The following is a 49,736-nucleotide window of genomic DNA, read 5'->3' as shown; positions in this document are numbered from 1 at the left end:
CAACCAAATCTAAAACAGTTTGAAGATTATTTTTGATAATATTCAGGCCGTTGAGAGATGCGACACTAGCTCAGTTGGTAGAGCGCAACCTTGCCAAGGTTGAGGTCACGAGTTCGAACCTCGTGTGTCGCTCCAATTTGATAGCCCTCATTGTGCTTAACAATGAAATACGGACGCGGGATGGAGCAGCTTGGTAGCTCGTCGGGCTCATAACCCGAAGGTCGTCGGTTCAAATCCGGCTCCCGCAACCAAATCTAAACAGCTTGAACGTTATTTTAATAGCATTCAGGCCGTTAAAAGATGCGACACTAGCTCAGTTGGTAGAGCGCAACCTTGCCAAGGTTGAGGTCACGAGTTCGAACCTCGTGTGTCGCTCCACTTTTCTCAAGGTGGAAAGCGAAAGCCCTCATTGTGCTTAACAGTGACATGCGACACTAGCTCAGTTGGTAGAGCGCAACCTTGCCAAGGTTGAGGTCACGAGTTCGAACCTCGTGTGTCGCTCCAATTTATAGCCCTCATTGTGCTTAACAGTGACATTGCGACACTAGCTCAGTTGGTAGAGCGCAACCTTGCCAAGGTTGAGGTCACGAGTTCGAACCTCGTGTGTCGCTCCAGTTTCTATTATCGTATTAATCGGTAATACATGGACGCGGGGTGGAGCAGCTTGGTAGCTCGTCGGGCTCATAACCCGAAGGTCGTCGGTTCAAATCCGGCCCCCGCAACCAATTTTCAAGCGATAGTTTCTAGTAATTTACTTAAACCATCGATGGATGTAACTTTCATTGTTTGAAGCGTTACAGCCAGTCACATCGCTCTTTTCATAATGCTGAGAAGCATCAATCCCTAAAAAGCAAAACTCTAATCCGCATCGAATGATGTCGGACGATTTCGTTTGTGTTTTAAACATGATAAAAGTCGACCGACCAATGAATAATCTGATGTTCGGGGCACTTTCATACCTTTAATTAACAGAGTTATCCACATATTCTATTCTGTGGATAAGTTGGTTGATAAAGTGTTTTCTGTTCAGGGTTTATAGGTTGTAAAGAAAGATCTTTTCTAAATTCGACGGTGATAAAACTTTTCACTAAATAGCTAAGTTGTTGTTATTTATGGTAAAAGGTTGATTTATTGCGGATCGGGTGCGTTAATTTTGGATCATTACTTTGTGTTTTTTTGATCCTAATCATTTCTTTAAGCTGTGTTTAACTTTTTTGAATAGCTCAATTTCACAAGACTTAAATCTTTTTTTCCACATTTCAGAATTTGAGAACAAAATCATGATTTGCTTATGCAAAAAGTGTTTTCAATCTCTTGCATATGAGCTACGCGCTAGGCGTCTCGTGGAAGCCCTTTTTCTACGATTCTAATTAAACGCTTCTTTTTCGTATCGATAGAACCTGATTCATTGGTTGGCAGTTGATTGAGCTGTTGTGCCAAAGCCCACTCGATGTGCTCATCAAGTAACTCACTTTCACCACGCCTCGTTTCTAAGGCATCTATCGCTCTTTGACTGTAGTCTGCATTACCAAGTGCGATAGATATATTACGTAGCCATTGCAGGTGCCCAATCCGACGAATAGCTGACCCTTCCATTTGGCTTAGGAACGTGACTTCATCCCAATTGAACATGGTGATCAGATCTGGCTCTTCAAAACTTTCACGGCGATGGAAGTCGTCTTGCTCGGTAATTTCAGCATAGCGGTTCCAAGGACATACCAACTGGCAGTCATCACAGCCATAGATACGATTTCCCATTGGCTTGCGGAACTCTTCAGGGATCACACCATCAAATTCAATAGTGAGGTAAGAGATACAACGTCGAGCATCCACCACTTTCTCATCTACGATGGCTTGTGTTGGGCAGGATGTGATGCATGCTTTACACTTGCCACATTGATCGACACTTGGCTCATCGACTGGCAATGGTAGGTCAATCAACAATTCTCCGAGAAAGAACCAAGAACCACAGTCTTTATCCAAAATGAGTGAGTGTTTACCGGTCCAGCCTAATCCTGCTTTCTGTGCCAATGGGCGCTCAAGGATTGGGGCGGAATCGACGAATGGGCGATAGCCAAATTGTCCGATTTCTTGCTCAATAAGTTTGCCAAGCTTATTAAGCTGCTTTCTCACCAATTTATGGTAATCACGCCCTAGTGCGTAGCGGCTGATGTAAGCATGGTTTTTGTTTGCCAAATTAGAAGCAAATCTCGCCTCTGGTGGTAGGTAATCCATACGCACGCTGATCACTCGCACGGTTCCTGGTAAAAGCTCATTTGGCCTGGCACGCATCATGCCATGACGGGCCATCCAGTCCATTGAACCGTGATAGCCAGCGTCGAGCCACTTTTGCAGAGCGGTCTCATGTTCACTAAGATCAACATCGCAGATCCCTACTTTTTGAAAGCCGAGCTCTTTACCCCAAATTTTAATTTGTTGTGCGAGTTGTTCGTAGTTCATATTAACCACCAAGATAAAGGGGGGCGGATCTTACAGGATCTAAGTCAATGGTGCTACCTGAAAGTCGAGCAGATAACACAGAGAACGAATTTTGAAACAAAGTCATCAAAAGTTGATTTAGACATGAGTAATTCTGCTTATGCACTCAATAGATTCAGGTAATTAGGTTTTGTCTTATTGGCATTTTTTTCGCATATATGACATTTGAGAGCTTGTCTCTCAAAACCAACACAGTTTACTATTCCTGTTCTTTTGATTTTTATATAGTCAACGATCATTAGTTAGAGAAGCATCAATGAGCACGAAACAATTTAATCTTAAAGATGAGCATGCAACGGTAGCACTTGGAACCGCATTGGCTCAGCTTTGTTCTCAGCAAACCACTATTTATTTGCACGGCGATTTAGGTGCGGGTAAAACAACATTTAGCCGTGGTTTTGTCCGTGCTCTTGGTCATCAAGGTAATGTAAAAAGCCCGACCTACACGTTAGTCGAACCTTATCAATTGGATAAGTGGCAAGTTTACCACTTTGATCTTTATCGTCTTGCGGATCCTGAAGAACTGGAATTCATGGGAATCCGAGACTATTTCACTGATGATGCAATTTGTTTAGTTGAATGGCCTGAAAAAGGACAGGGATTGCTACCGAAGCCAGATCTTGATATGAACATTCGCTATCAGGGTGAGCAGCGTATCGCTGAACTAACTGCAAATAATGAATATGGTGAGCAACTACTCAGTCAATTGGAGCTATGTTGAGTCTTTCAAAATTTAGAACAGTGGCGGTGTTAGTCGCCACTTTTCTCCTTATTATCCCTAATTTAGCCTTTGCTAACGTCGTCAAAAGTTTCCGAGTTTGGCCTTCTCCTGATGAGACTCGAGTTGTCATCGATTTAAGCGCGGAGGCTAACTATTCCTATTTCTCTCTCTCTGGGCCAGATCGCTTAGTGGTGGATCTCAAAAACACCTCTATGAAAGCTAAGCTGCCTGTTACCGTAACGGACAGTCCAGTATTGAAGCGCGTCCGTAAGAGTAGTCCACCAGATAAAGACACTTACCGTTTGGTCTTTGAATTAAAGAAAAGTGTTAAAGCTGAGCTATTCAAACTCAAGCCAACACCTGGAGGTCAATATGGCCACCGTTTGGTGATTGATTTGTCGCACGGTGCGCAAAAGTCGACGACCACGAGCACGTCAAAACCAGGTAAGCCAACGTCACCTAGTAAAGACATGAGTACGGTGCATCGTGCACAAGAGATTTTAATCGCGATAGATCCAGGCCATGGTGGTGAAGACCCTGGCTCGATAGGCCCATCGCGTCGTAAGTATGAAAAAGACGCGGTATTGAGCATTGCTCGTAAGATTTCAGACCAATTGAATGCCGTTCCTGGTATCAAAACACGTATGACTCGTACCGGCGACTACTTCGTCAACTTAAACCGTCGTGTTGCAATTGCTCGTGAGAATGACGCTCATCTGTTGATCTCCATTCACGCTGACGCATTTACCTCACCTAAACCACGCGGTGGCTCGGTATTTGTGTTGAACACTCGCCGCGCGAACACTGAGATTTCTCGCTGGGTGGAAAATCATGAGAAACAATCAGAGTTGCTTGGTGGTTCAGGTACGGCGTTTGTTAGTAACTCCAGTGATCGCAATGTGAACCAAACCTTATTGGATCTTCAGTTCAGTCACTCTCAAAAGGAGGGCTATAAGTTAGCGACTGAGATTTTGGGCGAGATGGGCAAAGTTGCTCGTCTACATAACTCAAAACCAATTAATACCAGCCTTGCGGTATTACGTTCACCACAGATCCCATCAGTATTGGTTGAGACTGGTTTTATCTCTAACCCGACTGAAGAGAAGTTGCTATTCCAACGTTCTCATCAAGATAAGCTGGCGCGAGCGATAACCAAAGCTGTTGTGAAGTACTTGAAAGATAATCCGCCAGAAGGGACCGTTTTCTCGTCTTCCGCGAAGCCAATCGTTCATACGGTGAAACGTGGCGAATCGCTTTCTGTGATCGCGAAGAAATACGGAACGTCAACCAAAGCGATCATGAGCGAGAATAAGCTCAAGTCCAGTGGCTTGGCTGTAGGGCAGAAGCTAAAAATCCCTGGAATAGGGGCAGCTTCGATTGCTATTTCGAATAAGCCAAATACCGTTGAAACAGAGACCATTACCCACACCGTCAAGTCCGGTGAGTTCCTTGGTAAGATCGCAAGTCACTATAAAGTAAAAATCGCCGATATTCGCAGGCAGAACAATCTTAAATCGGATACCTTGTGGGTCGGTCAGAAATTGAAGATCACTGTGGCGGTGAAAGACAAACCTATTCGTAAGCATAAGGTTACTCGTGGTGAGTACCTTGGCAAGATTGCATCGAAATATGGTGTTAGTGTCTCGAATATTCGTAAAGCGAACAACCTACGCTCTGATGAGCTGGCAGTAGGACAAGTGCTGATTATTCCAAACAAGTAAGTGAGCTTATAACTCATCATGACCATTAAAATTTTGCCAGCGCGATTGGCAAACCAAATCGCGGCAGGGGAGGTGGTTGAAAGACCCGCTTCTGTCGTGAAAGAGTTGGTAGAAAATAGTCTCGACTCTGGGGCGACCCGTATCGATATTGATATCGAGAAAGGTGGTGCCAAGCTGATTCGTGTGCGCGATAACGGCAAAGGGATTGTGAAAGATGAGTTAGGCCTAGCGTTAAGTCGTCATGCGACCTCGAAGATCCATACTTTGGATGACTTGGAAGCGATTATGAGTTTGGGGTTTCGTGGTGAGGCGCTAGCGAGTATTAGTTCGGTATCGCGCTTGACCATGACTTCTCGACCAGCTGCACAAGAACAAGCGTGGAGCGCCTACTCTGAAGGGCGCGATATGAAGGTCAAACTCCAGCCGACCGCACACCCAATTGGTACCTCGGTTGAAGTGTTAGATCTGTTCTTCAATACGCCCGCTCGTCGTAAATTTCTTCGTACCGAGAAAACCGAATTTGCCCACATCGATGAATTATTGAAGCGCATTGCATTGAGCCGCTTTGATGTCACCATCAATGTCCGTCACAACGGTAAGATGATCCGTCAATACCGTGCCGCAAAGAATCAGCTTCAAACTGAAAAGCGCATTGCTGCGGTATGTGGTAATGCCTTTGTGCGTAATATGCTACGTATCGAATTGGAGCATCAAGGACTCAAGCTTCACGGCTGGATTACTACGCCGGAAGGGGCGAGGCAGCAAAGTGATTTGCAATACTGCTACGTGAACGGTCGCATGATGCGTGACAAACTGATCAATCATGCGATTCGTCAAAGTTACGAAACCAGTCTCAAGCCGGATCAGTTTGCTGCGTATGTACTATTTATTGAGCTCGATCCACATCAAGTAGATGTCAACGTACATCCTGCCAAGCATGAGGTGCGTTTCCATCAAGCACGCTTAGTGCATGATTTTATCTATCAAGCACTGGCGGATGCTCTTGCGCAAAGCTCAGTGATTGATAAACCGCACGTGAACCAATCTGCGTTTCACCATGCAGATCCCGCCGAGACAGTAGAGCCATTTGAGACGATGACGTCTGCTCCTGAAACAGCAAGTTCGCCGGAGCCAATAAGTACACCGGAGCAAAGCGGTTCACCTGTACTTGAGCGAGTGTATCAAGCGATTGATAACACACCCGCCTATCCGGGGCGCTCGGACTATGAAACGAAACCTCGCGATAGGGCATCAAGTGACGCTTCTGTACGAGAAGCGCGCGTGGCGGATTCCTTTAAACGAACAGACTGGATTGAATCAAAGCCTGCGCCTAAACCGAATTCGAATAAAGAGCAGCGTCATGCTGAGCCTGCACCAAGCAAACAAGAAGTGCGTGCTTATCATGAATTGCTTCAGACGCCAGATTTTGAACCACAGGCTGAAGCTACGCCGGCTACAGTTAGCTCTCGAGATGAACCTGCTTTACCTCCTGTTACTGCGCTGAGCAAAGCTCTGGCTGTGGTGGACGAGCAGTTTGTTTTGATGAGTAGTGATAGCGGTGTGGCTTTGGTTGCACTGCCAAGGGCTGAGTACTATCGAACAAAAGGACAGCTCACACCAAGTGAAGGGGCTCTAAAAGCTCAACCGCTACTGGTGCCGCTATCGATTAAGTTGGAAGCGGATCTGGTCCAGCTTGCACAGGATTATCAACAAGATTTTGCTCAGTTAGGTATTCAGTTAAAGGCCAGAAATGATAAAGCACTAATGGTGATGGGAGTGCCTTCACCACTGCGCCAACAAAACTTACAAAATTTGATACCAGATCTGTTATCTTACGCGCAAACTCGCGTGACGGGAGAGGTGGCAACGGCTCTGCTGTTATCTGAACTGATAGATTGGCTTGCTTTGCAGGTCACCACCGTTAAGAGCCACTATACTCTTTCCGAAGCCATTCAAATTATTGCGGAACTTGAACAGCTAAGACATGGTCAATTGCCATTAGAAGACACAAAATTTGTGTCTGCTGTTGATTTCTCTGCCACGATTGCCAAATTAAAGCCATGACAGACAAACTACCTTTGGCCCTCTTTTTGATGGGACCAACTGCATCAGGTAAAACAGAGCTAGCGATTCGCCTGCGTCAGAAGTACCCGGTTGAGATCATCAGCGTGGATTCGGCGTTGATCTACAAAGATATGAACATCGGTACAGCGAAGCCAGATGAGTGCGAGCTAAGTCTAGCGCCACATCGCCTTATTGATATTCTTGACCCTAGTGAAGCGTACTCTGCGGCGGACTTTCGCCGTGATGCATTGCAGGCAATGGATGACATTGTTGCAGAAGGAAAAATTCCGCTCTTAGTCGGCGGTACTATGCTGTATTACAAAGCGTTACTTGAAGGCTTATCACCTCTTCCTGCTGCAAATCCTGAAATTCGTCAGCAAATTGAGCAAGAGGCATTGACTAAAGGTTGGTCGGTGTTGCACGATGAGCTGAAAGAGATTGATCCTGTATCAGCTGCGAGAATTCATCCAAACGATCCTCAGCGTTTATCGAGGGCATTGGAAGTGTTCCGTATTTCAGGTAAAACTCTTACTGAGTTGACTCAAACGAAAGGCGATAGCTTACCGTATCGAGTCAAACAGTTTGCAATAGCTCCCAAGGACAGGGCAGAACTTCACCGTCGAATTGAACTACGCTTCGAAAAGATGATGGAGGCAGGTTTTGAAGATGAGATGAAAGCGCTGTATGCGCGTGATGATCTTCACCCTGATCTTCCGTCAATCCGTTGTGTTGGTTACAGACAGATGTGGGAGTATTTAGACGGGGAGTGCACTCGTGATGAAGCCATATTTCGTGGCGTCTGTGCAACTCGTCAATTGGCCAAGCGTCAAATCACCTGGTTACGCAGCTGGAATGATTTAACTTGGTTGGATAGCGACAACATTGAACAAGCACTCGAAACCATGTCAGAAGCAATAGCATCTGATTGAGATAGCTGTGTATAATGTGATCGTTTTTGCGTGATCGCACTCTCAAAGGATCTGTTATTGGCGGTTTTTATACTATGCTGCTAATTACTTAGGGTGCATTTTGATTCGTTTAGCTCAGATGCAAAAAGTAGTACCTTTTGCATTGCACCGCTAGCTAAATAATTACAACTACAAATTAAATAAGGAAAATAAAATGGCTAAGGGGCAATCTCTACAAGACCCATTCCTAAATGCGCTACGTCGTGAGCGTATCCCGGTATCTATCTACCTTGTGAACGGTATCAAACTACAAGGTCAGATCGAATCATTCGATCAGTTCGTGATTCTATTGAAAAACACTGTAAATCAAATGGTGTACAAGCACGCTATCTCTACAGTTGTTCCGGCTCGTCCAGTGAGCCACCACAGTGGTGATCGTCCTCAAGGTGATCGTCCACAAGAAAAATCTGAAGATTAATTCTTCATTTAGTATTGTTAAAATAAGGAGTTGATTGCTTGTTTGACCGTTATGAATCCGGTGAGCGAGCCGTACTTGTTCATATCAACTTCACGCAAGAAGGTGAATGGGAAGATCTGGCTGAATTTGAAATGCTGGTTTCTTCCGCTGGGGTTGAGGCGCTGCAAGTTGTCACTGGTAGTCGTCAATCCCCACACCCGAAATACTATGTCGGAGAGGGTAAGGCACAAGAAATTGCTACTGCGGTACAATTAACTGGTGCTGAAATTGTGATTTTTAATCACTCCCTCTCTCCTGCCCAAGAACGTAACCTCGAAGCACTGTGCAAATGTCGAGTCCTCGACCGCACTGGTCTCATCCTCGATATTTTTGCCCAACGAGCACGAACGCACGAAGGTAAGCTGCAAGTAGAGCTAGCCCAACTTCGTCATATTTCTACTCGTTTGATTCGTGGTTGGACGCACCTTGAAAGGCAGAAAGGCGGTATCGGTCTACGTGGACCGGGTGAAACTCAGTTAGAAACTGACCGTCGATTATTGCGTGATAGAATCAAAGCCATCCTTCGCCGCCTTGAAAAAGTTGCGAAGCAGCGTGAACAAGGGCGTCGTGCCCGAAACCGAGCCGAAATCCCAACGGTTTCTCTTGTGGGCTACACCAACGCGGGTAAGTCGACACTCTTCAACCGTATTACAGAAGCTGGCGTTTATGCCGCAGATCAACTGTTTGCTACTCTTGATCCTACTTTACGTAAGATAGAGTTAGCAGATGTAGGGCCTGCAATACTTGCAGATACCGTTGGTTTTATCCGACATCTACCTCACGATTTGGTTGCTGCCTTCAAAGCAACCTTGCAAGAAACGCAAGAAGCTGACATTTTGTTACATGTTGTTGATGCCAGTGATGAGCGTTTTCGTGAGAATATTCAAGCTGTTCATGAAGTTTTAGAAGAGATCGACGCACATGAAGTGCCGACGCTCGTAGTAATGAACAAGATTGACAATCTAGAAGAGCAAAAACCTCGTATAGAACGTAATGAGGAAGGCGTACCTCGTGCAGTCTGGGTTTCTGCGATGGACGGATTGGGCATTGATCTCCTATTTGATGCGCTGACAGAACGTTTGGCGTCGCAAATGGTTGAGCATCAGTTGCGAATTCCTCCACAGTATCAAGGACGATTCCGTAGTACATTCTTCCAAATGAAGTGTATTCAACGTGAGGAATATGACCAGGAAGGTAACTTGTTGATCGATATTCGAATGCAACAGGTAGATTGGTCTAGACTTGAAAAAAGAGAAGGGGCAGTTTTAGTCGACTTTATAGTCACTTAAAGGACTGCTACAGTATAACGTCATATCAAATGATGGAGCTTTCTAATGGCGTGGAATGAGCCTGGAAATAACAACGGCAACAATGGCCGCGATAATGACCCTTGGGGTAATAATAATCGTGGTGGCCAGCGTCCTGGTGGCCGAGATCAAGGTCCGCCAGATTTAGATGAAGTGTTCAGTAAACTGAGTCAAAAGCTGGGTGGCAAGTTTGGTAAAAAAGGCGGCGGTGGTTCTTCTATCGGCGGTGGCGGTGGTGCAATTGGCTTCGGCGTAATTGCAGTTATTGCGATTGCAGTGTGGTTCTTCGCTGGTTTTTACACCATCGGTGAAGCAGAGCGTGGTGTTGTGCTGCGTTTAGGTAAATACGACCGTATCGTAGACCCAGGTCTGAACTGGCGTCCTCGTTTTATTGATGAATACGAAGCGGTTAACGTACAAGCGATTCGTTCGCTACGTGCATCTGGTCTAATGCTGACTAAAGATGAAAACGTAGTAACGGTAGCGATGGACGTTCAATACCGTGTCGCTGACCCATACAAATACCTGTACCGCGTGACTAATGCAGACGACAGCTTGCGTCAAGCAACAGACTCTGCGTTACGTGCAGTAATTGGTGACTCACTAATGGATAGCATCCTAACAAGTGGTCGTCAGCAAATCCGTCAAAGTACTCAAGAGACACTAAACCAAATTATCGATAGCTACGATATGGGTATCGTGATTGTTGATGTGAACTTCCAGTCTGCGCGTCCGCCAGAGCAAGTTAAAGATGCGTTTGATGATGCAATCGCAGCGCGTGAGGATGAAGAGCGTTTCATCCGTGAAGCAGAAGCATACAAGAACGAAATCTTACCGAAGGCAACAGGTCGTGCTGAGCGTTTGAAGAAAGAAGCGCAAGGTTACAACGAGCGTGTAACCAACGAAGCTCTTGGTCAAGTAGCTCAGTTTGAAAAACTACTGCCTGAATACCAAGCTGCACCAGGTGTAACGCGTGATCGTCTGTACCTAGATGCGATGGAAGAAGTGTACTCAAGCACATCTAAAGTGCTGATTGACTCTGAATCAAGCGGTAACCTTCTATACCTTCCAATTGATAAGTTGGCTGGTCAAGAAGGTCAAACAGACACTAAACGTAAATCGAAGTCGACTTCAACGTACGATCACATTCAATTAGAGTCTGAACGTGCTCAGCAAGACACTTCGAACACACAGTCTCGTTCAACTGGTTCACGTCAAGGGAGATACTAAGAATGCGTAAGTTAATGATCCCTGTATTGGTAATCGCACTGGCATTAATGCTGATGTCACTGTTTGTGATTCCTGAAGGTGAGCGTGGTATTGTGGTTCGATTCGGTCGTGTCTTGAAAGATAACAACGACATCACTCGTATTTATGAGCCGGGTCTGCATTTCAAAATGCCACTGTTTGATCGAGTTAAGCAGTTAGATGCGCGTATCCAAACAATGGATGGCCGTGCTGACCGTTTCGTAACGTCTGAGAAAAAAGACGTAATCATTGATACCTACGTGAAGTGGCGTATTGAAGATTTCGGTCGTTACTACCTTGCAACTGGCGGCGGTAACACACTGACAGCTGAAGCGCTTCTTGAGCGTAAGGTAACTGACGTACTACGTGCAGAAATTGGTTCTCGTGAAATCAAGCAAATCGTATCTGGTCCACGTAATAACGACGTACTTCCAGAAGACGCAAGCAGTGATGAAGTGAGTACTGAAGCAGCTCGTGAAGCCTTGGAAATCGATGGCGAACGTGACCTAATCATGTCTGAAGTGTTGAAAGACACGCGCGATAGTGCAATGAAAGACTTGGGTGTTCGCATCGTTGATTTCCGTATGAAGAAGATCAACCTACCAGATGAGATCAGTGAATCTATCTACCGTCGTATGCGCGCAGAGCGTGAGTCGGTAGCGCGTAAGCACCGTTCTCAAGGTCGTGAGAAAGCAGAAGTTATCCGTGCGCAAGCTGAGCTTGAAGTGGCAACAATTCTTGCAGAAGCAGACAAAACAGCTCGTGTAACACGAGGTGAAGCGGATGCAGAAGCAGCGAAGATCTACGCGAATGCGTACAACAAAGATCCTGAGTTCTTCAGCTTCCTACGTTCTCTAAAAGCTTACGAAAAATCGTTCAGCTCTAAGAGTGACATCCTTGTTCTGGATCCGAAGAGTGAGTTCTTCCAATACATGAACAATGCGAAAGGCGCAGAAGCGAAATAAGCTAAGCGTTACAGCAAATTAAAAAGGCTCCGTGATGGAGCCTTTTTTGTATCTTTTGGTATCTGTTGGATAAATATCGGATAGGCACCGCGAGTATGTTAACTCATCATGATGGCGATCACGGCGCCCGCTACCACTAAACAACCGCCAATGCGACGCAACTGGTTATCCGGTTGCTCACTTAACTGAGCGACCATGTTGCGCCAACCATTTGGAACGATCAACGGTCCAATACCTTCAACGATCAATACTAGCCCTATCGCTAGCCAAATAGACTCTGACATCATGATCCCTAGTCGAATTCTGAAAAGTAAATATTATCAGTGATGTAGTGATTTCGAAATGAGTAAGATTGGCGAGTTTGCATTCTGGTATCCACTCTGTGAACAAAAAATGACTGCAAGAAGTGTGATTCGGTGCTAGAATCCATTTTTAACTAGCAATCAGACTTGGAAAGATGGGAAATAACGTAGTCGTTCTAGGCACCCAATGGGGTGACGAAGGTAAAGGTAAAATTGTAGACCTTTTAACTGAAGATGCAAAATACGTGGTACGCTACCAAGGCGGTCACAATGCAGGTCACACACTTGTAATTGACGGTGAAAAAACCGTTCTTCACTTAATTCCATCAGGTATCCTTCGCGATAACGTAAAATGCGTTATCGGTAACGGTGTTGTACTATCGCCTGAAGCTCTAATTAAAGAAATGAAACCTCTTGAAGAGCGCGGCATTCCAGTACGCGAACGTCTTTTCATTTCTGAAGCATGTCCTCTAATTCTTCCTTACCACGTTGCAATGGACCAAGCTCGCGAAATCGCTCGCGGTAAAAAAGCTATCGGTACTACTGGCCGTGGTATTGGTCCAGCATACGAAGATAAAGTTGCTCGTCGCGGTCTACGCGTTGGCGATCTATTCGATATGGAATCTTTCGCTGAGAAACTAAAAGAAGTAATGGAATTCCATAACTTCCAACTAGTTAACTTCTACAAAGCTGAAGCAGTAAGCTACGAAGAAGTACTTGAGCAAGCGAAAGGTTACGCTGAACTACTAACTTCTATGGTTATCGACGTAACTGACGAACTAGACGCAGCACGTAAGCGCGGCGACAAGATCATGTTCGAAGGCGCACAAGGTACGCTACTTGATATCGACCACGGTACTTATCCATACGTAACTTCTTCTAACACAACTGCTGGTGGTGTTGCTGCAGGTTCTGGTTTCGGTCCTCGTCACATCGGTTACATCCTTGGTATCGCGAAAGCTTACTGTACTCGTGTTGGTGCAGGTCCATTCCCGACTGAACTATACGACGGTCTAGACAAGCAAGATCCAGTAGGTAAGCACCTAGGTGAAGTGGGTCACGAGTTCGGTGCGACAACAGGTCGTCTACGCCGTACTGGTTGGTTCGATGCTGTTGCTATGCGTCGCGCAATCCAAATCAACTCTGTATCTGGTTTCTGTCTAACTAAACTAGACGTACTAGATGGTCTAGAAGAGCTAAAAATCTGTACTGGTTACAAGATGGAAGATGGCTCTACGCTAGAAGTTTCTCCGATGGCTGCGGAAGCATTTGAAAAAGCGACGCCTATCTACGAAACAATGCCAGGTTGGTCTGAGAACACATTCGGTGCAAAATCAATCGACGAGCTACCACAAGCTGCTCTAGATTACATCAAGCGTATCGAAGAGCTAACCGGCGTGCCAGTAGACATCATCTCAACTGGTCCTGACCGTAACGAAACCATCATTAAGGTTCACCCATTCGAAGCTTAATCGATACTCGTTAGAGATTTTTAAAAACCGGCTATGATGGCCGGTTTTTTTATATTTGTGAATTAGAACCATTGGTGAAAAATCGTACTCGATATGGCAAGTTGTTGCCGTTAAGATTAGACAGGAGGCAAAATTTGCCTAAAGCTTAACTAACCTTTGCCGATAAGGTAATCAAGCAGAGGAGATCCTTGGCTGATCTTTGGTTTCTTAGATACCTTAAAGAGTACATATATGAAGTTACGAACAGTGGCTGCTTCACTGTTATTGATGCTGAGTGCAACATCGGCTAAGGCAAATGTTGCCGATGTAGGGGCGCCAGTTCCTATCTACACCGAAGCAGAATTGATTAAGCTTATTGAGCAGAATAAGCACCTAGAGCGCGTGCGCGCTGATAACTGCCAGCTAGTGGAAGATATCGTGGCACGTGCGACGCGCATTAACTTGCCGTCTTATGAATTCCTTTATGGCGATATGCTTGCGTGGGGCGTGTGTGTAGAGCAAGACGTAGAGCTTGGTCTTTACTACATGGAAAACGCAGCCCACCAAGGTTTACCTGCTGCGTTAGAGCAACTTGGCCGCTACTACTCTCGTGGAACTTTAGTCCAACAAGATAAAGAACGTGCGATCCCATACCTGCGTGAAGCCGCATCGATGGGCAACTTGAATGCGCGTATTCATCTTGCCGAACTATTACTGCGCGATTACGGTAGCCCGCTCGACTACGAAGATGCCTACCGTTGGTTGTATAACTCGGTGACTGCGGATAAGAGGCAATATAAGCGTATTGCGATGCTGAGAAATGGTCTTGAGCAACGTATGCCGCAAAACATTATTGCGCGAGCCAAGCGCCGCGACACCTTCTGGTAAATCTACTCTTAAAATACCAGTAACTTCATAAAGCTCTGCGAATAGATACAACAAAGCCCACATCATGTGGGCTTTATTGTTTTTCCCGACGAGTAATCGTGAGCGATTAAACGACTTTGTGTGGACCGAAGCACTCGTAATGGAACTGCTCTTGCGCTACGCCAAGCTCAAGCAGTTGTTTCGCGACGTGCTGCATAAAGCCAACCGGGCCACAGAAGTAGACTTGTACGTTGTCTTGCTTAAGAGCAGCTTCAATTTCATTTAAGTTGACGAAACCCGTGAATTGGAAGTCTTCACCAATCTTATCTTCTGCTGTTGGTTGGTTGTACCAAACCAACGAGTTCATGTTTTCTTTTGCATTCACGATTTGGTTTACGTGCTGTTTGAATGCGTGCTGTTGGCCGTTTTCTGCTGCATGCACCCATGTTACTGGCGCTTGGTGCTCAGAAAGGCTCTCAAGCATCGATAGAGTCGGAGTTAGACCAACGCCCGCTGACACCAAAACAACTGGTGTAGCCGCGTCCACATCCATAAAGAAATCACCCGCAGGTGCAGCAAGTTGTACCTTATCGCCGATATTCAACTCATCGTGAAGGAAGTTCGATACTTTACCGCCTTGTTCGCGTTTTACCGAGATACGGTAAGTATTTTCTTGAACCGCAGAGGATAGGCTGTATTGGCGAATCTCTTGGTTTTCGAACTTATCGCTGTTGATGTAGATACCTAGGTATTGACCCGGTTTGTACTCAGAAACCACTTCACCATCGGTTGGTTTGAAAACAAAGCTACAGATGTTTTCACTTTCAAGCTGCTTGCCCACCAACTCAAATTCACGCAGCCCACGCCAACCACCTTGAAGTGCAGCATTCTCTTGGTAGATTTGCTCTTCACGTTGAATGAACACGTTTGCAAGTACGCCGTAAGCTTCTGCCCATGCGTCAATCACTTCCTGACCCGGAGAGAACAACTCATCGATAGTCGCCAGTAGGTGTGTACCAACGATTTGGTACTGATCTTTAGTGATCATAAAGCTGGTGTGCTTGTGGGCGATCTTCTCTACTGCACCAAGCAGTGCTGGTAGGTTATCGATGTTGGCTGCGTAAGCACAGATTGCATTAAATAGAGCTTCACGTTGGTCACCGTTACGCTGATTGCTCATGTTGAAAATGTCTTTCAACTCAGGGTTATGGGTGAACATACGATCATAAAAGTGTGCGGTTAACTTTGGACCAGTTTCTGCAAGCAGTGGTGCGGTTGCTTTTACGATATCAATGGTTTGGTTGCTGAGCATAATGGCTTCCTATTTAAAGTTGTATTTATAATGCATGTTTAAAGTTGTATCTCAAATGTATCTTTCGATCAAGAAAAGATTTACACTTTTGCTACTAGAGAGGATAGCAATATGCAGTTAACCAGCTTTACCGATTACGCGCTAAGAACCCTGATTTACTTGGCTTCACTGCCTAAAGATGAGCTGACAAATATTACTGAAGTGACTGATTTATTTGGTGTATCACGGAACCATATGGTGAAGGTGATCAATCGCCTTGGTCAGCTTGGCTATGTGCACACCGTTCGCGGGAAAAATGGCGGTATTCGTTTATTGAAGGCTCCAGAAGAGATTACCGTGGGGGGAGTCGTGCGCGATTTAGAGCCGTTAGATTTGGTGAATTGCTCCGTGGAATTTTGTCACATCACGCCAGCATGCCGCCTAAAAGAAAAGCTCGCCAAAGCGAAAATGGCTTTTCTTGCGGAATTGGATGGCTGCACGATTGAAGAACTATTGAGTGATAATTCGGAACTGCTAATCTTACTTGCTCGTCCATAGTGTTGTTTACGCCTTTAAAATCCTCTTACTAAGACTCTTTTTTAAAGCAATTTCTGTAGCTTATCGAGAGACTCGGATATACTAGCTCTATACCTTCCTTGCTAGATAGGCGTGCCTATGTCAGACAACATTCCCAACGATCCTTTCGCAGATCGTGAATCCAAAAATTACGAAAATCCAATCCCAAGCCGAGAGTTTATTCTTGAGTTTCTAGAAGAAGCGGGCGTGCCGATGAATCGCAATGATTTGTTCGAAGCGCTGAAACTTGAAGGTGAAGAGCAGTACGAAGGTTTGCGCCGTCGATTGCGTGCAATGGAGCGTGATGGTCAGCTCGTGTTTACGCGCCGTCAGTGCTACGCGTTGCCAGAAAAGCTAGAGATGGTGAAAGGTTACGTAATTGGCCACAAAGATGGTCATGGTTGGGTTCGCCCAGAAGGCAGTGTTGGCAAGGATAATGACATTGTGCTGCCACATCACCAGATGAAACACATCATCCATGGTGACTACGTATTGGTGCAACCAACCGACAACAGTAAACGTGGTCGTCGTGAAGGGCGTCTTGTGCGCGTTTTAGAAGAGCGCAACACGCAGATCGTGGGTCGTTTCTTCCTTGAATACGGTTACTCATACGTTGTCCCTGATGACTCGCGCATCAGCCAAGACATCCTGATCCCAAATGAGCACAAAGCGGGTGCCCGTATGGGTAATGTGGTTGTGATTGAGATCACCGACCGTGGCTCTCGCTCACGTGGCATGATGGGTAAAGTGGTTGAAGTCCTTGGTGAAAACATGGCGCCGGGCATGGAAACACAAATTGCAATCCGTACCCACCAAATTCCACACGATTGGCCTGCAGCCGTCGATAAACAGATCGAAAATCTGGGCGAAGAAGTTCCAGAAGAAGCAAAAGAAGGTCGTGTCGATCTGCGTGACTTGCCGCTAGTAACCATTGATGGCGAAGACGCTCGTGACTTCGATGATGCCGTTTACTGTGAGAAGAAAAAGAGCGGTGGTTGGCGCCTATGGGTCGCGATTGCTGACGTAAGTTACTACGTACGTACAGACTCTGCGCTGGATAAAGAAGCCATCAACCGTGGTAACTCGGTGTACTTCCCATCTCAAGTTGTGCCAATGCTACCTGAAGTGCTGTCAAACGGCTTATGTTCGCTTAACCCGCAAGTTGATCGCTTGTGTATGGTGTGTGAGATGACCATCTCTGACACCGGTAAGCTATCAGGCCACAAGCATTATGAAGCGGTGATGAATTCGCACGCTCGTCTGACTTACAACAAAGTAGGCGCAATTCTAGAAGGGGATGAAGAGCTACGCTTGCGTTATCACGCCGTCGTTCCTCACCTTGAAGAGCTGCACGCGATGTACAAAGTACTTAAAGAAGCGCGTGATAACCGTGGTGCGATTGAATTTGAAACCGTTGAAGCTAAGTTCATCTTCAACGCGGATCGTAAGATTGAAAGCATTGAGCCAGTGATTCGTAACGACGCACATAAGATCATCGAAGAATGTATGATCCTAGCCAACATCGCTTCAGCGTCTTACGTCGAGAAAGCGAAAGAGCCAGCCTTGTACCGTGTTCACGAATCTCCGGGTGAACTGCGTTTGCAAGGCTTCCGTGATTTCCTAAGCGAGCTAGGCTTGGATTTGAAAGGTGGCCTAGAGCCATCACCAACTGACTATGCAGATTTAGTAAAACAAATCGCAGAACGTCAGGACAAAGAGCTGATTCAAACTATGCTGCTGCGCTCAATGAAGCAGGCGGTATACAACGCAGATAACGCGGGTCACTTTGGTTTGGCTCTGAAACGTTACGCGCACTTCACGTCGCCAATTCGTCGTTACCCAGACTTGCTACTACACCGCGCAATCAAATATCTGATCGCGAAGGAAGAAGGTCGCAACCAAGATCGTTGGACGCCAACTGGTGGTTACCACTACTCGTTTGACGACATGGACTTCTACGGTGAGCAATGTTCGATGACAGAGCGCCGTGCAGACGATGCAACCCGTGAAGTAGCTGATTGGTTGAAGTGTGAATACATGCAAGACCACGTTGGCGACGAGCTTGATGGTGTTATTGCCAACGTGACCAGCTTTGGTTTCTTTGTTCGTCTGACTGAACTACATATTGATGGGTTGGTACACATTTCAACGCTCGCGAACGACTACTACCAATTTGATCCGATTGGTCAAAGACTTATCGGTGAAAGCTTCGGTAACATCTATCGCCTAGGCGATGCGGTGAAAGTGAAAGTGCTTGCGGTTAACTTAAATGACAAGCAAATTGACTTTGAATTAATCGAAACAAGCCGTAAGCTACGCGGCAAAGGTAAGACTGCGAAGAAACGCGCAGCAGATGCCAAACGCAAAGCAAAAGAGAAAAAACGTGCGGCAACCAAAGGTGGCACTCGTGCAACACCTGCGATTGAACCAACCAAGCGACCAGAACCTGTAGAAGCAGAAAAACCTCGCAAAAATGGAGCAAAACGCAGCGACACTGAAGGCGCTAAAAAGCCGAAAGTGAAGAAAGCACGTAAGAAAAAGCCACACAGTAAGCCGAAGAAGACTAAGCGTACCAAGAGCGACGCAGAGTAGGCTGAATCGCCAATCTAGTCTGGATTAAAAGGGTAGATTGGCGCAGGCAATACGACCAGAACAACAGGTTAAACAATGAGTAACGAATTTATTTACGGCATTCACGCAGTGAAGGCGGTATTGGAACGCGAACCAGAGCGTTTTATCGAAGCATATGTACTAAAAGGGCGTCAAGACGATCGCTTAATGCCGATCCTGAACGATCTTCAGGTGTGTGGCGTTTCGATTCAACAAATGACACGAAAAACCCTAGACGACAAAGCGAACGGTGCTAACCACCAAGGTATTATTGCGCGTGTTAAAGCGGCAAAACAACTCAATGAAAACGACATTGATGGCATCCTAGCACAGCATGAATCACCACTGCTGTTGGTACTAGATGGCGTGACGGATCCACACAACTTAGGTGCTTGTCTTCGTAACGCAGATGCAGCAGGCGCTGCGGCGATCATCGTACCGAAAGATCGTTCTGCACCAATGAACGCAACAGTAAGCAAAGTAGCTTGTGGCGCAGCAGAAGTTGTGCCATTGATCCGAGTGACTAACTTGGCTCGTACTATGCGTACACTGCAAGAGCAAGGCATCTGGTTTGTGGGTACTGCGGGCGAAGCAACGCACGATATCTACCAAGCAAAACTGACTGGTCCTCTTGCTATCGTAATGGGAGCGGAAGGGGACGGCATGCGTCGTCTGACTCGCGAAACCTGTGATGATTTGATTAAGATCCCAATGGCAGGTAGCGTTTCAAGCCTGAACGTCTCTGTGGCATCTGGCATTTGTTTGTTTGAAGCGGTTCGTCAGCGTATTGCTGCAAAGTAACGGCTAAACAAATAGTTAGTGTAAAGTCAGACACAATGATAAAGACAAAGGATGGGATGCCATCCTTTGTTGTTTTCACCGATTCATAAATAAAAAATCTTCAGGGAAGTTATGACTCAACAAGAGATTAAATTCATCGCCTTCGATCTTGATGGTACCTTGCTTGATAGCGTGCCAGATCTCGCGGTAGCGGCTGACCAAGCAGTGCAAGCGCTTGGCTTTCCATCGGTTTCAGAAGAGCAAGTTCGTGATTACGTTGGTAACGGCGCAGACGTGTTGATCGGTCGTTCACTGAGCCAAAGCCTGACCATCAACCCAGAATTGAGCGAAGAGCTTCGTGCAAAAGCGCGTGTGCTGTTTGATGATTACTACGAGCAAAGCGGTCACAAGCTAAGCCACCTTTACCCAACGGTAAAAGAGACACTAGCAGAGCTACACAAAGCGGGTTTTGTTATGGCATTGGTGACCAACAAACCTTCAAAGTTTGTGCCTGACGTTTTGGAAAAGCACGATATCGCAAAATACTTCGTTGATGTCCTTGGCGGTGATGCATTCCCAGAGAAAAAACCAAACCCAGTCGCACTGAACTGGCTGATGGAAAAACACCAAATCCAACCTAGTGAAATGCTGATGGTCGGCGACTCGAAAAACGACATTCTCGCAGCTAAGAATGCAGGTTGTGCCTCATTTGGCCTGACTTATGGTTACAACCATGGCGAGCCTATTTCAGCTTCAAATCCAGATTTCGTCGCTGACAGTTTGGCAGAATTATTGGATGTCGTAGCGGTTTCAGCATAACGGCGACAAAAGAGCTTCCAAAATACTCGTTAATGAGTACACTGAGTAAACCGTGCGCCCATAACAGCACGGTTTTTTTCATTTAAATTAGATTAAGAAGTCAAAGGAATCATTCTAATGAGCAAACCCATCGTATTGAGTGGTGTTCAACCTTCAGGTGAACTAAGTATCGGTAACTACTTGGGTGCTCTACGTCAATGGCAGCAGATGCAAGACGATTATGATTGCCAATACTGTGTAGTTGACCTTCACGCGATTACGGTTCGTCAGGACCCTAAAGCGCTGCATGAAGCGACGCTAGACGCACTGGCGATCTGTCTGGCAGTTGGTGTTGACCCGAAGAAGAGCACGCTATTTGTTCAGTCACACGTACCAGAGCATGCTCAACTTGGTTGGCTTCTTAACTGTTACACTCAAATGGGTGAACTGGGCCGTATGACTCAGTTTAAAGACAAATCTGCACGTTACTCAAACGACAGTTCAAGCCAGTTTGGTGATGTAAACGTTGGTTTGTTTGACTACCCAGTGTTGATGGCGGCTGACATTCTGCTTTACGGCGCGCACCAAGTACCAGTAGGTAGCGATCAGAAACAACACCTAGAGCTAGCGCGTGATATTGCGAACCGCTTTAACAACATCTACTCGCCAGAGCAGCCAATCTTCCAAGTACCAGAGCCTTACATTCCAACGGTAAACGCGCGTGTAATGAGCCTTCAAGACGCTACCAAGAAGATGTCTAAGTCAGATGACAACCGTAAGAACGTTATCACGCTGCTGGAAGAGCCTAAGTCGATCATTAAGAAGATCAACAAAGCGCAAACAGACACAGAAACGCCACCACGTATCGCTCACGATTGGGAAAGCAAAGCGGGTATTTCGAACCTAATGGGTCTTTACTCTGCGGCGACAGGCATGAGCTTTGAAGAGATTGAAGCGAAATACCAAGGCGTTGAAATGTACGGTCCATTCAAGAAAGACGTTGGTGAAGCGTTGGTGACTATGCTTGAGCCAATTCAGGCTGAATACCATCGCATCCGTGCTGACCGCGCTTACATGAATGAAGTCATGAAGCAAGGCGCTGAGAAAGCATCAGCACGTGCAGCTGAAACGCTGAAGAAAGCGTACGAAGCAGTAGGTTTTGTCGCTCGCCCATAGTGATTAGCTAAAGCAAAATCAGAATTTAAGAGCTCTACCATTGGTGGAGCTTTTTTTATGTCTTTTTATTAATTAGCAAAAGGCCCATTTATTTACTTTTAAAAAATGGGATTGAAATTAAAAATAGTGGTTTTTGATTTGGCTAAATTAGCATTTTATTATATTTGGTTTTAGCGATAGTTATGGGCTATTAATTTTAACTATTCAATTAACACATTGGCAGAATAAAAACTGAGTAATAACTCTAGTTTTTGATCTTTATCTCTTTAGTTACTGTATTTGTTACAAAAACTGTTTAAATGGATTGCCCTGGCATAATTTCTGATATCCACTTGTGACTTATTTCACGGCTTTTGCTGGTATTTCTTATTTATTTCATAAATAAACCTGATAGTAGGCACAAATGGTGGGCTCTGCTTAGGGCTTAGTTTGCATTTAAATAAATATCAGGTACGACAATGGATACGTTAATCAAACCCTCTTTACTTGCACTAACAATTGCCAGCGCGCTTAGTGCCAACGCTAACGCAGAAATTATTATCTCTCAGTATGTAGAAGGTGGCTCATACAACAAAGCGGTGGAGATCGCGAATACGGGTGATGCAGCAGTAACGCTAACAGGTTACGAGCTGGCGAAATCATCAAATGGTGATGGCGCTTGGGGTAGCAAAATTGACCTTAGCCAAGTAACACTACAAGCCAACCAAGTTTATGTACTGGCTCATGGTGACGCGAGTGATGCAATTAAAGCCGTTGCCGATATCACTGATAAAAGCGTAGCTAACTTCAATGGTGATGATCCGCTCGCATTGCTTAAAGATGGTGAAGTGCATGACATCATCGGTGTAATGGGTGATGTTGACTTTGGTAAAGACACCACATTAGTTCGTAACAGTGATGCGCTAACCCCTTCAGCCACCTATGATGCATCACAATGGACGGCGTTTGAGAAAGATAACATTGAGGGCCTTGGTGAGTTAAATTCGACTGAGCCACCAGCACCATTTGCGTGTGAAGTTAACGGTCAACAACCGAGCTTTACCACTATTCAAGATATCCAAGGTGAAGGTGCTACGTCTCCATTTATTGATGGTTACCCGTACATTACCGAAGAAGACCACTTTGTTACTGGTGTCGTAACTGCAGTAACAACAGGCTTGACCAAAGGCTTCTACCTACAAGCATTAGAGAATGACAACAACGATAAGACCTCTGAAGGCTTGTTCATTCATACTGATGCTGCTGATACCAACCTAAAAGCAGGCGATGTGGTTTGCGTGAAGGGTAAGGTTCAAGAGTACTACAGCAATACTCGACTTGCTTCTGATGCCAATAGCTACGTGAAGACAGGTACTTCAGATATTGATCTTGTTACCGACCTTATTATCAAAGAAGGTGAGACGCTACGTGATGCGCTAGAGCGTCATGAAGGTATGCAAGTTGAGCTGAAATCAGCAAGCGACTTGTTCGTGACTCGTAACTTCTCTTACGACTACGATTCGCGTCGCAATAACATGATGCTTTCGCATGAAGCCCCACTGTTTAAGCCAACTCAATTGCATGCGGCAGAAAGTGATGCAGCCGTTGAGCTAGCAAAAGACAACGCAGCAAACCGTATTTACATCGAGTCTGATGGTAAAGCGCCAAGCGGTCAAATTCCTTACTACCCAGATTTTGCGAAAGATGCAGACCAAGACGGTTCTTCTGAGCAGCATATTCGCCTTGGCTCGCGAGTAGAAGGTTTGCAAGGCGTCGTAGCGTACAGCTACAACGAGTACCGTTTGATTGCGACTAATGAAGTTGATAACACTAACTTTGTGACTTCCGATGAAGGCTTTGATGTTGCTCGTAAAGACGCACCTGCAATTACCGATTCAGACTTGCGTATTGCAAGCTTCAACGTACTGAACTACTTCACGTCAGTGGCTGACAGTGGTCATGAAAACCCAACCGGACAAAACCGTGGTGCGACTAACCTAGACGAGTTCCTGATCCAGCAAGCGAAAATTGTTGCGGCGATGAACAAGATGGACGCTGACATCATTGGTTTGATGGAAGTTGAGAATAACGGCTTTGGTGACAGCAGTGCTGTGAAGAATTTGGTTGACGCACTGAATGCTGAAATCGAAAACACCGAAGATCATTACACTTATGTTGAAATCGCGGATCAAGATAAATACCAAGACGAATACTTTGGTAGTGATGCGATCATGGTGGCGATCCTATATCGTGCCAATGCTGTGACACCAAAAGAAGCGGCGAAAGTGATTGTGACACCAGAGCAGCACATTGAAGAAAACACCATTACGCGTAATGACGGTGCGGAAGGCAACCCTGCTTATGACAAATACCAGCGTCATAGCTTGCTACAAACTTTCACGGTAAAAGAGACAGGTGAAGATTTATCTGTTGTCGTTAACCACTTCAAATCGAAAGGCTCTGAATGTATTGAAGAATGGATTGCGGGTGTAGAAGATTCAGAGCCTGCGGATCTTCAGGGGAACTGTAATAACTTCCGTGTGTCTGCTGCCAATGTGGTTGGTAATGCGTTGAAAGACATTAAAGGTGATGTTCTCGTCATGGGCGATCTAAACGCTTACGGCAAAGAAGATCCTCTACTAACGCTAACTGATTACTCAAAAGAGAAATACGGCCGCGATATTTACACTGCAGGTTACACAACGATTGGCGGTGGAGAACTTCAGGTAGAGAAAACCAAAATTGAAAAAGGCTACGGTTACCATAACCTGAACACCGTGCTGCATGGTGCAGATACTTTCTCATACACTTACTCTGGTGAGCTAGGTAACCTAGACCACGCACTGGCAAGCAACAGCTTGGCGCAGAAAGTGGTGGCGATTGAAGATTGGCACATTAACTCGTTAGAAAGTAACTTGTTTGAATACAGTAGCAAGTACACCGGTGACATGCCGAAGTATAAAGATGCATTCTCGGCGTCTGACCACGATCCAGTGATCATTGCGATTGATTTCCCAGATACAGACATCGATCTACCAAGCTCAGGTGATAACCTAGCCGTTGACGTACGTTTGCCACCAAACGCGGTTGTGGGTGATATCGTGACAGTAAGTCTAACGAAAGCGACTCAAGCAGCGTCATCAACGTCTGATACTGACGGTTATGAAGCAAATGCAACGCTGACACAAGTCGATATTGATGCCCGTAGCGTGAGCGTGGAGTTTGACAAAGCGCCGGCAGAAGGCCAATACGTACTAGAGGAGAAGGTGACAGACTCTACGGGTAACACCGTGAAGTTCAGCTCACAGCGTGATGTAACCGTAGAGAAGTCGAATACTACTCCGTCAGATGACTCTGATGGCGGTTCGTTTGGCTTTGGCGCGTTACTAGCGATGCTAGGTCTAGGTTTATTCCGCCGTCGTCGCTAAGCGAATTTATTTCCTGACAAACCGTCCTTAAATAGCTGTAAAGACCAAAGGCCAGCCTATGCTGGCCTTTTTATTCAGCAAAAACTTGCCTTTCTTGCTTGGTATAGCAAAATACCGCCCTTGATTGTCACGAACGTGGCGATTCACCACTTAAGCATTGCCAAAACGGATTGGAGCAACCGACCTTTTATGTTGTTGATCATCGATAACTACGATTCTTTTACCTACAACCTTTACCAATACTTTTGCGAACTTGGTGCAGACGTAAAGGTGGTACGTAACGATGAAATTGACATCCAAGGCATCGAGGCACTCAGCCCAACCCATTTGGTGATTTCTCCTGGACCATGTACTCCCAACGAAGCCGGTATCTCTCTACAAGCCATTGAACATTTTGCTGGTAAGTTGCCTATCTTAGGTGTTTGTCTTGGCCATCAGGCCATTGCTCAGGTGTTCGGTGGCAAGGTGGTTCGAGCACGACAAGTGATGCATGGTAAGACATCACCGATTCGTCACAACGGCCGCAGTGTGTTTAAAAACCTCAATAACCCACTGACGGTAACCCGCTACCACTCTCTCGTGGTGAAAAACGACACCTTGCCTGATGTGTTTGAATTGACTGCTTGGACTGAACTGCCTGATGGAACCATGGATGAAATCATGGGTTATCAGCATAAAACCCTACCAATCGACGCGGTACAGTTTCACCCTGAATCGATTAAGACAGAACAAGGTCACGAGCTACTTGCGAACTTTCTAGCGCGCGAAATGATCTGATCACGATCACTTTTCTTAACAAATTATTCATATTTTTCGCCTTGGAATGGGAATGCAAAACTATGCGTTCTACCAATTTGGTGAGGCCTATTCATTTTTTTTATTTCTTTCCGAACCTTGTCATGCATGGTTTTTATAAAAAATCGCTTCTCTATTTACGTTTCTTGATGCATAAATAATCATAGATAGTGAGTATTAGGTGTTGCGCAGGTATGCGAAAAGAATAAATCACTATTGAAATGGTTAATCAAATGTAAATACAATGCCGTAATAGCTTAAATGCAAAACATTATTTGCTGGCAAAGAGTGCCGGTTAAATTCGCTTATCTGCTAGGCATGCGGTATCAAGAAGGAATGTGCAATGACAACGGAAAACAAAGTAGAGCGCGGTTTATTCGATGAGGTAATGGTACCTTGCTATAACCCGATGGAAATGATCCCTGTAAAAGGTGAAGGTTCACGCATTTGGGATCAGGACGGAAATGAATACATCGACTTTGCTGGTGGTATTGCGGTGAGCTGTCTTGGTCATTGTCACCCAGTCATGGTGAACGCATTGACTGAGCAAGGTAACAAGCTTTGGCACCTAAGTAATGTTATGACTAACGAGCCAGCACTGCGACTGGCGAAGAAGCTAACAGAAGTCAGTTTTGCTGAGCGTGTGTTCTTTGCTAACTCTGGCGCAGAAGCAAACGAAGCGGCACTAAAACTGGCTCGTCGTTACGCGGCAGACGTTCATGGCACTGAGAAGTCGGAAATCATTGCATTCAAACAAGGTTTCCATGGTCGTACTTTCTTCACTGTAACGGTGGGCGGTCAAGCGGCTTACTCAGATGGTTTCGGTCCTAAGCCAGGCGATGTGACACATCTTCCTTACAATGATATCGAAGCGTTACAAGCACACATGTCGGATCGCACTTGTGCGGTAATGATGGAGCCTCTACAAGGTGAGGGCGGCATCATTCCACCAACACCTGAGTTCGCTCAAGCGGTTCGCGAGCTGTGTGACAAACACAATGCACTGCTGATCTTTGATGAAGTTCAAACCGGCAACGGTCGTACTGGTCACTTCTATGCATACCAAGGTCTAGGTATCACGCCAGACATTCTAAGCACAGCGAAATCACTGGGTGGTGGTTTCCCTATCGGTGCAATGCTAACGACGGCAAAACTGGCTGAGCACATGAAAGTGGGCACTCACGGTTCAACTTACGGTGGTAACCCACTAGCGTGTGCGGTTGCTGAAGCGGTCGTTAATGAAGTCACCAAGCCAGAAGTTTTAGCTGGTGTACTAGAGCGTGAAGCGATGTTCCGTGAAGGTCTGGATAAGATCAACGCGAAGTACAACATCTTCTCTGAAGTGCGCGGTAAAGGTCTACTGCTTGGTGCAGCACTGAATGAAGAGTGGCAAGGTCGTGCGCGTGACGTACTGGTTGCTGCAGGTAAACAAGGTCTCATGGTATTGGTTGCGGGTGCCAATGTCGTACGTTTCACACCATCACTCGTTATCACACAACAAGAAATCGAAGAAGGTTTGGCGAAGCTGGATAAAGCGATCGCAACGCTGGTTTAAGCGCGATTGCCGCTTATCGTCAACCTAGAAACCCCCATCAAGGATCTCTGATGGGGGCATTGTTCCTACAATATAGTTAGGATCTTCTTGCATCTGGAGGGAGTATTGATGCTAGTAGTTCGCCCTATCGCAATGTCGGATTATGACGCGCTGCACACCTGTGCGGTTGAGTCAGGTCATGGATTTACATCTCTACCGGTTAACGAAGAACTGTTAACCAATCGAATCAAACACTCAGAATACAGTTTTGGCAAACCTGACGTGAACGAAGCTGGTGATGAAGGCTACCTAATGGTGGGCTTTGAATCTGATACTGGTGAAGTGGCAGGTACCACAGGTATTGAAGCTTCAATCGGCTGGGATGTGCCTTTTTATTCTTACCACATCAGTAAAGTGGTGCACTCGTCACCAAAGCTTGGCGTAAATAACGTGGTTAAGCTGCTAACGTTTGGTAATAACTACACGGGTAACAGCGAAATCTGCACCTTGTTCCTACGTGAGAAATTCCGTGGTGGCTTGAATGGGCGTCTTATGTCCAAGTGTCGTTTCTTAATGATGGCAGAGCACCCAGAGCGTTTCTCGGAAACCATCTTTGCTGAAATGCGTGGCGTGTCAGATGAGAACGGTAACTCACCATTCTGGCAGTGGCTTCAAGAGCATTTCTTCTCTATCGATTTCACTCTGGCGGATTACCTAACGGGTATTGGCAAGAAAGGCTTTATCGCTGACTTGATGCCGAAGTTGCCAATCTACATCAACCTGTTGAGCCCTGAAGCACAAGCCGTGATTGGCCAAGTGCACGATAACACGCGTCCAGCATTGAAGCTGCTTGAGCGTGAAGGCTTTACCAACCGTGGCTACGTTGACATTTTCGATGGTGGTCCAACGGTGGAGTGTGACCTACGCAATATCGAATCGGTACGCCACTCATTCCGCGCGCAAGTCAAAATCTCGGAGCACACCAGCACAAAAGACTTCTTGATGTGTAACGCGTCATTCGAGAACTTCCGCGCTGCGGCAGCGAAAGCGGCGTATGACGCGGAAACGCAAAGCGTAGTGCTCGCACCAGAATTGGCGGATGCACTCTTGGTTGAGGAAGGGGACTTTGTTCGCCTTCTTCCGCAGTAACTGACGACAGAATTTAAGGATAGAAACAATGACACATTGGATTGCAGGTGAATGGGTACAAGGTCAGGGTGAAGCGTTTACGTCTCTGTCGCCGTACAACCAAGAAGTGGTCTGGCAAGGTAACGGCGCGACAGCTGAGCAGGTTAACCAAGCGGTGTCTGCTGCGCGTGAAGCATTCGTCGATTGGAAGAAGCGCCCATTTGCAGAACGTGAAGCGATCGTGTTGGCTTTTGCTGAAAAAGTAAAAGAGAACAGCGAAAAAATCGCTGAAGTGATTGCCAAAGAAACCGGCAAGCCGATTTGGGAAACACGCACTGAAGCGGCAGCGATGGCGGGTAAAATCGCGATCTCTATTCGTGCTTACCACGACCGTACTGGTGAAGCGACGCGTGAAGCAGCAGGCAACCAAATTGTATTGCGTCATCGCCCATTGGGTGTAATGGCGGTCTTCGGTCCTTACAACTTCCCGGGTCACTTACCAAATGGTCACATCGTGCCAGCACTACTGGCAGGTAACACCGTGGTCTTCAAACCGTCTGAGCAAACGCCATGGACGGGTGAGTTAGCCATGAAGTTGTGGGAAGAAGTGGGTCTGCCGAAAGGCGTAATTAACCTAGTCCAAGGTGCGAAAGAAACCGGTATTGCGCTCGCTGATGCGAAAGGCATTGATGGCGTACTGTTCACCGGTAGTGCGAACACAGGTCATGTTCTGCATCGTCAATTTGCTGGTCAGCCGGGCAAGATGCTGGCGCTTGAAATGGGTGGCAACAACCCGATGGTTATCTCGGATAACTACGGCGACCTAGACGCAACGGTTTACACCATCATCCAATCTGCCTTCATCAGTGCAGGACAACGTTGTACCTGTGCTCGTCGTCTGTACATTCCATTTGGCGACAAGGGTGATGCAGTCATTACTAAGCTGGTGGAAGCGACGCGCAATATTCGCGTAGACCAACCATTTGCAGAGCCTGCACCATTTATGGGACCGCAAATTTCGGTTGCGGCAGCCAAGTTCATTCTCGATGCGCAAGCGAACTTGCAAGTACTTGGTGGTGAAAGTTTGATCGAAGCAAAAGCTGGCGAAGCGGCGTTTGTTTCTCCAGGCATCATCGATGTGACGAACATTGCTGAGTTGCCAGATGAAGAGTACTTCGGTCCACTTCTGCAAGTTGTACGCTACCAAGGGCTAGAGAAAGCGGTAGAACTGGCGAACGATACGCGCTTTGGTCTATCGGCAGGTCTGGTTTCAACCGACGACCAAGAGTGGGAATACTTCGTTGACCACATTCGTGCCGGCATCGTGAACCGCAACCGTCAGTTGACGGGCGCAAGTGGTGATGCGCCATTTGGTGGGCCGGGTGCGTCGGGTAACCTACGTCCAAGTGCTTACTACGCAGCAGACTACTGTGCGTACCCAATGGCATCAATGGAAGGGCAAGAGACGGTCTTGCCTGAAACATTGAGCCCGGGTGTAAGCCTGTAATAGAGAAATACGAAGCGGTGACAAAGTATCGCTGCTTCTCTCTGCCAGAGCTATTTACCAAGTTAGGATTTCGGTAAGCGCGCTGGCAAACGCCAAAGGCGAGCTCAAGACTCTCCAGAGCGTGTTGACTGACTGGCACTTATGCCGCACATACCGTCACAGGTTGATGACTGCTCGTTCGTGATTCTGGACAGCTTTAGGGCTGTGAACGAGTGGTCAACTTCCTCTTACCCCTAACTCTACATTTCATAACAAGGAGTCGTTATGACGCCCGATGTGTTATTTGAATCGCTATGGCAAGACTACATTCAACGTCTTTGTCCTTCTGCTGCTAAAGTTCATCAACTTCTTCAAGAAGATGAGCCTCTGATTAATGACCATATTGCGTTACGTACGTTTAATGTCGCTCCCCTAGGCATTGAAACGCTGGCGAAGCCATTCTTGGCAGTGGGTTATAAAGCCTGTGGTGATTACGTATTTGAAAGCAAAAAGCTGGTGGCAAAACATTTTGAGCACCCAGATCCGAAGCAGCCAAAAGTCTTCATCAGTGAATTGAAAGTGGATGAGTGCTCAGCAGAGCTACAAGCCATCGTTCATAAACTGGTAGAGCAGGTTGATGCTTCTAAACTGACAAACAGCGACTTCTTGTACGGCGGTCGTTTATGGGATCTCAGCTATGCTGATTTCCAAACCTTGGCGAAAGAGAGTGAGTACGCTTCGTGGCTTGCTGCGCACGGTTACGGAGCTAACCACTTCACAGTGAGTGTGAATCAGCTCAACCAGCATCAAGAAGTAAAGCAAGTAAACGACCATCTACGTACAGCAGGCTTCACCATCAATGAAAATGGCGGCGAAGTAAAAGGCACGCCAGAGGTGCTACTAGAGCAATCATCGACCATGGCAGACAAAGTGCCAGTGACCTTTACTGAAGGCGTTGAGGTGATTCCAGGGGGCTTCTACGAGTTTGCTAAGCGCTACTCAATGGATAACGGTGAGTTGTACCCAGGATTTGTAGCGGCATCAGCAGATAAGATTTTCGAAAGCACCAACGGTTAATAGATACGAGAACGGGCTATGACCTATGGGGGCGGGAACGCTTTGCTGGGGGAGGTTTTAACTCTCGGAATCTGAGAGGGCTGTATCTCTAAGGACGAAGTCCGCTCTCGGAACGCAGCGATCCCGACTCTCGATTCTTTGTTTTCCGTTCCCGATTCCCACAAAAGAAAAAGCCACCAAACTTTCATTTGGTGGCTTTTAAATTTTTTAAACGTTAATCGAGATTAACGAGTTCCGTAAACAACGATAGTTTTACCGTGCGCAGAAATTAGGTTCTGCTCTTCTAGCATCTTCAAGATACGACCTACTGTCTCACGAGAACAGCCAACGATTTGACCGATTTCTTGACGAGTGATCTTGATTTGCATGCCGTCTGGGTGCGTCATCGCATCTGGCTGTTTAGCAAGGTTCAGAAGAGTCTGAGCGATACGACCAGTTACGTCTAGGAACGCTAGGTCACCCACTTTTTGGCTAGTAACTTGTAGACGACGAGCCATTTGCGCAGAAAGGCGCATTAGGATGTCTGGGTTAACTTGGATAAGTTGACGGAATTTCTTGAAAGAAATCTCTGCCACTTCACAAGGAGATTTAGCGCGAACCCAAGCTGTACGCTCTTGGTCTTCTTCGAATAGACCAAGCTCACCAATGAAGTCGCCTTGGTTTAGGTAAGAAAGGATCATTTCCTTACCTTCTTCGTCTTTGATAAGAACCGCAACAGAACCTTTAACGATGTAGTACAAAGTCTCTGCTTTTTCGCCCGCGTGAATTAGCGTGCTTTTTGATGGGTACTTATGAATATGACAGTGTGAAAGAAACCACTCTAATGTTGGGTCGGTTTGAGGTTTACCTAGAACCATAATATCTCACTTCCTCTGCAGGGTACGCTTGCGCTATCCATATTTTAGCTAAGCCTGAATTGGCTTACTAGAATAAGAGCACTTTTTATATGCTGCAAGCTCTCTTGTGTTTCGGTTAGAAATAGTATCCTTTTTCGGAAACGATTTCTTGATTTTAATCGTGCCATGATTGAGATTTTGTAAGCAAAACTGTGCACATGATCACGGTATGAAAAGTAAACACCTTATTGAAAGGGCTTTTAGCCAATTTTCCCAGTTTCGATCAACTGCTGTAAGATTGGTCTGACGATGAGCTCCATAGCAAAACTCATCTTACCGCCCGGCACCACAATGGTGTTATGACGAGACATGAATGAGCCATCAATCATAGCCAGGAGGTATGGAAAGTCGACATTCTTGATGCCACGTAGGCGGATAACGACGAAGCTTTCATCCAAACTTGGGATGCCTTTGGCGTTAAGTGGGTTGGAAGTATCGACGGTTGGCACACGCTGAAAGTTGATATGAGTCCGCGAGAATTGCGGGGTAATGTAGTTGAGGTAATCGTCCATCGAGCGCACGATCGAATCCATTACCGCCTCTCGGGAGTGGCCTCTGTCGCGAGTGTCGCGAACGAACTTTTGAATCCATTCCAGGTTCACAATGGGTACCATGCCAATCAGAAAGTCCACATGGCGAGCCACGTTGACGTCACCATCGACAACACCACCGTGTAAACCTTCATAGAACAGTACGTTGCTGTCTTCTGGTAAGTCTTGCCATGGTGTGAAGGTGCCTGGCATTTGATTGTAGGGGACGGCCTCATCGAAGGTATGCAGATAGCGACGCACGCTGCCGGTCCCTTCTTCACCATACTTTCGGAAGAATTCTTCTAACCCTGGGAAGTCATTTGCTTGCGGACCAAAGTAGCTGATGTGTCTACCTTGCTCGCGAGCCTTACGGATCTCGACATCCATCTCCGGGCGAGTAAAGCGGTGGAAGCTATCTCCTTCAACCCATGCAGGTTTAACGTTCATCATATTGAACATCTTACGGAAGGCTTCTGAGGTCGTGGTGGTGCCAGCTCCGGAGGAGCCAGTAACCGCGATGATTGGGTGTTTAGCTGACATGACAAACCTTGTCGAAAATTACTTACCTGTAAAGTGCAACACGTGGATGCTGCACGGTCGATAACCCACTATAGCACGTAACAAGCCCGTGTCATCGAGTGGGATACGGTAAAATGTGAGGGCCTTATTATTTTGCTTTGAGTTGAATATCAACCGTTTCATGGAGCTCGGAGAAGACAATCGTTGCATCCCCTTTCTCTAACTGAGTTCTAACTTGGTCGATTTTATCTTGTAGTGACACTTCTACCGCACCGTAATCTGTCCCTTCACGCAGCACAAATTCTCGGATCAAGTTTTCTAATGTTTCTGGCGCAATGTCTTGCCATGGAATGATCATAAATACCTCAAACGTTTATGATGATGGTGTGCTACCTGCCTTGGTTGACACTTGTGAATAGTTTACTGTGTTTGTTGTTTGGATACAGTAGAAAGGTACTCAGCGGCGATACTTTCGTAATAAGCTGGCAGAGCTTCCTCTAACCAAAACTTTGGCTTGAGCGCAGTACCTGTGAGAAAGCCGACATGGCCACCATTTTCATAAAGGCGGTAATCAATGTTGTCCGGTAAAACAAACTTCGGAATCACGGCTTCGGTCATAAACGGATCATCTTTAGCGTGGATGATCAGTGTTGGTAGGCTGATCTGTTGCAGTTTGCTCAAACCTGAACATTGATCGTAGTAGTCTTGTGCATCTTTGAATCCGTGCAGAGGTGCGGTGACAAGATCATCGAACTCATACAGACGAGTAACACGTTTGATCGAGCGGTAAGACAGTGCAAGCTCTCCTTGTATCAAATCGTGCTTTTGCAGCGCATTACGTTTAAGTGAAGAGAGTAAATAGCGTTTGTAGACCTTGGAAAAACCTTGCTCTATTCGGTTTGCACATGCGGACAAATCCAGCGGGGCAGAAACGATTGTCGCAGCACTTAAGATGGGGTCGTCTTTGTACTGAGCCAAGTAGTTCGCCAACATGTTACCACCGAGCGAAATGCCGACCGCAACTTTAGGGTTGTTAGGGAACTGCTGATTGAGTTGTTCAAGAAAGAAACGAGCATCCGTCACTTCACCGGAGTGATAGGCGCGGGCTTTTTTGTTTGGCTTACCGCTGCAGCCACGAAAGTGCATCATCACCGATAACCACCCCGACTTGGCAAAGGCATTCATTAAGCCGTTGGCGTAAGGGCTATAAAAGCATCCTTCAAGGCCATGGAACAGAACAAAAATGGGTTTATTACGGGCAATATCGGTGTCTTGTTGTTCTGACCACGCTAAGTCTAGAAAATCGTCATCAGGGGTATCAAGAGTTTGCCACACAGGGGTAAACAACGCTTTTTTACGAATAAAGCGCGGCAAAAGCGTTTGAAGGTGTGGGTTTTTAATTCCAGCTGCTGCGAAAAATTGGGTCATACTTAGTACCAATCAATTTAAGTATTATTGTTATTCACGCCACTTTGGTCTCTGTGCTTACGCGAATACGGTTTGATGGTGGTTTGTCATGAGCTAAGCAGAGATATCGCACAATCCTTACCGCTAATCTGAGAGATTGGTTCTGCTTAGATCTTCAATGCCAACAAACGCATAACCAAGTGACTTCAAGATGCAGGGTTCAGAGCATTGTCATTGATTCGAGGTCAAGGAAAGCAACGCAGCGTAATAGCCAGCTCTTTCCAAGTTGTTTGACGCAGAAATCGGGTCAATGACACGCTCCCGAAGGGCGAGCTGCCTTGGCTTGTATACTTTGTTGTCGATTCTTGATTTAGAGTGACTAGATCTTTAAATCTCCGCCGCGTCTACAAACCAAGTCATTCTCGCTGAATCAAGCATCTCGAGGTTACTTGGGTATATACTCTTATTTATATAAGTCTAAGTATAGATTTATTATAGATTTATGGATGATGAATATTCGGAACTGGAAGCGAAAATGCTTGTTGAAGGTGTTCTGCGCCCAGCTTTCGACAGTATCTTAATGTTAGTGGTTCACTGTCATTTGTCACTAGTATGAGTGAATTAATGCAGTCAACCAGATCAGACTGTTGTTGCTTTTCAAGCTGTAACTCAAACTGTAATGCCTCACGATAAAGTGCATCATTTACTTGAAGTTTGAGGTGTCGTCGTAGTTCGCGATAGGAGTGGAGTAATGTTTCGCTGCGGATTAGGCAGTCTTGAACAAGAGGCCAATCTTGCTCTTGAAAGATGAACTGCTGCTCATCGAGCCATCTGAGCAGCAGCAGTAGATTCACATTGCCGTGATAGTTATTTTGCAACGACAAGCACGCTTCTTTCACTTCTCGTACACCATAAAATTGCAGACTGAACTGCCAAAGGTGTTCAAGGGTTAAGGTGTATTCAGCGTGCTCTGTTGTCATTGATTAAACTCTAGTTCCATCTGCTCGAGGGTTTCTTGAGCAGACATCCATTCCATCTCTACATCTTCAAGCTCTGCTTTGCTAGAAGCTTGAAGGGCCAATACTTCATTAAGTTTAGCTTTGTTTTCGGCTTCATACAGAGAGTTATCCGATAACTGTTCTTCTGTTTTCGCCAGTGCTTCGCCTAACTTATCCATTTTGTTTTCTAACTGTGTCAGCGTTTTGCGAATTGGAGCGGTCTGTTTACGAAACTCTGCTTCACGTCGCTTTTGCTCTTTTTTCGCTGCAGCACTATTCGCTGTGTCTTTCTCAGGTTGTGCCGCTTGCGCTTCTTTACGTTCAGCCCTTTGTTGTTCAGTCAGCCACTTATAGTAATCGTTGAGGTCACCATCGAATGGTGCCACTTGACGGTCGTGTACTAGGTACAAGTCATCCGTTGTTGCTCGCAGTAGGTAACGGTCGTGCGAAACAATCACCATTGCACCTTCAAAGGTCTGTAGTGCCATGGTTAATGCTTGGCGCATGTCCAAGTCTAGGTGGTTGGTTGGTTCGTCGAGTAGCAATAGGTTAGGTTTTTGCCAGACCACTAATGCCAATACCAAACGTGCTTTTTCACCACCAGAAAACGGAGCGACTTTCTCTAGCGCTTTATCGCCTTGGAAGCCAAAGCTACCTAAGTAATCACGTAGTTGTTGCTCAGTCTGGTCTGGAGCGATTTGCATCATGTGCTGTAGTGGTGTTTCTTCTGGATGCAGCGTTTCTAATTGGTGCTGAGCGAAGTAACCGATCTTCACACCTTGCGAGTAAGTCAGATCGCCACCTTGCGCTTTTAGCTCACCAGACAACAGTTTGATCAAGGTTGATTTACCTGCACCGTTACGGCCAAGTAGACCAATGCGACTGCCCGGGACAAGGTTAAGGCGGATCTTCTCTAGGATCAGGTTGTCACCGTAGCCTGCCGATACTTCATCCATCATCATGATTGGGTTTGGCAGTGCTGCTGGTTCGCGGAACTGGAAGCTAAATGGGTTATCGAACTGCGCTGGCAGCACTTTTTCCATACGCTCCAGAGCTTTAATTCGGCTTTGTGCTTGGCGAGCTTTCGATGCTTTGTAACGGAAGCGGTCGATGTAGCTTTGCATGTGCGACATCTGTTTCTGTTGCTTCTCGAACATCGCTTGTTGCAGCACCATTTTTTGTGCGCGTTGGTTTTCGAATGACGAGTAGTTACCCGTGTATTCATTCAGCTGTTGATTTTCGATGTGAATGATACGACCAACGATTGGGTCTAAGAAGTCACGGTCGTGCGAGATAAGAATCAGTGTGCCTGGGTAGTTTTGTAACCAGCGCTCTAACCACATGACCGCGTCCAAATCCAAGTGGTTGGTTGGCTCATCGAGTAGCAGTAGATCTGAGCGGCACAATAGGGCTTGAGCCAAGTTAAGGCGCATACGCCAGCCACCCGAGAATTGAGTCAGGTTCCAGCTCATTTGCTCTTGGCTAAAGCCGAGGCCGTCGAGTAACTCTGCCGCACGAGCGCGAATGCTGTAACCACCAATGGTTTCAATCTTGCCGTGGATCTCTGCAACCAGCGTACCGTTGTCTTTCTTTTCAGCAATGGCTAACTGCTGTTCCAAACCACGAAACTCGCGATCACCATCAATGACGTATTCAATGGCACTGCGATCAAGAGCCGGGGTTTCTTGTGCTACCCATGCTAGTTCCCAGTGCTGAGGTTGACTGAATGAGCCTGCATCAATCGTCAGTTCATCTTTCAGTAGCGCGAATAGGGTCGATTTACCACAGCCGTTCTTACCAACCAGACCCACTTTATCGCCTGGGTGAATGGTTGCGGATGCTTGGTCTAAAAGAGGTTTACCGCCACGCAGTAACTGAATATCAGAAAAGGTAATCATAGGGTTTTAATTCACTTTGCGCCGCGCGCGTTTCTTGGTCATTTATCTCGCGGTGAATAGTAGGGCTATTGGCAGGAAAAGTCGATCTCTGCGCTTTAATTGCATTATGCTATACAAAAACGTATAACAATTTGATAACGGATAAAAATAACGACAAGGACGACTATTTGGCTGTTGCAGCGTCTATGCCCCCACGAGTTTTGGTGATTTATGCTCATCCAGAGCCACAAAATTCCATTGCCAATCAAGTGATGATAAAAAAAATCCAATCACTTGATCATGTCACTGTGCACGATCTTTATGGCGCGTACCCTGATTTCTTTATTGATGTGAACTACGAACACGACTTGCTGATGGCGCATGATGTGATCGTTTTTCATCATCCTCTCTATATGTATTCCTGTCCCGCACTGTTGAAAGAGTGGATGGATCGTGTGTTGGGCAAAGGCTTTGCGTTTGGTGATGGTAGCGCATTAGCGGGTAAGTACTGGCGCAGTGTGATCACTACTGGCGGTAAAGAGGATGCGTTCAGCCCGATGGGGTACAACAAATACCCGTTGGAACAAATCCTCCAGCCGTTCGAACTGACCGCCGCTTTGTGTCAGATGCATTGGATTGAGCCTTTAGTGCTGTACTGGTCGCGCAATGTGTCGGATATCGAACGTTATCAGCATGCTGAACAATATCGTCAATGGCTGAACAATCCCCTGAGAGAGTGGGATGAGCAAGGAGGTCTACATGGCGATAACCAGTGAGTTTTTGCAAAGCAGTGTGGTATTTCTTTCTGCAGCTGTTATTGCGGTACCGATTGCCCAGCGACTTGGTCTGGGCTCTGTGCTTGGTTACCTGATTGCCGGCGTTCTAATTGGTCCTTGGGGGCTGGGGTTGATCAGTGATGTGGACGCGATTCTCCACTTCGCCGAACTCGGGGTGGTGTTGCTGCTGTTCTTAATTGGTTTGGAACTGAACCCTAAAAAGTTATGGCAGATGCGCGGACCTATCCTCGGTCTGGGTGGCGCTCAAGTTATTGTCACCACGGCGGTGATCGGCAGCATCGTCAGCCTATTTGGTTTGAGTATGCAAGTGAGCTTAGTGATCGGCATGGGCTTGGCACTCTCGTCCACGGCGATTGCACTAAAAGTGATAGAAGAGCAGGGGCAAGCTGGCACGGAAACCGGACAGTCGGGTTTTGCAGTGCTGCTGTTCCAAGATATTGCCGTCATCCCGATGCTTGCCATGTTGCCCTTACTCGCTGGTGGTCAAAGCGGTGGTGATTGGTTAGATGCTATTTGGGTGCTGGCGAGCGTTGCAGCACTGCTGGTTGGTGGTCACTTTTTGCTGCGTCCTCTGTTCCGTTTTGTGGTGATGAGTGGTGTGCGTGAACTCTTCACCGTTGCCGCCCTCCTAGTCGTACTTGGCATTTCTGTTGCGATGCAAAAGCTGGGGCTTTCGATGGCGCTCGGTACTTTCTTAGCGGGTGTGCTGCTGGCAGAAAGTGAATACCGTCATGAACTAGAAATTGCGATTGAACCGTTTAAAGGTCTGCTGCTTGGCTTGTTCTTTATTGCAGTGGGTATGGCAGTGAATCTTGGTTTATTAGCCTTGCAACCGTTCGCGATTCTTGGTGCCGTGATTGCTCTCGTGGTGGTCAAAGGTTTGGTGCTGTATGTCTTAGCTCGCACCGCTCGAGTCCGTGCTAAGTCGCGCAGTCGTATGGCGGCGATTTTGAGCCAAGGTGGTGAGTTTGCGTTTGTGATTTTCACCGCGGCAAGCCAAGAAGGTATCTTAACCAAAGAGCAAGTTGCCTTTTTGTTGGTGGTGGTGAGTTTGTCGATGGTGACTACGCCGCTGTTGCTCATGGGGCAGAAGAAGTGGTTTGCTCACACGCTTAACCAAGAAGAGGAGAGCGTGACGACCAATGTGGTGGATCGTCGACCACGAGTGATCATCGCTGGCTTTGGTCGTTTTGGTCAGATTGTCGGCCGCTTGATGTACGCCAATAAGATCAAGGTAACGGTATTAGAAAGTGACGCGAGCCAAATTCACTTGCTGCGTAAATACGGCTATAAGGTGTTTTATGGTGATGCGACTCAGATTGATTTGTTACGTGCCGCGGGGGCTGATAAAGCGGAAGCCTTGGTGATCTGTACGGATTCACCTGATGAGGTGATGGCGATTGTCGACATTTGCCGTGCACATTTCCCGAAATTGAAGATCCTTGCCCGTGCCCGCAGCCGTGTGGAAGCGTATCAGTTGATGAACCATGGCGTGCAAAATTACTCGCGAGAAACCTTTTTGGGCGCACTAGATCTAGGTCGCCAAGCGCTCGTAGAATTGGGTATGCACCCGTATCAAGCAAAGCGGGCAGAAGCACATTTTCGCAAGCTAGATAATGCTATGCTCAAAGACTTATTGCCTCAGCATAATGAAGATAAAGAGCTCGCTCAACGCTCGAAAGAAGCCCGTAAAGAACTAGAAGAAATCTTTGGTCGTGAAATGGAAAGTGACCAACAGTCGCCGAATCATTGGAAGTAGTATCCGCACAGTATCTAGCGGGAAAAGGAACAAAAGTGAAAGCCAAGAAACGTTTTATCGCGGGTGCAAGCTGCCCACAATGCAGCCAACAAGATACCCTACGCTGGTGGATTGAGAACAACATCGAACTGGTTGAGTGTGTCGACTGCGATTATACCGAGCAGCGTAAACCGCAATCTGTAGAAAAAAATAAACACTCGGAACAAGAAATGATCGGGATTTTTAAGCCTGAATAATTGAACTTCGTTAATTGATCCCCATAATACTACCATCTCGGTACTTAACCCCATTCTGGTTAGGTCAATTAATCTCCCTGGAGTTAGTATGAAAATTGAAAAGAACGTTGTTGCAAGCCTTGCATACAAAGTAATGTTGGAAGACGGTGTTGTTGTTGATCAATCAACTTCTGAAGCACCTCTTGATTACCTACACGGTCACAACAACCTAATCACTGGTCTTGAGAAAGAACTAGAAGGTAAAGTAGCTGGCGACAAGTTCTCTGTAACAGTAGCTCCTGATGATGCTTACGGTGAGCACAACGATGCACTAGTGCAACGTGTTCCTGCTGATGTATTCCAAGGTGTTGACCAAATCGAAGTTGGTATGCGTTTCCTAGCAGATACTGACCAAGGTCCAATCCCTGTAGAAGTAACTGAAGTAGACGGCGACGAAGTTGTTGTAGACGGCAACCACATGCTAGCTGGTCAAACTCTAACTTTCGAAGTTGAAGTTATGGCTACTCGTGAAGCGACTGCTGAAGAGATCGAACACGGTCACATCCACCAAGGTGGTGGCTGTTGTGGCGGTCACGACCACGATCACGAAGGCGGCTGCTGCGGTGGCGAAGAAAAAGCTGACGACCACGAATGTTGTGGCGGCGGCGGTTGCGGTTCTCACTAATCGCACGCTCTTCACTAGATAACGCTATCTAGCAAAGTTTTAAAAAGCGCAAGTTGAGGTTTCAACTTGCGCTTTTTGTTTATCTGGGGTGTAGTGCAAATCATACAAGGAATAACGGTTGAACAAAGCGATGACGAAACCTTTCTCGATTGCCATTCATGGCGGTGCAGGCACTATCTTGCGTGAACAGATGAGTGACGAACTGCAACAATCCATCTTGGCGGATTTAGAAACAGCGGTAAAAGCGGGACATCAAATACTAGCAACAGGCGGTGAAGCCATAGATGCGGTTGTCGCAGCAGTGAAAGTGCTGGAAGATTCTCCTAACTTTAATGCCGGTAAAGGCTCGGTGCTGACCCATAACGAGATGGTCGAAATGGACGCCTCTGTGATGGATGGTCGACACCAAGCAGCAGGGGCAGTCGCTGGTGTGCGTCATATCCGAAACCCCATTGAACTCGCTCGTGACGTAATGCGAAACAGTAACCATGTGTTGCTGGTCGGTGAAGGGGCAGAGAAGTTTGCTTTTGAACAAGGTCATCAGTACACCGAGCAGGATTACTTCTTTACCGATCGCCGCTATGAGCAGCTGTTGTCTATGCGTGAAAAAGGATTATTTGCGCTTTCAGAATCTCGCTACCCAGATGATCGCAAACACGGTACGGTTGGTGCAGTGGCATTAGATCAACAAGGTAACTTAGCCGCTGCAACCAGCACTGGTGGCGTGACCAATAAGAAATATGGTCGAGTAGGAGATTCCGCGCTGATAGGTTGCGGTACGGTGGCAGAGAATGGCGTTGTTGCGGTTTCCACTACGGGTGTCGGTGAGTTCTTTATTCGTAAACGTGTTGCGGAAGACGTTGCAGCACGTATGCGTTATTTGCAAGAAGACGTACACATGGCGTGCGAACACATTATTCAGGGTGATTTAAAAGCAATGGGCGGCGAAGGTGGCTTGATTGCAATTGATGCTAAAGGTGAGCTGCATTTTGCGATGAACAGTTCTGGTATGTACCGAGCTGGCATCAATACGCAAGGCGAGCTGAGCGTTAAAATCTACGCAGACGAGTAGCGTTCGCTTCTTAAAGACAACAAAGCCCAGCTAAGAGTCTGGGCTTTGTGTTATTTACTGCACTGGGATTCGGATGAATCAGTAATGCGGTGGTGGGGTTTCTTCTGACGGATCGGCTAAATTCGACGAGTCCATATTTTTCACTTTACCTACCACATATTTCATCTGATCGAGCATCTTGGTAATTTGCAGTTGCTGCTGCGACAAGGCGCCGTTCAGATCTTCAATAGTCTGTTCTTGGAACGCAAGCTGACATTCTAAGTCATTAATGCGTGCTTCCAATTGCTGAATGATTTTATCTGTCATGATCCGTTCTCTAGCTGCCAAGCTTGGGCAATGCCCGCAGAAGTGGCAGTAATTACACGTTGCTTGGAATCAAAGGCTGCATCATACACGACCGCACGGGGAGGGCGAGTATCTTTTTTCGGCTCAACTTCAAATCCATCGACGCGTTTACCGGTTTTAGTGTTCCACACCATCACTCGACCGGAAGGGGTGCCTGTGACGAGCAAGTTACCGTCATCAGAGAAACGTGCCGTTGAGAAGATCAACTGGCGAGACCAACTGCTGAGTTGTGTCACTTCTTCACCCGTCTCTAAATCCCAGATAATGGCTTGATTGCCACCGTCTGACGTCATTGCCAGCTTACCATCTCGTTGAAGCGCGACTCTGACCACGCGTTGGTCGTGCTCAAAGGTGCGTAGTACCAAGCCGCTTTCTGTATCCCAAAGGTAAGCTTTGTAGTCATTTCCACCTGTGAGGGCGAAACGACCATTGGGGGAAATGGCGACTGAATTGACTTTTTCTTGATGTGCAAGGAACTCTAGCCGACGACCAGTGACTAAGTTGACATGAATTGCTTTACCGTTGGACAGGCCAAGTAATACCTGTTCACCGTTACTGGTGATATCAACGTCTCGAATCAGCGCGTCATCGATAGACCACAGCCCTTCGGCTTGGGTCCATCCGAGATCCCATACGGCGAAGTTCATTTGGCTTGCAGTAACTGCATAACGGCCATTGTCTGAAATTCGAATGTGGGAGACCACGTTGGCGGCTTGATCGAGTTCACCCAGCTTTGCGAGTTGTTTGTTTTGCTCCAAATCCCACAGTACCAGTTGGTGCTCTTTGGAGTACAGCAGCGCAAATCGACCATCTCGACTGAGCGCAAAGCTGGTGGAACCTTGTGGTTCGAGTGACCAACGTTGAACATCGCGATCGGAAAAAAAGCATCCACTTAACGTGGTGATGACAATTAAATATAGGAATAAATGAGAAATTCTTTGCATCACATCTAATAATCCAGTTTGTGTCTTGAGACATATAGCTAGTATATTGGTATAACGATTGTCTTCACTAGTCTCATAGAAGATTTGTGCACAACAACCAATGGCGCAGCCATTATTTGGAGAATTTAATGAAATCAGTTTTAAAAGTGTCGCTACTTGCTGCAACAGTAATGCTAGCGGTAGGTTGTCAAAAAGAAGAAACAAAACCAGAAGCAGCACCTCAAGCAGAACAAGTTCAGGCAGAAACTGGTAAAGCTGTTCACTTTAAAACAGACGACGATAAAGCGGCATACGCGATTGGTGTTTCATTTGCTAACTACCTAAGCGCTAGTATCGAAAAACCAAGCGAAATTGGTATCGACCTAAACAAGGACCTAGTTCTTAAAGGTATCGAAGACGTATTTAAAGGTAACGCAGCACTAAACGAAGAAGAAACTCGTGCAGCTCTAGAATCTCTAGACAAGCGTGTTGCTGAAACGATGCAAAAGCAAGCAGCTGAGAAAGCGGCTGAAGCGAAAAAAGCTGGCGATGACTTCCGCGCTGAGTTTGAGAAGCAAGAAGGCGTAGTTAAGACAGATTCAGGTCTTCTGTACCAAGTGATTACTCCAGCTGAAGGCGAGCAACCAAAAGATACTGATACGGTTCAAGTACATTACAAAGGTACTCTGATTGACGGTACACAGTTTGACAGCTCTTACGATCGTGGCGAACCTGCAACATTCCCACTAAACCGCGTAATCCCAGGCTGGACTGAAGGTGTTCAACTAATGCCAGTGGGTTCTAAGTTCAAATTCGTTATCCCGCCAGAGCTTGCATACGGTGATCAAGACACACCAAGCATCCCTGCTAACTCAACGCTAGTATTCGAAGTTGAACTGCTAAAAATTGAGAACGACAACGCTGCTCAATAATTGGCATCAGTGATAACTCGATGAAAAAAGGCCCGTTTTACGGGTCTTTTTTGTTCTAGGTCACTAGTTGATGAGTTTGCTAGGTTGCCTTTCAAATTTTCTGATAAACTTACACCAATTTGTTGATTTTTCGCTCGAAGGCTTATGACAACTACAGAAACAATAAATGCGGAAATGTTGCTCGAAATGGAATCTGTCAACGTGATGCCATTTACCGAGCACGATAAAATCATCTTGAGATCTTACGAAGCGGTCGTAGACGGCATTGCCAGCCTGATCGGTCCATTTTGTGAGATCGTTCTTCACTCGCTAGAAGACCTCAATACCTCTGCAATCAAAATCGCTAACGGTGAAAACACTGGTCGTCAGGTAGGGTCTCCTATCACTGACTTAGCACTTAAGATGCTGAAAGACATCGAAGGCTCTGAGCGTAACTTCTCACGTTCGTACTTCACCCGCGCAAAAGGCGGCGTACTAATGAAGTCGATCACCGTGGCGATTCGTAACGGTGAAAACCGCGTGATTGGTCTGCTTTGTATCAACGTCAACCTCGATGCACCTTTCTCTCAAGTTTTGCAATCTTTCATGCCAACACAAGAGGCGAAAGAAGCTGCGTCATCCGTTAACTTCGCAAGTGACGTTGAAGAGCTGGTAGACCAAACGGTTGAACGCACGATTGAAGAGATCAACGCCGATAAATCGGTATCGAACAATACCAAGAATCGTCAGATCGTTATGGAGCTGTACGACAAAGGTATCTTCGATATTAAAGACGCGATCAACCGAGTGGCAGATCGTCTGAACATCTCTAAGCATACCGTTTACCTTTACATTCGTCAGCGTAAGACTGAGGACGAGTAAGCGTGAGTGGTTTAACCTACACGTTGATGGTGAATGGCCCGGTTTATGGCAGTCAATCGGCGCGCAGTGCATATCAATTCGCACAAGCGCTCATTGAACAAGGACATACTCTGGTGAGTGTATTCTTTTACCAAGATGGCGTCACCAATGGTACGGCTCTGAGTGTGCCTGCAAACGATGAATTCGACCTGACGAAAGCGTGGCAATCACTCGCACACCAGCATGATGTGCGTCTTGAAACCTGCGTAGCGGCAGCTTTGCGTCGCGGTATCATTAGCGAAGATGAAGCTAACCAGCATGGTCTTGAACAAAACAATCTTGCGCAAGGGTTTGAACAAGCGGGCTTGGGTAGCTTGGCCGAAGCCATGTTAACTCAAGATAGAGTGGTGCAGTTTTGAGCCAGTTAACTTACCTATTTCGTAGCGCACCTCATGGTAGCACTGCTGGTCGTGAAGGTGTGGATGCACTGCTAGCGGCGTCTGCTTACTGTGAAGACATCACGGTACTGTTTTTTGGTGATGGTGTTTATCAACTGCTACTTGGCCAAGATCCAAGTGGTATCTTGAGTAAAGATTACGCGCCAATGTTGAAGCTATTCGACTTGTACGACATTGAACAGGTGTTTGTCTGTGCTGATTCACTCGCAGAGCGTGGTTTAGCACAAGCCGATTTAGTCATTGATGCTCAAATGCTAAGCTCAGAGCAAATCAAAGACAAACTGCAGCAAGCTGGCAAGCTGCTATCATTCTGAGGTAGTCATGTTACATATCATCAAATCTGTAGCAGCATTAGACGATGCTATGGCACTGTACAGTGAACAAGATGACGTTTTGCTGGTGGAAGACGCAGTGTATGCGGCTAACCCTCAGCATAAGGCATTTAGCAAAGTAAAAGGCCCATCAGTATTTGCCCTACAAAGCGATATTGAAGCGCGAGGGATGAGTAATCGCATCAGTCCTTCTATCGAGGTCGTTAACTATGCTGGCTTTGTTAAACTCTCCGCAAAGCAGGCCAAATCTCTTACCTGGGACTAACCCCTTTCTAGTGTCGATTGAGCTTTACGGACGAATTACCTTAATTGAACAAAAAAGATCCGTATATTTCTTGACACACCTCTCACTGCTGCATAGAATTTTGCGTCCCTAACTGCCAACCGCTGTTAGGGATAGATTTTTCACAAAGCTTACTTTCAAGTAAATCAGGAGCTAGTTAATGGCAACTATTAACCAGTTGGTACGTAAGCCACGTGCAAAGCAAGTTGTTAAAAGCAACGTGCCTGCACTAGAAGCGTGCCCACAAAAACGTGGTGTATGTACTCGTGTTTACACAACTACACCTAAAAAACCTAACTCAGCACTTCGTAAAGTTTGTCGTGTACGTCTGACAAACGGCTTCGAAGTTACATCGTACATCGGCGGTGAAGGTCACAACCTTCAAGAGCACAGTGTTGTACTAATCCGTGGCGGTCGTGTAAAAGACCTTCCGGGTGTACGTTACCACACTGTTCGCGGTGCACTTGACTGTGCTGGCGTTAACGACCGTAAACAAGGTCGTTCTAAGTACGGTGTGAAGCGTCCTAAGTCTTAATGGATTCCGTTAAGTAAGGCCAAACACTAAATTATTTTTAATTTTTTGAAAAAACTGAAAAGTTTTGGATAAAACCTGAAGAAGACAACGGAGAAAATCCATGCCACGTCGTCGCGTCATTGGTCAGCGTAAGATCCTTCCAGATCCAAAGTTCAAATCTGAACTGCTGGCAAAATTCGTTAACATCCTAATGGTTGACGGTAAAAAATCTACTGCAGAGAAAATTGTTTACACTGCACTAGATGCTATGGCTGAAAAGTCTGGTAAAGACCACTTAGCTATTTTTGAAGAAGCTCTTGAAAATGTTCGCCCAGCGGTAGAAGTTAAATCTCGCCGTGTAGGTGGTTCAACTTACCAAGTACCTGTAGAAGTACGTCCGGTTCGCCGTAACGCACTTGCTATGCGTTGGTTGGTTGAAGCTGCGCGTAAGCGTGGTGAAAAATCTATGGCTCAACGCCTAGCTGCTGAAATGCTAGACGCGTCTGAGAACAAAGGTACTGCGGTTAAGAAACGTGAAGACGTTCACCGCATGGCTGACGCAAACAAAGCGTTCGCTCATTACCGTTGGTAATACCTTTTCAGTGCTGCAAGGTTCCTTGCAGCACTTCTTTAGTTCCTATGCCTATGCTAGGAACTATTGCTATATCTAGGGGATAGCTTTTTTAGACATAGCAATAGTCCCTAACTCTCTAAGTATAAGAGGATTCAATCGTGGCTCGCAAAACTCCTATTGAGCGCTACCGTAATATCGGTATCTGTGCTCACGTAGATGCAGGTAAAACAACCACTACTGAACGTATTTTGTTCTACACTGGTCTGTCTCATAAAATCGGTGAAGTTCACGATGGCGCAGCAACCATGGACTGGATGGAGCAGGAGCAGGAACGTGGTATTACTATCACTTCAGCTGCAACTACTACTTTCTGGCGTGGTATGGAAGCACAATTCCAAGAGCACCGCGTAAACATCATTGATACTCCTGGACACGTTGACTTTACTATCGAAGTAGAACGTTCTTTACGTGTACTTGATGGTGCAGTAGTTGTGTTCTGTGGCTCATCTGGTGTTGAACCTCAATCTGAAACTGTGTGGCGTCAAGCTGACAAGTACCACGTTCCACGTATGGTATTTGTAAACAAGATGGACCGTGCAGGTGCAGACTTCCTACGTGTTGTGGACCAAATTAAAAACCGTCTTGGCGCGAATCCTGTTCCAATCCAGCTAAACGTTGGTGCGGAAGAAGATTTCCGAGGTGTTATCGACCTTATCAAGATGAAAATGATCAACTGGAATGAAGCCGACCAAGGCATGTCGTTTACATACGACGAGATTCCAGCAGACATGCAAGAGCTTGCTGAAGAGTGGCGCAACAACCTTGTTGAAGCGGCAGCGGAAGCAACTGAAGAGCTAATGGACAAGTACCTTGAAGAAGGTGAGTTGTCTGAAGCTGAGATCAAACAAGCTCTACGTACTCGTACACTAAACAACGAAATCGTACTAGCTACTTGTGGTAGTGCGTTCAAAAACAAAGGTGTTCAAGCCGTACTAGACGCAGTGATCGAATTCTTGCCGTCACCAATCGACGTACCTGCAATCAAGGGTATCGACGAGAAAGAGAACGAAGTTGAACGTCATGCAGACGACAATGAACCGTTCTCAGCTCTAGCATTTAAGATCGCGACTGACCCATTCGTGGGTACACTAACTTTCATGCGCGTTTACTCAGGTGTTGTGAATTCAGGTGATGCTGTTTACAACTCAGTAAAAGACAAGAAAGAGCGTTTCGGTCGTATCGTTCAGATGCATGCGAACAAGCGTGAAGAAGTAAAAGAAGTTCGCGCTGGTGATATCGCAGCTGCTATCGGTCTGAAAGACGTGACAACAGGTGACACGCTATGTGACCAGAACCACAAAGTGGTTCTAGAGCGCATGGAGTTCCCTGAGCCTGTAATTCAGATCGCTGTAGAACCTCGTTCTAAAGCAGACCAAGAGAAAATGGGTATCGCGCTAGGTAAACTGGCTGCGGAAGACCCATCATTCCGCGTAGAAACGGATGACGAAACAGGTCAGACTCTGATCTCTGGTATGGGTGAGCTTCACCTAGATATCATCGTTGACCGTATGAAGCGTGAATTCAGCGTTGACTGTAACGTTGGTAAACCTCAGGTTGCTTACCGTGAAACCATTCGTGGTTCTGCGGAAGTAGAAGGCAAGTTCGTTCGTCAATCTGGCGGTCGTGGTCAATACGGTCACGTATGGATCAAACTTGAACCTTCAGAACCTGGTGCAGGTTTCGTATTCGTAGACGAGATCGTGGGTGGTGTGGTTCCTAAGGAATACATCAGTTCGGTAGCGAAAGGTATCGAAGAGCAAATGAATAGTGGTGTTCTAGCGGGTTACCCTGTTCTAGATATTAAAGCTACACTATTCGATGGCTCTTACCACGATGTTGACTCAAGCGAGATGGCGTTCAAGATCGCTGGCTCGATGGCATTCAAGAAAGGTTCATTAGAAGCACAACCTGTGATTCTAGAACCAATGATGAATGTCGAAGTAACTACTCCGGAAGACTGGATGGGTGACGTTGTTGGTGACCTAAACCGTCGTCGCGGTATGATCGAAGGTATGGATGAAGGTGTGGCTGGTCTTAAGATCATTCGTGCTCAAGTTCCACTATCTGAGATGTTTGGTTACGCAACCGACCTACGTTCTGCAACTCAAGGCCGTGCTTCTTACTCTATGGAGTTTAATGAGTACGCTGAAGTGCCGAAGACTTTTGCAGAAGCCATCATGGCTGAGCGTGGTTACTAATTGACGATTGAACCACAAAAAGTTTACGACTTTTTGCGATATCAAGCCGTCGAAATATTGCGCTAACGGACGTTGGCGCATAAAATAACAATTTCTGGCGCGTCGAGATCAATAATGATCCCGGCGAATCATAACTAGGAAGGAACACGATTGTGTCTAAAGAAAAATTTGAACGTGTAAAACCGCACGTAAACGTTGGTACTATCGGCCACGTTGACCACGGTAAAACAACTCTAACTGCAGCTATCTGTACAACACTTGCTAAAGTATACGGCGGTGCTGCTCGTGACTTCG

The 49,736-nt window shown here is 46.4% G+C and carries 46 protein-coding genes and 6 tRNA genes; 41 read left to right on the top strand and 11 right to left on the bottom strand.

Annotated elements, in window-relative coordinates:
- Positions 1 to 59 precede the first annotated feature (59 nt).
- The 6 genes from ACTS60_RS01970 (at position 60) to ACTS60_RS01945 (ending at position 725) form a co-directional block, all read left to right on the top strand.
- Positions 60 to 135, top strand: a tRNA-Gly gene (locus ACTS60_RS01970).
- Positions 136 to 174: 39 nt separating this feature from the next.
- Positions 175 to 251: transfer RNA gene (locus ACTS60_RS01965), tRNA-Met, on the top strand.
- A gap of 51 nt (positions 252 to 302) precedes the next feature.
- A tRNA-Gly gene (locus ACTS60_RS01960) sits at positions 303 to 378 on the top strand.
- Positions 379 to 428: 50 nt separating this feature from the next.
- Positions 429 to 504, top strand: a tRNA-Gly gene (locus ACTS60_RS01955).
- Positions 505 to 538: 34 nt separating this feature from the next.
- Positions 539 to 614, top strand: a tRNA-Gly gene (locus ACTS60_RS01950).
- A gap of 34 nt (positions 615 to 648) precedes the next feature.
- Positions 649 to 725: transfer RNA gene (locus ACTS60_RS01945), tRNA-Met, on the top strand.
- A 607-nt stretch (positions 726 to 1,332) separates the two neighbouring features.
- Here ACTS60_RS01945 and queG read toward each other — a convergent pair.
- On the bottom strand, positions 1,333 to 2,460 hold the full coding sequence (gene queG, locus ACTS60_RS01940; protein WP_440886918.1) for a tRNA epoxyqueuosine(34) reductase QueG: 1,128 nt from the start codon (positions 2,458 to 2,460) through the stop codon (positions 1,333 to 1,335).
- 295 nt (positions 2,461 to 2,755) lie between these two features.
- On the opposite strand from queG, the gene tsaE reads away from it, so the two are divergent.
- From tsaE to hflC, 8 genes are all read left to right on the top strand, one after another.
- Positions 2,756 to 3,220 (top strand): tRNA (adenosine(37)-N6)-threonylcarbamoyltransferase complex ATPase subunit type 1 TsaE, encoded by a 465-nt coding sequence (gene tsaE / locus ACTS60_RS01935; RefSeq protein ID WP_440886917.1) that lies wholly within the window; start codon positions 2,756 to 2,758, stop codon positions 3,218 to 3,220.
- The gene (locus ACTS60_RS01930; protein ID WP_440886916.1) at positions 3,214 to 4,941 is read left to right on the top strand and encodes a LysM peptidoglycan-binding domain-containing protein; all 1,728 of its coding nucleotides are present in this window, start codon (positions 3,214 to 3,216) and stop codon (positions 4,939 to 4,941) included. Before tsaE ends, ACTS60_RS01930 begins: the two co-directional genes overlap by 7 nt.
- A gap of 18 nt (positions 4,942 to 4,959) precedes the next feature.
- Positions 4,960 to 7,005, top strand: coding sequence for a DNA mismatch repair endonuclease MutL (gene mutL, locus ACTS60_RS01925; protein ID WP_440886915.1), 2,046 nt, complete (start codon positions 4,960 to 4,962; stop codon positions 7,003 to 7,005).
- Positions 7,002 to 7,934 carry a tRNA (adenosine(37)-N6)-dimethylallyltransferase MiaA gene (miaA, locus tag ACTS60_RS01920; protein ID WP_440886914.1) on the top strand — a complete coding sequence of 311 codons (933 nt, stop codon included), beginning with the start codon at positions 7,002 to 7,004 and terminating at the stop codon, positions 7,932 to 7,934. The genes mutL and miaA overlap by 4 nt, the downstream gene beginning before the upstream one ends.
- A 193-nt stretch (positions 7,935 to 8,127) precedes the next feature.
- Positions 8,128 to 8,391 (top strand): RNA chaperone Hfq, encoded by a 264-nt coding sequence (gene hfq, locus ACTS60_RS01915; RefSeq protein WP_005438329.1) that lies wholly within the window; start codon positions 8,128 to 8,130, stop codon positions 8,389 to 8,391.
- 38 nt (positions 8,392 to 8,429) lie between these two features.
- On the top strand, positions 8,430 to 9,719 hold the full coding sequence (hflX, locus tag ACTS60_RS01910) for a ribosome rescue GTPase HflX (protein ID WP_440886913.1): 1,290 nt from the start codon (positions 8,430 to 8,432) through the stop codon (positions 9,717 to 9,719).
- Between the two features lie 45 nt (positions 9,720 to 9,764).
- Positions 9,765 to 10,967: an FtsH protease activity modulator HflK gene (gene hflK / locus ACTS60_RS01905; RefSeq protein WP_010444004.1), complete on the top strand. Its 1,203-nt coding sequence runs from the start codon at positions 9,765 to 9,767 to the stop codon at positions 10,965 to 10,967.
- Between the two features lie 2 nt (positions 10,968 to 10,969).
- Positions 10,970 to 11,950 carry a protease modulator HflC gene (gene hflC, locus ACTS60_RS01900; protein ID WP_440886912.1) on the top strand — a complete coding sequence of 327 codons (981 nt, stop codon included), beginning with the start codon at positions 10,970 to 10,972 and terminating at the stop codon, positions 11,948 to 11,950.
- Between the two features lie 98 nt (positions 11,951 to 12,048).
- Here the strand turns inward: hflC and ACTS60_RS01895 are convergent, their stop codons facing one another.
- Positions 12,049 to 12,234: a DUF2065 domain-containing protein gene (locus ACTS60_RS01895; RefSeq protein WP_440886911.1), complete on the bottom strand. Its 186-nt coding sequence runs from the start codon at positions 12,232 to 12,234 to the stop codon at positions 12,049 to 12,051.
- Between the two features lie 173 nt (positions 12,235 to 12,407).
- Here ACTS60_RS01895 and ACTS60_RS01890 point away from each other — a divergent pair, with 173 nt between their 5' ends.
- Both ACTS60_RS01890 and motX read left to right on the top strand, forming a co-directional pair.
- A complete protein-coding gene (locus tag ACTS60_RS01890) occupies positions 12,408 to 13,724 on the top strand; it encodes an adenylosuccinate synthase (RefSeq protein WP_010443999.1) in 1,317 nt (438 codons plus the stop codon).
- Between the two features lie 231 nt (positions 13,725 to 13,955).
- Complete coding sequence (gene motX / locus ACTS60_RS01885; protein WP_440886910.1) at positions 13,956 to 14,591, top strand: flagellar protein MotX; 636 nt, start codon at positions 13,956 to 13,958, stop codon at positions 14,589 to 14,591.
- 106 nt (positions 14,592 to 14,697) lie between these two features.
- Here motX and hmpA read toward each other — a convergent pair whose 3' ends face one another.
- Positions 14,698 to 15,882, bottom strand: coding sequence for an NO-inducible flavohemoprotein (hmpA, locus tag ACTS60_RS01880; RefSeq protein WP_038884078.1), 1,185 nt, complete (start codon positions 15,880 to 15,882; stop codon positions 14,698 to 14,700).
- A 111-nt stretch (positions 15,883 to 15,993) separates the two neighbouring features.
- Here hmpA and nsrR point away from each other — a divergent pair, with 111 nt between their 5' ends.
- The 11 genes from nsrR to ACTS60_RS01825 all read left to right on the top strand — a co-directional run bounded on the left by nsrR (position 15,994) and on the right by ACTS60_RS01825 (position 31,228).
- Complete coding sequence (gene nsrR, locus ACTS60_RS01875; RefSeq protein WP_010443993.1) at positions 15,994 to 16,419, top strand: nitric oxide-sensing transcriptional repressor NsrR; 426 nt, start codon at positions 15,994 to 15,996, stop codon at positions 16,417 to 16,419.
- A 117-nt stretch (positions 16,420 to 16,536) separates the two neighbouring features.
- Positions 16,537 to 19,029, top strand: coding sequence for a ribonuclease R (gene rnr, locus ACTS60_RS01870; RefSeq protein ID WP_440886909.1), 2,493 nt, complete (start codon positions 16,537 to 16,539; stop codon positions 19,027 to 19,029).
- Positions 19,030 to 19,104: 75 nt separating this feature from the next.
- Positions 19,105 to 19,848 carry a 23S rRNA (guanosine(2251)-2'-O)-methyltransferase RlmB gene (gene rlmB / locus ACTS60_RS01865; RefSeq protein ID WP_005432756.1) on the top strand — a complete coding sequence of 248 codons (744 nt, stop codon included), beginning with the start codon at positions 19,105 to 19,107 and terminating at the stop codon, positions 19,846 to 19,848.
- Between the two features lie 111 nt (positions 19,849 to 19,959).
- Positions 19,960 to 20,646 (top strand): phosphoglycolate phosphatase, encoded by a 687-nt coding sequence (locus tag ACTS60_RS01860; protein WP_440886908.1) that lies wholly within the window; start codon positions 19,960 to 19,962, stop codon positions 20,644 to 20,646.
- Between the two features lie 117 nt (positions 20,647 to 20,763).
- Positions 20,764 to 21,801 carry a tryptophan--tRNA ligase gene (gene trpS, locus ACTS60_RS01855; RefSeq protein ID WP_010443985.1) on the top strand — a complete coding sequence of 346 codons (1,038 nt, stop codon included), beginning with the start codon at positions 20,764 to 20,766 and terminating at the stop codon, positions 21,799 to 21,801.
- A 458-nt stretch (positions 21,802 to 22,259) separates the two neighbouring features.
- A complete protein-coding gene (locus ACTS60_RS01850; RefSeq protein WP_440886907.1) occupies positions 22,260 to 25,208 on the top strand; it encodes an ExeM/NucH family extracellular endonuclease in 2,949 nt (982 codons plus the stop codon).
- 189 nt (positions 25,209 to 25,397) lie between these two features.
- Positions 25,398 to 25,985 carry an aminodeoxychorismate/anthranilate synthase component II gene (locus ACTS60_RS01845; protein WP_440886919.1) on the top strand — a complete coding sequence of 196 codons (588 nt, stop codon included), beginning with the start codon at positions 25,398 to 25,400 and terminating at the stop codon, positions 25,983 to 25,985.
- 361 nt (positions 25,986 to 26,346) lie between these two features.
- Positions 26,347 to 27,558 carry an aspartate aminotransferase family protein gene (locus ACTS60_RS01840; protein ID WP_440886906.1) on the top strand — a complete coding sequence of 404 codons (1,212 nt, stop codon included), beginning with the start codon at positions 26,347 to 26,349 and terminating at the stop codon, positions 27,556 to 27,558.
- A gap of 108 nt (positions 27,559 to 27,666) precedes the next feature.
- Complete coding sequence (gene astA / locus ACTS60_RS01835) at positions 27,667 to 28,686, top strand: arginine N-succinyltransferase (RefSeq protein ID WP_440886905.1); 1,020 nt, start codon at positions 27,667 to 27,669, stop codon at positions 28,684 to 28,686.
- A gap of 28 nt (positions 28,687 to 28,714) precedes the next feature.
- Entirely contained in the window at positions 28,715 to 30,172 is a 1,458-nt protein-coding gene (gene astD / locus ACTS60_RS01830) for a succinylglutamate-semialdehyde dehydrogenase (RefSeq protein WP_440886904.1), read from the top strand.
- 264 nt (positions 30,173 to 30,436) lie between these two features.
- Positions 30,437 to 31,228 carry a DUF1338 domain-containing protein gene (locus ACTS60_RS01825; RefSeq protein ID WP_440886903.1) on the top strand — a complete coding sequence of 264 codons (792 nt, stop codon included), beginning with the start codon at positions 30,437 to 30,439 and terminating at the stop codon, positions 31,226 to 31,228.
- Between the two features lie 224 nt (positions 31,229 to 31,452).
- Here the strand turns inward: ACTS60_RS01825 and crp are convergent, their stop codons facing one another.
- The 6 genes from crp to ACTS60_RS01795 form a co-directional block, all read right to left on the bottom strand.
- Positions 31,453 to 32,085 carry a cAMP-activated global transcriptional regulator CRP gene (gene crp / locus ACTS60_RS01820; RefSeq protein WP_005381432.1) on the bottom strand — a complete coding sequence of 211 codons (633 nt, stop codon included), beginning with the start codon at positions 32,083 to 32,085 and terminating at the stop codon, positions 31,453 to 31,455.
- Positions 32,086 to 32,324: 239 nt separating this feature from the next.
- Positions 32,325 to 33,194: a phosphoribulokinase gene (locus tag ACTS60_RS01815; protein ID WP_010443971.1), complete on the bottom strand. Its 870-nt coding sequence runs from the start codon at positions 33,192 to 33,194 to the stop codon at positions 32,325 to 32,327.
- A gap of 127 nt (positions 33,195 to 33,321) precedes the next feature.
- Positions 33,322 to 33,531: a YheU family protein gene (locus ACTS60_RS01810; RefSeq protein WP_440886902.1), complete on the bottom strand. Its 210-nt coding sequence runs from the start codon at positions 33,529 to 33,531 to the stop codon at positions 33,322 to 33,324.
- Between the two features lie 62 nt (positions 33,532 to 33,593).
- Positions 33,594 to 34,601, bottom strand: a complete 1,008-nt coding sequence (locus ACTS60_RS01805) for a hydrolase (protein ID WP_440886901.1) — start codon at positions 34,599 to 34,601, stop codon at positions 33,594 to 33,596.
- Positions 34,602 to 35,080: 479 nt separating this feature from the next.
- The gene (locus tag ACTS60_RS01800) at positions 35,081 to 35,560 is read right to left on the bottom strand and encodes a TIGR02444 family protein (protein ID WP_440886900.1); all 480 of its coding nucleotides are present in this window, start codon (positions 35,558 to 35,560) and stop codon (positions 35,081 to 35,083) included.
- Positions 35,557 to 37,476, bottom strand: a complete 1,920-nt coding sequence (locus tag ACTS60_RS01795; protein ID WP_440886899.1) for an ABC transporter ATP-binding protein — start codon at positions 37,474 to 37,476, stop codon at positions 35,557 to 35,559. Before ACTS60_RS01795 ends, ACTS60_RS01800 begins: the two co-directional genes overlap by 4 nt.
- A gap of 167 nt (positions 37,477 to 37,643) precedes the next feature.
- Between ACTS60_RS01795 and kefG the strand changes: the two genes are divergently transcribed.
- The 5 genes from kefG (at position 37,644) to ACTS60_RS01770 (ending at position 41,983) form a co-directional block, all read left to right on the top strand.
- The gene (kefG, locus tag ACTS60_RS01790; RefSeq protein WP_440886898.1) at positions 37,644 to 38,231 is read left to right on the top strand and encodes a glutathione-regulated potassium-efflux system ancillary protein KefG; all 588 of its coding nucleotides are present in this window, start codon (positions 37,644 to 37,646) and stop codon (positions 38,229 to 38,231) included.
- Complete coding sequence (gene kefB, locus ACTS60_RS01785; protein WP_143693026.1) at positions 38,215 to 40,011, top strand: glutathione-regulated potassium-efflux system protein KefB; 1,797 nt, start codon at positions 38,215 to 38,217, stop codon at positions 40,009 to 40,011. Before kefG ends, kefB begins: the two co-directional genes overlap by 17 nt.
- Positions 40,012 to 40,046: 35 nt before the next feature.
- Positions 40,047 to 40,247, top strand: coding sequence for a YheV family putative zinc ribbon protein (locus ACTS60_RS01780; RefSeq protein ID WP_010443959.1), 201 nt, complete (start codon positions 40,047 to 40,049; stop codon positions 40,245 to 40,247).
- An 88-nt stretch (positions 40,248 to 40,335) separates the two neighbouring features.
- Positions 40,336 to 40,911, top strand: a complete 576-nt coding sequence (gene slyD, locus ACTS60_RS01775; protein WP_050937729.1) for a peptidylprolyl isomerase — start codon at positions 40,336 to 40,338, stop codon at positions 40,909 to 40,911.
- Between the two features lie 130 nt (positions 40,912 to 41,041).
- A complete protein-coding gene (locus ACTS60_RS01770) occupies positions 41,042 to 41,983 on the top strand; it encodes an isoaspartyl peptidase/L-asparaginase family protein (protein WP_138942292.1) in 942 nt (313 codons plus the stop codon).
- A gap of 78 nt (positions 41,984 to 42,061) precedes the next feature.
- Here ACTS60_RS01770 and ACTS60_RS01765 read toward each other — a convergent pair whose 3' ends face one another.
- Positions 42,062 to 42,289 carry a SlyX family protein gene (locus ACTS60_RS01765; protein WP_005451463.1) on the bottom strand — a complete coding sequence of 76 codons (228 nt, stop codon included), beginning with the start codon at positions 42,287 to 42,289 and terminating at the stop codon, positions 42,062 to 42,064.
- Positions 42,286 to 43,272, bottom strand: a complete 987-nt coding sequence (locus tag ACTS60_RS01760; protein WP_138942298.1) for a WD40 repeat domain-containing protein — start codon at positions 43,270 to 43,272, stop codon at positions 42,286 to 42,288. Before ACTS60_RS01760 ends, ACTS60_RS01765 begins: the two co-directional genes overlap by 4 nt.
- 128 nt (positions 43,273 to 43,400) lie before the next feature.
- Between ACTS60_RS01760 and fkpA the strand changes: the two genes are divergently transcribed.
- From fkpA to ACTS60_RS01715, 9 genes are all read left to right on the top strand, one after another.
- Complete coding sequence (gene fkpA, locus ACTS60_RS01755; protein ID WP_010443954.1) at positions 43,401 to 44,183, top strand: FKBP-type peptidyl-prolyl cis-trans isomerase; 783 nt, start codon at positions 43,401 to 43,403, stop codon at positions 44,181 to 44,183.
- A gap of 144 nt (positions 44,184 to 44,327) precedes the next feature.
- Positions 44,328 to 45,044, top strand: a complete 717-nt coding sequence (locus tag ACTS60_RS01750) for a helix-turn-helix transcriptional regulator (RefSeq protein ID WP_005438378.1) — start codon at positions 44,328 to 44,330, stop codon at positions 45,042 to 45,044.
- 2 nt (positions 45,045 to 45,046) lie between these two features.
- Positions 45,047 to 45,442 (top strand): sulfurtransferase complex subunit TusD, encoded by a 396-nt coding sequence (tusD, locus tag ACTS60_RS01745; protein WP_440886897.1) that lies wholly within the window; start codon positions 45,047 to 45,049, stop codon positions 45,440 to 45,442.
- Positions 45,439 to 45,795, top strand: coding sequence for a sulfurtransferase complex subunit TusC (gene tusC, locus ACTS60_RS01740; protein ID WP_440886896.1), 357 nt, complete (start codon positions 45,439 to 45,441; stop codon positions 45,793 to 45,795). Before tusD ends, tusC begins: the two co-directional genes overlap by 4 nt.
- A gap of 7 nt (positions 45,796 to 45,802) precedes the next feature.
- On the top strand, positions 45,803 to 46,078 hold the full coding sequence (gene tusB, locus ACTS60_RS01735) for a sulfurtransferase complex subunit TusB (protein WP_440886895.1): 276 nt from the start codon (positions 45,803 to 45,805) through the stop codon (positions 46,076 to 46,078).
- Positions 46,079 to 46,256: 178 nt separating this feature from the next.
- Complete coding sequence (rpsL, locus tag ACTS60_RS01730) at positions 46,257 to 46,631, top strand: 30S ribosomal protein S12 (protein ID WP_004399892.1); 375 nt, start codon at positions 46,257 to 46,259, stop codon at positions 46,629 to 46,631.
- 100 nt (positions 46,632 to 46,731) lie between these two features.
- A complete protein-coding gene (gene rpsG, locus ACTS60_RS01725; protein WP_005382796.1) occupies positions 46,732 to 47,202 on the top strand; it encodes a 30S ribosomal protein S7 in 471 nt (156 codons plus the stop codon).
- A gap of 140 nt (positions 47,203 to 47,342) precedes the next feature.
- Positions 47,343 to 49,442, top strand: a complete 2,100-nt coding sequence (fusA, locus tag ACTS60_RS01720) for an elongation factor G (RefSeq protein ID WP_440886894.1) — start codon at positions 47,343 to 47,345, stop codon at positions 49,440 to 49,442.
- A 152-nt stretch (positions 49,443 to 49,594) separates the two neighbouring features.
- Positions 49,595 to 49,736: GTP-binding protein (locus ACTS60_RS01715; RefSeq protein ID WP_244662404.1), on the top strand; the 142-nt coding region annotated here is incomplete at its 3' end.

This window comes from Vibrio sp. WZ-1 (genome assembly GCF_052037695.1).
Lineage (GTDB): Bacteria > Pseudomonadota > Gammaproteobacteria > Enterobacterales > Vibrionaceae > Vibrio.
This window is presented reverse-complemented; position numbering and strand designations above follow the sequence as displayed.

What these genes read in the sequence shown, in the direction of transcription:
- hfq (WP_005438329.1), top strand. Translation starts at nt 8,128, where the DNA reads ATGGCTAAGGGGCAATCTCTACAAGACCCATTCCTAAATGCGCTACGT.
- fkpA (WP_010443954.1), top strand. Translation starts at nt 43,401, where the DNA reads ATGAAATCAGTTTTAAAAGTGTCGCTACTTGCTGCAACAGTAATGCTA.
- ACTS60_RS01770 (WP_138942292.1), top strand. Translation starts at nt 41,042, where the DNA reads ATGACGAAACCTTTCTCGATTGCCATTCATGGCGGTGCAGGCACTATC.
- miaA (WP_440886914.1), top strand. Translation starts at nt 7,002, where the DNA reads ATGACAGACAAACTACCTTTGGCCCTCTTTTTGATGGGACCAACTGCA.
- hmpA (WP_038884078.1), bottom strand. Translation starts at nt 15,882, where the DNA reads ATGCTCAGCAACCAAACCATTGATATCGTAAAAGCAACCGCACCACTG.
- ACTS60_RS01765 (WP_005451463.1), bottom strand. Translation starts at nt 42,289, where the DNA reads ATGACAGATAAAATCATTCAGCAATTGGAAGCACGCATTAATGACTTA.
- motX (WP_440886910.1), top strand. Translation starts at nt 13,956, where the DNA reads ATGAAGTTACGAACAGTGGCTGCTTCACTGTTATTGATGCTGAGTGCA.
- ACTS60_RS01800 (WP_440886900.1), bottom strand. Translation starts at nt 35,560, where the DNA reads ATGACAACAGAGCACGCTGAATACACCTTAACCCTTGAACACCTTTGG.
- ACTS60_RS01840 (WP_440886906.1), top strand. Translation starts at nt 26,347, where the DNA reads ATGACAACGGAAAACAAAGTAGAGCGCGGTTTATTCGATGAGGTAATG.
- mutL (WP_440886915.1), top strand. Translation starts at nt 4,960, where the DNA reads ATGACCATTAAAATTTTGCCAGCGCGATTGGCAAACCAAATCGCGGCA.
- kefB (WP_143693026.1), top strand. Translation starts at nt 38,215, where the DNA reads ATGGCGATAACCAGTGAGTTTTTGCAAAGCAGTGTGGTATTTCTTTCT.
- nsrR (WP_010443993.1), top strand. Translation starts at nt 15,994, where the DNA reads ATGCAGTTAACCAGCTTTACCGATTACGCGCTAAGAACCCTGATTTAC.
- ACTS60_RS01895 (WP_440886911.1), bottom strand. Translation starts at nt 12,234, where the DNA reads ATGTCAGAGTCTATTTGGCTAGCGATAGGGCTAGTATTGATCGTTGAA.
- queG (WP_440886918.1), bottom strand. Translation starts at nt 2,460, where the DNA reads ATGAACTACGAACAACTCGCACAACAAATTAAAATTTGGGGTAAAGAG.
- trpS (WP_010443985.1), top strand. Translation starts at nt 20,764, where the DNA reads ATGAGCAAACCCATCGTATTGAGTGGTGTTCAACCTTCAGGTGAACTA.
- astD (WP_440886904.1), top strand. Translation starts at nt 28,715, where the DNA reads ATGACACATTGGATTGCAGGTGAATGGGTACAAGGTCAGGGTGAAGCG.
- ACTS60_RS01805 (WP_440886901.1), bottom strand. Translation starts at nt 34,601, where the DNA reads ATGACCCAATTTTTCGCAGCAGCTGGAATTAAAAACCCACACCTTCAA.
- ACTS60_RS01815 (WP_010443971.1), bottom strand. Translation starts at nt 33,194, where the DNA reads ATGTCAGCTAAACACCCAATCATCGCGGTTACTGGCTCCTCCGGAGCT.
- ACTS60_RS01930 (WP_440886916.1), top strand. Translation starts at nt 3,214, where the DNA reads ATGTTGAGTCTTTCAAAATTTAGAACAGTGGCGGTGTTAGTCGCCACT.
- ACTS60_RS01760 (WP_138942298.1), bottom strand. Translation starts at nt 43,272, where the DNA reads ATGCAAAGAATTTCTCATTTATTCCTATATTTAATTGTCATCACCACG.
- hflK (WP_010444004.1), top strand. Translation starts at nt 9,765, where the DNA reads ATGGCGTGGAATGAGCCTGGAAATAACAACGGCAACAATGGCCGCGAT.
- rpsG (WP_005382796.1), top strand. Translation starts at nt 46,732, where the DNA reads ATGCCACGTCGTCGCGTCATTGGTCAGCGTAAGATCCTTCCAGATCCA.
- ACTS60_RS01795 (WP_440886899.1), bottom strand. Translation starts at nt 37,476, where the DNA reads ATGATTACCTTTTCTGATATTCAGTTACTGCGTGGCGGTAAACCTCTT.
- ACTS60_RS01825 (WP_440886903.1), top strand. Translation starts at nt 30,437, where the DNA reads ATGACGCCCGATGTGTTATTTGAATCGCTATGGCAAGACTACATTCAA.
- ACTS60_RS01845 (WP_440886919.1), top strand. Translation starts at nt 25,398, where the DNA reads ATGTTGTTGATCATCGATAACTACGATTCTTTTACCTACAACCTTTAC.
- rlmB (WP_005432756.1), top strand. Translation starts at nt 19,105, where the DNA reads ATGAGTAACGAATTTATTTACGGCATTCACGCAGTGAAGGCGGTATTG.
- ACTS60_RS01860 (WP_440886908.1), top strand. Translation starts at nt 19,960, where the DNA reads ATGACTCAACAAGAGATTAAATTCATCGCCTTCGATCTTGATGGTACC.
- astA (WP_440886905.1), top strand. Translation starts at nt 27,667, where the DNA reads ATGCTAGTAGTTCGCCCTATCGCAATGTCGGATTATGACGCGCTGCAC.
- hflC (WP_440886912.1), top strand. Translation starts at nt 10,970, where the DNA reads ATGCGTAAGTTAATGATCCCTGTATTGGTAATCGCACTGGCATTAATG.
- slyD (WP_050937729.1), top strand. Translation starts at nt 40,336, where the DNA reads ATGAAAATTGAAAAGAACGTTGTTGCAAGCCTTGCATACAAAGTAATG.
- rnr (WP_440886909.1), top strand. Translation starts at nt 16,537, where the DNA reads ATGTCAGACAACATTCCCAACGATCCTTTCGCAGATCGTGAATCCAAA.
- ACTS60_RS01810 (WP_440886902.1), bottom strand. Translation starts at nt 33,531, where the DNA reads ATGATCATTCCATGGCAAGACATTGCGCCAGAAACATTAGAAAACTTG.
- tsaE (WP_440886917.1), top strand. Translation starts at nt 2,756, where the DNA reads ATGAGCACGAAACAATTTAATCTTAAAGATGAGCATGCAACGGTAGCA.
- ACTS60_RS01850 (WP_440886907.1), top strand. Translation starts at nt 22,260, where the DNA reads ATGGATACGTTAATCAAACCCTCTTTACTTGCACTAACAATTGCCAGC.
- ACTS60_RS01750 (WP_005438378.1), top strand. Translation starts at nt 44,328, where the DNA reads ATGACAACTACAGAAACAATAAATGCGGAAATGTTGCTCGAAATGGAA.
- rpsL (WP_004399892.1), top strand. Translation starts at nt 46,257, where the DNA reads ATGGCAACTATTAACCAGTTGGTACGTAAGCCACGTGCAAAGCAAGTT.
- tusB (WP_440886895.1), top strand. Translation starts at nt 45,803, where the DNA reads ATGTTACATATCATCAAATCTGTAGCAGCATTAGACGATGCTATGGCA.
- ACTS60_RS01890 (WP_010443999.1), top strand. Translation starts at nt 12,408, where the DNA reads ATGGGAAATAACGTAGTCGTTCTAGGCACCCAATGGGGTGACGAAGGT.
- crp (WP_005381432.1), bottom strand. Translation starts at nt 32,085, where the DNA reads ATGGTTCTAGGTAAACCTCAAACCGACCCAACATTAGAGTGGTTTCTT.